40 protein-coding genes (2 of these 40 running past the window's edge) are annotated in these 57,671 nt (G+C 54.2%); 10 read left to right on the plus strand and 30 right to left on the minus strand.

What is annotated here, in order from left to right:
- From MHH28_RS12240 to MHH28_RS12255, 4 genes are all read right to left on the minus strand, one after another.
- Positions 1 to 1,398, minus strand: partial view of an ABC transporter substrate-binding protein gene (locus MHH28_RS12240; RefSeq protein ID WP_405115220.1) — the 5' portion only. It extends 105 nt beyond the left edge of the window; only the first 1,398 of its 1,503 coding nucleotides appear in the window; its start codon is at positions 1,396 to 1,398; its stop codon lies off the left edge, out of view.
- Between the two features lie 864 nt (positions 1,399 to 2,262).
- Entirely contained in the window at positions 2,263 to 5,448 is a 3,186-nt protein-coding gene (locus tag MHH28_RS12245) for an alpha-mannosidase (RefSeq protein ID WP_405115222.1), read from the minus strand.
- Between the two features lie 47 nt (positions 5,449 to 5,495).
- On the minus strand, positions 5,496 to 8,735 hold the full coding sequence (locus tag MHH28_RS12250) for an alpha-mannosidase (RefSeq protein WP_405117030.1): 3,240 nt from the start codon (positions 8,733 to 8,735) through the stop codon (positions 5,496 to 5,498).
- Between the two features lie 775 nt (positions 8,736 to 9,510).
- Entirely contained in the window at positions 9,511 to 10,551 is a 1,041-nt protein-coding gene (locus MHH28_RS12255) for a LacI family DNA-binding transcriptional regulator (RefSeq protein WP_405115224.1), read from the minus strand.
- A 127-nt stretch (positions 10,552 to 10,678) separates the two neighbouring features.
- On the opposite strand from MHH28_RS12255, the gene MHH28_RS12260 reads away from it, so the two are divergent.
- Together MHH28_RS12260 and MHH28_RS12265 are read left to right on the plus strand one after the other, a co-directional pair.
- Entirely contained in the window at positions 10,679 to 11,314 is a 636-nt protein-coding gene (locus MHH28_RS12260; protein ID WP_405115226.1) for a TetR family transcriptional regulator, read from the plus strand.
- 10 nt (positions 11,315 to 11,324) lie between these two features.
- Positions 11,325 to 12,599 (plus strand): MFS transporter, encoded by a 1,275-nt coding sequence (locus tag MHH28_RS12265; RefSeq protein WP_405115229.1) that lies wholly within the window; start codon positions 11,325 to 11,327, stop codon positions 12,597 to 12,599.
- Positions 12,600 to 12,669: 70 nt separating this feature from the next.
- Here the strand turns inward: MHH28_RS12265 and MHH28_RS12270 are convergent, their stop codons facing one another.
- A complete protein-coding gene (locus tag MHH28_RS12270) occupies positions 12,670 to 13,185 on the minus strand; it encodes a hypothetical protein (protein WP_405115231.1) in 516 nt (171 codons plus the stop codon).
- Between the two features lie 248 nt (positions 13,186 to 13,433).
- On the opposite strand from MHH28_RS12270, the gene MHH28_RS12275 reads away from it, so the two are divergent.
- Positions 13,434 to 14,441 (plus strand): ABC transporter substrate-binding protein, encoded by a 1,008-nt coding sequence (locus tag MHH28_RS12275; protein WP_405115233.1) that lies wholly within the window; start codon positions 13,434 to 13,436, stop codon positions 14,439 to 14,441.
- 290 nt (positions 14,442 to 14,731) lie between these two features.
- Here the strand turns inward: MHH28_RS12275 and MHH28_RS12280 are convergent, their stop codons facing one another.
- From MHH28_RS12280 to MHH28_RS12305, 6 genes are all read right to left on the minus strand, one after another.
- On the minus strand, positions 14,732 to 16,087 hold the full coding sequence (locus MHH28_RS12280; protein WP_405115235.1) for a glycoside hydrolase family 30 protein: 1,356 nt from the start codon (positions 16,085 to 16,087) through the stop codon (positions 14,732 to 14,734).
- A gap of 60 nt (positions 16,088 to 16,147) precedes the next feature.
- Complete coding sequence (locus MHH28_RS12285) at positions 16,148 to 17,788, minus strand: sugar ABC transporter substrate-binding protein (RefSeq protein ID WP_405115237.1); 1,641 nt, start codon at positions 17,786 to 17,788, stop codon at positions 16,148 to 16,150.
- A gap of 33 nt (positions 17,789 to 17,821) precedes the next feature.
- Positions 17,822 to 18,709, minus strand: coding sequence for a carbohydrate ABC transporter permease (locus tag MHH28_RS12290; protein ID WP_405115239.1), 888 nt, complete (start codon positions 18,707 to 18,709; stop codon positions 17,822 to 17,824).
- A 13-nt stretch (positions 18,710 to 18,722) separates the two neighbouring features.
- Entirely contained in the window at positions 18,723 to 19,706 is a 984-nt protein-coding gene (locus MHH28_RS12295) for an ABC transporter permease (RefSeq protein ID WP_405115241.1), read from the minus strand.
- A gap of 100 nt (positions 19,707 to 19,806) precedes the next feature.
- Positions 19,807 to 20,826 carry a LacI family DNA-binding transcriptional regulator gene (locus MHH28_RS12300; RefSeq protein WP_405115243.1) on the minus strand — a complete coding sequence of 340 codons (1,020 nt, stop codon included), beginning with the start codon at positions 20,824 to 20,826 and terminating at the stop codon, positions 19,807 to 19,809.
- Between the two features lie 263 nt (positions 20,827 to 21,089).
- Entirely contained in the window at positions 21,090 to 21,854 is a 765-nt protein-coding gene (locus MHH28_RS12305) for a YheC/YheD family protein (protein ID WP_405115245.1), read from the minus strand.
- 214 nt (positions 21,855 to 22,068) lie between these two features.
- On the opposite strand from MHH28_RS12305, the gene MHH28_RS12310 reads away from it, so the two are divergent.
- Entirely contained in the window at positions 22,069 to 22,884 is an 816-nt protein-coding gene (locus MHH28_RS12310; protein ID WP_405117032.1) for a DUF6492 family protein, read from the plus strand.
- Positions 22,885 to 22,899: 15 nt separating this feature from the next.
- Entirely contained in the window at positions 22,900 to 24,228 is a 1,329-nt protein-coding gene (locus MHH28_RS12315; RefSeq protein ID WP_405115247.1) for a sugar phosphate nucleotidyltransferase, read from the plus strand.
- A 175-nt stretch (positions 24,229 to 24,403) separates the two neighbouring features.
- On the opposite strand, the gene MHH28_RS12320 is transcribed toward MHH28_RS12315, so the two are convergent.
- From MHH28_RS12320 to MHH28_RS12350, 7 genes are all read right to left on the minus strand, one after another.
- Positions 24,404 to 27,892, minus strand: a complete 3,489-nt coding sequence (locus MHH28_RS12320) for a glycoside hydrolase family 2 TIM barrel-domain containing protein (protein WP_405115249.1) — start codon at positions 27,890 to 27,892, stop codon at positions 24,404 to 24,406.
- 56 nt (positions 27,893 to 27,948) lie between these two features.
- A complete protein-coding gene (locus tag MHH28_RS12325; RefSeq protein WP_342478553.1) occupies positions 27,949 to 28,827 on the minus strand; it encodes a carbohydrate ABC transporter permease in 879 nt (292 codons plus the stop codon).
- 13 nt (positions 28,828 to 28,840) lie between these two features.
- A complete protein-coding gene (locus tag MHH28_RS12330; protein WP_036698599.1) occupies positions 28,841 to 29,749 on the minus strand; it encodes a sugar ABC transporter permease in 909 nt (302 codons plus the stop codon).
- 87 nt (positions 29,750 to 29,836) lie between these two features.
- Positions 29,837 to 31,432, minus strand: coding sequence for an extracellular solute-binding protein (locus tag MHH28_RS12335; protein ID WP_405117035.1), 1,596 nt, complete (start codon positions 31,430 to 31,432; stop codon positions 29,837 to 29,839).
- Positions 31,433 to 31,621: 189 nt separating this feature from the next.
- A complete protein-coding gene (locus MHH28_RS12340) occupies positions 31,622 to 33,904 on the minus strand; it encodes an AraC family transcriptional regulator (RefSeq protein ID WP_405115252.1) in 2,283 nt (760 codons plus the stop codon).
- Between the two features lie 207 nt (positions 33,905 to 34,111).
- Positions 34,112 to 34,906 (minus strand): Nif3-like dinuclear metal center hexameric protein, encoded by a 795-nt coding sequence (locus MHH28_RS12345; protein ID WP_405115254.1) that lies wholly within the window; start codon positions 34,904 to 34,906, stop codon positions 34,112 to 34,114.
- A 90-nt stretch (positions 34,907 to 34,996) separates the two neighbouring features.
- Positions 34,997 to 37,081 carry an alpha-glucuronidase family glycosyl hydrolase gene (locus MHH28_RS12350; RefSeq protein WP_405115256.1) on the minus strand — a complete coding sequence of 695 codons (2,085 nt, stop codon included), beginning with the start codon at positions 37,079 to 37,081 and terminating at the stop codon, positions 34,997 to 34,999.
- Between the two features lie 289 nt (positions 37,082 to 37,370).
- Here MHH28_RS12350 and MHH28_RS12355 point away from each other — a divergent pair, with 289 nt between their 5' ends.
- Entirely contained in the window at positions 37,371 to 38,276 is a 906-nt protein-coding gene (locus MHH28_RS12355; protein ID WP_405115258.1) for a helix-turn-helix domain-containing protein, read from the plus strand.
- Positions 38,277 to 38,400: 124 nt separating this feature from the next.
- On the opposite strand, the gene MHH28_RS12360 is transcribed toward MHH28_RS12355, so the two are convergent.
- The gene (locus MHH28_RS12360) at positions 38,401 to 39,054 is read right to left on the minus strand and encodes a GntR family transcriptional regulator (RefSeq protein ID WP_405115260.1); all 654 of its coding nucleotides are present in this window, start codon (positions 39,052 to 39,054) and stop codon (positions 38,401 to 38,403) included.
- Between the two features lie 225 nt (positions 39,055 to 39,279).
- On the opposite strand from MHH28_RS12360, the gene uxuA reads away from it, so the two are divergent.
- Positions 39,280 to 40,356 carry a mannonate dehydratase gene (gene uxuA / locus MHH28_RS12365; protein ID WP_405115262.1) on the plus strand — a complete coding sequence of 359 codons (1,077 nt, stop codon included), beginning with the start codon at positions 39,280 to 39,282 and terminating at the stop codon, positions 40,354 to 40,356.
- Positions 40,357 to 41,973: a mannitol dehydrogenase family protein gene (locus MHH28_RS12370; RefSeq protein WP_405115264.1), complete on the plus strand. Its 1,617-nt coding sequence runs from the start codon at positions 40,357 to 40,359 to the stop codon at positions 41,971 to 41,973.
- 621 nt (positions 41,974 to 42,594) lie between these two features.
- On the opposite strand, the gene MHH28_RS12375 is transcribed toward MHH28_RS12370, so the two are convergent.
- From MHH28_RS12375 to MHH28_RS12385, 3 genes are read right to left on the minus strand one after another with little or no spacing between them, the layout of a single operon-like run.
- The gene (locus tag MHH28_RS12375; protein WP_405117038.1) at positions 42,595 to 44,178 is read right to left on the minus strand and encodes a glycoside hydrolase family 43 protein; all 1,584 of its coding nucleotides are present in this window, start codon (positions 44,176 to 44,178) and stop codon (positions 42,595 to 42,597) included.
- Positions 44,178 to 46,154, minus strand: coding sequence for a YjhG/YagF family D-xylonate dehydratase (locus MHH28_RS12380; RefSeq protein WP_405115266.1), 1,977 nt, complete (start codon positions 46,152 to 46,154; stop codon positions 44,178 to 44,180). The genes MHH28_RS12375 and MHH28_RS12380 overlap by 1 nt, the downstream gene beginning before the upstream one ends.
- Positions 46,155 to 46,198: 44 nt before the next feature.
- Positions 46,199 to 46,957 carry an IclR family transcriptional regulator gene (locus tag MHH28_RS12385; protein WP_405115268.1) on the minus strand — a complete coding sequence of 253 codons (759 nt, stop codon included), beginning with the start codon at positions 46,955 to 46,957 and terminating at the stop codon, positions 46,199 to 46,201.
- A gap of 96 nt (positions 46,958 to 47,053) precedes the next feature.
- Between MHH28_RS12385 and MHH28_RS12390 the strand changes: the two genes are divergently transcribed.
- A complete protein-coding gene (locus MHH28_RS12390; RefSeq protein ID WP_405115270.1) occupies positions 47,054 to 47,968 on the plus strand; it encodes a dihydrodipicolinate synthase family protein in 915 nt (304 codons plus the stop codon).
- Positions 47,969 to 48,247: 279 nt separating this feature from the next.
- Positions 48,248 to 49,276, plus strand: a complete 1,029-nt coding sequence (locus tag MHH28_RS12395; protein WP_405115272.1) for a CdaR family transcriptional regulator — start codon at positions 48,248 to 48,250, stop codon at positions 49,274 to 49,276.
- 182 nt (positions 49,277 to 49,458) lie between these two features.
- On the opposite strand, the gene MHH28_RS12400 is transcribed toward MHH28_RS12395, so the two are convergent.
- From MHH28_RS12400 to MHH28_RS12435, 8 genes are all read right to left on the minus strand, one after another.
- A complete protein-coding gene (locus tag MHH28_RS12400) occupies positions 49,459 to 50,604 on the minus strand; it encodes a glycerate kinase (RefSeq protein ID WP_405115274.1) in 1,146 nt (381 codons plus the stop codon).
- A 27-nt stretch (positions 50,605 to 50,631) separates the two neighbouring features.
- Positions 50,632 to 51,933: a GntP family permease gene (locus MHH28_RS12405; protein WP_405115276.1), complete on the minus strand. Its 1,302-nt coding sequence runs from the start codon at positions 51,931 to 51,933 to the stop codon at positions 50,632 to 50,634.
- 125 nt (positions 51,934 to 52,058) lie between these two features.
- Complete coding sequence (locus MHH28_RS12410; protein WP_405115278.1) at positions 52,059 to 52,601, minus strand: helix-turn-helix domain-containing protein; 543 nt, start codon at positions 52,599 to 52,601, stop codon at positions 52,059 to 52,061.
- On the minus strand, positions 52,598 to 52,768 hold the full coding sequence (locus tag MHH28_RS12415; protein WP_405115280.1) for a histidine kinase: 171 nt from the start codon (positions 52,766 to 52,768) through the stop codon (positions 52,598 to 52,600). Before MHH28_RS12415 ends, MHH28_RS12410 begins: the two co-directional genes overlap by 4 nt.
- 810 nt (positions 52,769 to 53,578) lie before the next feature.
- Positions 53,579 to 54,181: a pentapeptide repeat-containing protein gene (locus MHH28_RS12420; protein ID WP_405115282.1), complete on the minus strand. Its 603-nt coding sequence runs from the start codon at positions 54,179 to 54,181 to the stop codon at positions 53,579 to 53,581.
- 11 nt (positions 54,182 to 54,192) lie between these two features.
- A complete protein-coding gene (locus MHH28_RS12425; protein ID WP_405115284.1) occupies positions 54,193 to 54,945 on the minus strand; it encodes a hypothetical protein in 753 nt (250 codons plus the stop codon).
- Positions 54,946 to 55,220: 275 nt separating this feature from the next.
- Positions 55,221 to 55,850, minus strand: a complete 630-nt coding sequence (locus tag MHH28_RS12430) for a hypothetical protein (RefSeq protein WP_405115286.1) — start codon at positions 55,848 to 55,850, stop codon at positions 55,221 to 55,223.
- A protein-coding gene (locus tag MHH28_RS12435; protein ID WP_405115288.1) for a hypothetical protein crosses the window boundary here: on the minus strand, positions 55,851 to 57,671 show its 3' portion. It continues 168 nt past the right edge of the window; the window shows 1,821 of its 1,989 coding nt (coding positions 169-1,989); its start codon lies off the right edge, out of view — the gene reads right to left on this strand; it ends in the stop codon at positions 55,851 to 55,853. It lies immediately after the preceding gene.

Consider the following 57,671-nt stretch of genomic DNA (forward strand, 5'->3'; position numbering starts at 1 on the left):
CACCTTATTGGCCTTGGCATCGTATTCCTCCGCAAGTTGCACCGGATCTTCATTGCTCATAACTGCCTTCAGGAAAACCTCCTGAATCTTCGGCTTCGGCATCGAGTCACTGATGTTTTTCGAGAACTGGTCATAGTTCTGGTTGTTCGTATTCACCGCCGGGGCCATGCGGATCGTCTCGTCCATGACCTTCACAATCTGCTGCATATCGGCGGACATCTCAATGCCTTCCATGGCTGCCGGCATCAGCACCAGCTCTTTGGCATATTCATAATTCGCCCGCTCGAACGCTTCCGAGCCCAGGAAGTCCAGCACCTTCCACGCGGCATCCTTGACCTTCGACTGCGAGCTCATGGCATACCGCGGCTCGGCTATAGTCGGCGTATCCCGGTAACCCTTGCGGCCTGCATCGGGCACCGGCGCTGAGGCAATACCCATATCCATGCCTGCATTCAGCTTGCGGATCTCTTCCGCCTGCCAGGCTGCGCCGATGAACATAGCTACGCGTCCGGCGGCGAACTGCTGGTGCATCTGCGCGGTATCCCAGTTCTCCCAGCCCGGGGCCACAATCTTCTGCGCATTCAGCTGGCGCAGAATCTCGACCACCGGCGTTGCCGACTTCGACGAGAACAGGCCGGTCTTCAGGTTAATGATCGTGTTGCCCTCATATCCGATTACACCGCCGTCAAGTCCCGATCCCAGACCGGATACGCTCAGCCCGAACACCGCCGGAGCCTTGCCCATCATGGCAAAGCCGTAGACCTTACCCTGGCCCTCCTTCGTAATCTTCGTTGCGGCTTCGACGAATTCACTGTGTGTCTTCGGAGGCTCACTGTAGCCGTATTTCTCCAGAATAGCCTTGTTGTAGTAGAGCGGTCTTACCTTATCGAAGCGCGGGTCGCGGACCGGAACGCCGATGATCTCCCCGTTCACCCGGGTCTGGCTGGTGCGGCTGAAGGCGCCTTCGGGGAAGCGGGCCTGGAAGGCATCGTCCATATAGCTGTCGAGCGGCTCTGCCCATTTGTTGTCGTAGACGGTGCGGGCCTGCGGCTGGCCGCCTTCGATGAAGAAGAGGTCCGGGCCCTCATTGGCGGCAAAAGACAGCTGAAGCGCATTATTATACTGCTCTGTCGGATTGGCGATAACGGTGACTTTGACGTCTGGATTTGTTTTCATGAAGATGTCCATCTGTTCTTTGTAGAACGCCTCATCTCCCGGCCGGGCGGAGACGATGGAGAAATTCACCTTCTGGACCGCAGCGGCCGTTGCCGCAGGCTCCTGCGAGGATCCGGCCGGAGCAGGCGTTCCGCTGCTTCCCTCCGTGTTGTTGCCGCCGCAGCCGGCCAGCACCCCTGCCATCATGCCCGTCAGGGCAAATACCGTTGTCAGCGCTCTCATGAATGAACGTTTTTTGGTCAATTGCATACACTCCCCTTAAGTAGGCTCGGTGATGATTGATATAGTTCGTCTGTATCGTTACTTCTCCTTACAGCCTTATTGTAGCAAGTACCGCGAACCGCGCGTATCCCATGCATCTACGATCCGGGTGGAGATATCTATGCAATTAGCGGGGGATGGGGTGCACATGTACAGTCGTCGCGAGCCGCGTCCAGAGAATTCAAGTGCACTTCTGCACCTCATTGGCTCATCTTGCCAACTTTTGAGGAATTCAAGTGCACTTCTGCACCTCATTCGCTCACCTAGCCAAGTTTTGAGGAATTCAAGTGCTCTTCTGCACCTCATTCGCTCATCTAGCCGACTTTTGAGGAATTCAAGTGCACTTCTGCACCTCATTCGCTCACCTAGCCGACTTTTGAAGAATTCAAGTGCTCTTCTGCTCCTCATTCGCTCACCTAGCCGACTTTTGAAGAATTCAAGTGCACTTCTGCACCTCATTCGCTCACCTAGCCGACTTTTGAAGAATTCAAGTGCACTTCTGCACCTCATTCGCTCACTTAGCCAACTTTGAGGAATTCAAGTGCACTTCTGCACCTCATTCGCTCATCTAGCCGACTTTTGAGGAATTCAAGTGCACTTCTGCACCTCATTCGCTCATCTTGCCAACTTTTGAGGAATTCAAGTGCACTTCTGCACCTCATTCGCTCATCTAGCCGACTTTGCTGAAATAAGGTGCACTTCTGCAATTCCTTGGCTCGTTAGGCCAGGTAGAGAACTTGTAGGTGTTAGCACCAGCAATCTGAGCGCCTGCTCTCCTCATCAAAAAAAGCAGTGCCGCCCATACAGGCGAACACTGCTCTTTCATTATGGTGCGGTCACTTTCAACGTAACCACCTCGTATGGGGTCAGGACGCGGGAGACGTTCCCTCCGCTGGCCGACAGCCTGGACTCCGTAACCGGCTTCTCCATCAGGTTAAGTTCCGTCACGCCGGCCGGGTCCGGCGGATGGGTAAGCTCCACCCGGTCCCGGCCGCCGCCGGATTCATACAGGCGGAGTACAGCACCGCTGCCGTCCTCCGCGATCTTGACGGCATCCACGATCGTATGCCGGCTATGCACATCCAGCAGCGAGCCGGACGGCGGCAGGCTGCCCTCATGCTGCCCGGTCGGACAGGCAAGCAGCGGCTGGTTCAGCCCGAACCCTTGCTGCACAACATGCCCTTCTCTCCAGTCTCCTTCATGCGGATAGAGGGAATACGTGAATTCGTGCACCCCGATATCGGCGGTAGGGTCCGGCCAACGGGGCGAACGAAGCAGGGACAGACGCATCGTATTTCCTTTGATATCATACCCGTACTTGCAGTCGTTCAGCAGGCTGACCCCGAAGCCGCCCTCCGACAGATCCGCCCAGCGGTGCCCGCATACCTCGAACTGGGCCTGCTCCCAGCTTGTATTGTTATGGGTCGCCCGCTCAATGCTGCCGAACGGAATCTCATACACCGCCTTCGCAGCCCGGATATCCACCGGAAAAGCAGCCTTCAGCAGCTTATGCTCCTCCCGCCAGTCCACCCGGGTCTCGAAGTCGACACGCCGGGAATGGCGGTGGAAGACGATATGCTGTTCCACCCGTGACTGGTTCAGCTCCCAGGTGAAGCATAGAATATCGCGGGTGTTCCCCTGCAGGACCACTTCGCTGGACAGCAATCTGGCTTCCGCAGCGGGCTGCTCCGCAAAATGGGGATCCATATCCCACGCATCCCAGACCGTCGGCCGGTCATGGAACAGCTGCAAGTCGTTGGCTGCGGCGTCTGGAGCAACAAGCTCCCGGCCTTTGCTTTTGTCCAACCAGGAGCTGATCCGGCCCAACCTATCGAAGGTAATGTGATAATCCTCCGTCTCCCAGCGGTCAAGCAGGGCAGGTATCTCTGCTGATTCTCCGCCAAGACTTGCCGGGTCCGCAGCAGCTACTGCCACAGCCCCTCCTGCTCTTCCATTCACCCTATGGCGCAGCCAGATTACCTTGTACCCCATCGCTGGAACTTCTCCCGCCGCAATGAACAGCTTCACTCGCCCGCCAGTTTCCAGCAGGTCATAGGGAAGGACATTTCCCTCCGCATCATAGGGCTGCTGATCCAGCAGCACCGCACCGCCTTGCACCATAACCGTATCCTTCCGCTTCCAGGACAGGCTGTTGAACAGTATCAGCGGTGTGCCTTCTCCCCGCGTGTCTATAGCAGCTGCCAGTGTGCTGGTGGCTTGACTGCGGGCCTGTTCCCCATAGCCAAAAACATCCTCATAATGCGCCTCCGACTTCACATACACCTCCGGGATGGAGGTGCCGGGAATGATGTCGTGGAACTGGTTCAGCAGCAGCAGCTCCCAGCCTTGGCGTAGCAGCCCCTGCTGCACTTCCACACAACGCTCAAGCGCTGCCGCGCCGGACAAATAGGCTAGAGCATTCCAGATTTCCGCTTCGCGGTAGAGCGTCTCGGCCTTGCGGTTCCAGCGTTTGTTTTTGGCGTGTGTGGTATAGGTTCCTCTGTGCAGCTCCAGATACATATCCCCGGACCAGACAGGCAGCTCAGGGGCAGCATCACGGATTCCGTCAAAAAACGCATGGGCCGTGCTGAACCGGCTCTCCGGCAGCCCCGGCAAGGAAGCGGAGCGTTCAATCACTTCAAGCATTTCGCGCGTAACCCCGCCGCCTCCGTCCCCGTAGCCGTAGAGCAGCATTTGTTCGGGATGTGCTTTTTGCTGGCGGAAGCTGTCCCAATGCTCTCCCACATCCGCCGGAAGCGTGTTCTCATTCAGACCGTGATTGAGGAAGGACAGAATCCGCGTTCCGTCGATGCCCTCCCACTGAAACAAGTCATAGGGAAAAGCATTCGTGTCATTCCAGTTCATCTTCGTAGTCATGAAGTAATCGACACCGGATTGCTTCAGCAGCTGGGGCAGGGAGGCACAATAGCCGAAGGTGTCCGGCAGCCATTCCACCCGCGGAACCTGGCCGAATTCCTGCTCATAGAAGGCGCGCCCGTAGAGAAGCTGCCGGACCAATGACTCTCCGGAGGGGATATTCAGATCCGGCTCGACCCACATCCCGCCTACCAGCTCCCAGCGTCCCTCTGCGATACGCTGTTTGATGCGCTCATACAAGTCGGGATAGTGCTTTTTGGCGTATGCATATAGCTGCGGCTGGCTCTGGGAATACCGGTAATGCTCATAATGCTCCATCAGCGTGATGACTGTCGAGAACGTCCGGCCGGTCTTGCGCACCGTCTCCTTCAGCGGCCATAGCCAGGCCAGATCGATGTGGGACTGGCCGACCATGTGCATCGTACCCGCTACTCCCGGGTCCCGGCTTTTTCCGGCAGCTTCGAGTGCGCTTCTAAGCTTTGCCTCCGCTTGCCCCATCTGCTCTTCACTCAGCGCTGCCGGGTCCCCGGCTTCCTGAATCAGCGCTTCCAGTGCGCGTTCAAGATATAGCCGTTCTGCGGAATGTTCCGGCAGCCGCTGCAATGTCTCGTAACCTACGGTTACCGTAAAATATAAGTTCTCCGCCGCCATATTCACGCTCACCAGTCTGGCCTCCTCGAACCGGACCGGCGGGGCATCATTGTCCTTCTGCCCGTTGAGCGGGTCTGTGGGAATCGGCGGCACATGATACAGCTCGATCACCAGCTTCAGCTCACCGCTCGCCGCCAGCTCAGCGGAGAGCGGGACGAAGCTCCGGTTCTTGTCCAGACCATGATACGGAGTGCCGTTCACTGACAGCAGCCCCTCGCCCCCGGCCTTGAACACAAGGCCGGTAGTTCCTGCCTGCCATGCAGCAGGCACCTGTGCGGTTGCCGTAAGGAACAGGGTCTCCCGCACCTTGCTCGTAAGACGCCCGGGGGAAGCCGTCTCCCCTTCCGGTCCGTAATAACGGTAATCCCCTTCGTCTACATACTCCGCTCTGCGCAGCGACCACTCTTCAATCTCCAGGCTGTCCTTATACCGGCGTAGCAGCAGCTCATTCAGCAACCGTCCGGTCCGTCTTGTCAGCGGCATATCCCAGCCTCCTCTATTGAGTTAGGTGCTCCTGTTCAACCCTCGCGTCAGGCAAAAGTCAAATGAACTGTGTGGATCTCATAAGGCTTGAAATCAAGCCGGATCGCAGGTCCGTTCACCGTCTCAGTCTCCAACGGCCGCTCCATCAGATCGCGCAGCTGCCAAGAGGAGACGGCATAATCGCTGCTGACATCCGCCGTGCAGCGTGTTCCGGTGAGCTCATGCAGCCGGACGATACATCCGCTGCCGTCTTCGGCCAGCTTCACGGCATCGATGGCAATGTTCGGGGCATCGCAAGTGATCAAGGATTTGCCGCTTCCCGCTGCATATCCGCCTGCAACCGCCAGAAGAGGTTGATTAAGTACCCACGCTTCCTGTACCGTGCCCGCAGCCACCCAATCCCCTTCATGCGGAAGCAGCGAATACGTAAAGTTATGCTCTCCCTGATCCGCCAGCCGGTCGGGGCTGGTCGCCGATTTGATCAGCGACAGCCGCATCGTATGATCCTTAATGTCGTAGCCGTATTTACAGTCATTCAGCAGGCTGACCCCATAGCCCCGCTCCGATAGATCCGCCCACTGATGACCTACGCTCTCGAACCGTGCATAATCCCAGCTTGTATTCCAGTGGGTCGGCCGCTTCACGTTACCGAACTGGATATCATAAGTTGCTTCAGTAGCCCGCACGGCAACCGGGAATGCCGTCTTTAGCAGCTGGTGCTGTTCATGCCAGTCTACGTAGGTCTCGAAATCAATCCGCGCGCTTCCGGCATAGACCTTGACCTTCTGGATGATGGTGGAATCCATATAGCTCCAGACGAATTCCAGCACCGCCTGGAGCGGGCCGCATTCGAGCAGCTTGACGGAGCGCAGATCGGTGATGACCTGCATTTTCTCCTGATAAAATAAATCAATATCCCACGCATCGAACATCTTCGGCTTATCCTCGAACACCTGCAGCACATTGCCGCATTCGCCCGGGGCCAGCACCTCCCGAGCGGCCCTGCGATCGAAGACCCGGCTCAGCTGTCCGTCCGCATTCCACTCCAGAATATAATAAGGAGTGGTTAGTGTGGAATCCTGCCAGCGGAAGGGAACAGAGGGTTCTGGCTGAGCGGCTTCGGAACCGCCAGGCTCAGCGGCAACAATCACTGCACTGCCCATCGCCGGGACCGCCGCTGTCTCCACCAGCCACTGCCCGCCGGAGCGCTGTGCATTTAGCCGGTTGCCCTCGGCATCCGTCCAGATGGCGTTCTCTGCATCGTGAGACACGGTTGCCAGCCGGGGCGCAGTGAAGAAGGCGCTGTTAAACAGTGTATATTCTGTGCGCAGCGGGACTCCCGCCGGAGAGAGCCCGGCTTGCGGCGCAGGCGAACCCCCGGCAGACTCCGCAGGGAGACCGGCATGTGCTGCAAGTGAACCCGCAGACGGCAGGCCGACAAGCCCCTCCACAGCAGCCGTCCGCGCTGCCAGGCCAAGCTGCTCCGCTTCCGCATATTCCACCCGTGAATCCTGATATACCTCGTGAATGGAGGAGCCGGGAATAATATCATGGAACTGGTTGCGCAGAATGGTCTGCCAGCCTTCCAGAAGCGAGTCCGCAGGATACTGGCCGAATCCGCCGCTTTCCGCCGCCCAGAGCATCTGCAGCCATTCTGCTTCGCGGTAGAGCAGCTCCAGCTTGCGGTTCATTTTTTTGTTATAGGCCTGGCTGGTATAGGTTCCCCGGTGGTACTCCAGGTATAGCTCCCCGTCCCAGGTATGCACATACTCCTCTGTAGCATCTATCGTCTCATGGAGCCGCTCGAAGTACTCCGCTGCCCGGCCCGTCTTCACCTGCGGAAGACCCGGCATCGTATCCAGACGCCGCCGCATCTCCAGCATCTCGCGGTTGACACCGCCGCCCCCGTCTCCGTATCCGTAGGATAGCAGCAGCTCGCGGTTGAGGTTTTTGTCCCGGTACTGCTCCCAGATTCCCTGCACGGAGAACGGCTCGATCAGGCCATTATAGGTGTAATACCAGGCACCCGATTCCGGGCCCTCCGGCGTCGTGATGAAGTGGGTCAGCACCTCGCTGCCGTCAATTCCTCTCCACTGGAACGTATCATGCGGCATCCGGTTGTACTGGCTCCAGCTGATCTTGGTCGTCATGAAGGTGTCAATGCCCGACTTGCGCAGAATCTGCGGCAGCGCCCAGCTATAGCCGAACACATCCGGCAGCCATAAGTATTTGCAGTCCACGCCGAACTCTTCACGGAAAAACTTCGTTCCGTACAAAATCTGCCGCACCAGCGACTCGCCGCTTGTCAGATTACAGTCCGCTTCCAGCCACATCGCCCCTCCGGCTTCCCATCGGCCCTCTTCCACCCGCTGCTTAATCTCCTGATAGATCTCAGGGTAATCCTGCTTGATGTATGCATAGAGCTGAGGCTGAGTCTGCAAAAAAATGTACTCCGGGAACTCCTTCATCAGCCGCAGTACAGTGGAGAAGGAGCGGGCGGCTTTTTCGCGGGTGTGGGTCAGCCGCCATAACCAGGCCACATCGATGTGCGTATGGCCTATGGCGGTTACCGTCACCGGATGTTGCCGCTCCATCCGGGCGAGCGCCTCACGCAGCAGCGCTTCGGCTTCCTGAACTGAAGCATAGAACGCCGCGCTTCCGGGTCTGGACCAGTCCAGTCTGTTGAAAGCCTTGTTCAAGGCGGCCAGCAGCTCATGCTTCTCAGTCTGGCTGTCCTGAAGCTGCTTGATGGTCCCGAGCGCCGCCCGCCCGGTATAGTATAGGTTGTCGGCGGACTCATCCAGATAGGCAAGCTCTGCCCGCTTGATTCGGTGCTCCTGCGGAATCAGCTGCCCATCGCCGTTCAGGCCCGACCATAAGCGGAAGGTGAAATCCAGCTCCCGCCCGGCGGTGCCGTCCTCCAGGAACACCTCCTGGTGGTTGGAGTCCACCCCCTGATACGGCTTCCCGTCCAGATAGAGCAGCGATTCGAATCCGCTGTTATTCCCCCCGCCGGTGCGCCCGAAATCGAACAGCCCGACAACACGCTTACCCTGCCAGTCCGCAGGCACGCTCACCTTGCGGTGCAGCCACAGATAGGCATCGTAGCCGGTCCAATGCTCCCCGGTCCGCAGCTTCCTGCCCCCGTCAAGTGCAGTAGGATAGGCACCGTTAGCTCCTTCCAGATCCTCAGTAACCTGCCATTCCTCAAGTGTAATCCCCTCACGGTACCGGTACCCTTCCAACTCTCTCAACCGCGCGCCAAGCTTATCCTCTGTCCAGAACATATTCATTCTTCATTCTCCTCCTTCGTTATAACACGTGTTATTAAACGAGCAAAAAGTGGGGGCTGGCTGAGATCAGGTGCATTAGTGCTCCTCATTCGCTCGCCTAGCCCACTTTCAGCTAATTCAGGTGCACTTGTGCTCCTCATTCCTGCGCCTAGCCCACTTTCGGCTAATTCAGGTGCATTAGTGCACCTCATTCCCGCGCCTAGCCCACTTTCGGTTAATTCAGGTGCACTTGTGCACCTCATTCCCGCGCCCAGCCCACTTTCGGCTAATTCAGGTGCATTAGTGCACCTCATTCCCGCGCCTAGCCCACTTTCGGCTAATTCAGGTGCATTAGTGCTCCTCATTCCTGCGCCTAGCCCACTTTCGGCTTATTCAGGTGCATTAGTGCACTTCATTCCCGCGCCTAGCCCACTTTCGGCTAATTCAGGTGCATTAGTGCACTTCATTCCCGCGCCTAGCCCACTTTCGGCTAATTCAGGTGCATTAGTGCACCCCATTCCCGCGCCTAGCCCACTTTCGGCTAATTCAGGTGCATTAGTGCTCCTCATTCACTCACATAGACTATTTCCACTAGCTCATCCAGCTCACTTTCGGCCAACTCAAAGGGATTTATCTCTCTCCTTACAGCATCCGGCCCATTTCCAGCCGGGCCGGAGGGATTTATCCATCCCATTCCAGCATCCAGTCCATCCAGCCCACTCCACGCTACCAGCCGCGCCAGCTACACTACCACCAGCACTTAACACTTTAGCTCCACTTCCACCAGCAGCTACGCGCTTTCCCCCGCTCTCAGCACGGCCGGGAGCCAGATCTTCTCCGCCTGCCCGGCTTCCTTGCCGCCGCCCATCTGCTGAAGCAGGCAGCGTACGGCCTCTTCCCCCATACTCACATAGGGGATCTCAACGCAGCTTAAGGATGGTAGGCTGAGCCGGTGGCCCTGGATGGTATTATCGGCGGCCATGATGCGCAGGTCTTCGCCGATCCGCAGGCCCAGCTTATGGGCCGTCCGGTACAGCTCCGGGATCGCGCTTGACCAGTTGACCAGGAGCGGCGCATTCAACTGGCCGGAATCTCCCGCCAGTCCCTGCAGGCATTCTGCCCACGCGCCGCCATGCTCCTCCAAGCGAAGGATTACCGGCTCCATCCCATGCGCTGTGCACCAGCCCATGTAGGCTTCCCGGCGGTTCCGCTCCGCCCAGTTATCCGCGTCAAGCTGATGATATACCTCGGCGTAGACCGGCCCCGGCTGCTGTGCCGTGCCTTCCCGCATCAAGTATTCCAGTGCAGTCTTCACACTGCCGGAATAATCAGCCAGTACCGAGTATACTCCCGGCACTTCCGCATACCCTTCCACGGAGACATAAGGGACTCCGGCGCCGCTGACACGGGAGGCCCATTCTTCGTCCCGGTAGCTGGTGTGGTCCAGGGTGACTATCCCGTCGATCTTCCGCTGGTGATACAATTCCAGCAGCTCGGCTCTGCCGCCTGCATTCCCCTTGGGGCGCGGGGAACAGAGCAGAATGTGATACCCGCTCAGCTCACACTCCCGCTGCATCCCTTCCAGCAGCCGGGTGAACAGTGGATGGCGCGTATCTCCATAAGCGGCCAGTGTCATGCTTCTTCCCGTCTTCATGCTGCGCGCACCCGCGTCCACATGATAATTCAGCTCACGGATCGCTTCCAGCACAGCCTCACGCGTATCTGCCCCAACCCCGATGCCGGGCGTATCGTTGAGCACCGCAGAAACAACGCTGCGCGACACGCCTGCCCGTTTGGCTACATCAAAGCTGGTTACTCTTTTTTTGCCCATAATTCAGCACCTCAAAGCGAGTATAACACGTGTTATAAAATAATGTATAGCGCTTTCTTGCAAAGTGACAACCGTGTCACTATAATAATAATGACGCATGTGTCATTATTAAAAAGGAGGAATCCGAATGTCACCTAGAATCTCTGATCAGCAGAAGGAAGAACGGCGCTCCAAAATCCTGAATGCCGCGAAGCTGGTATTCACCGCCAAAGGCTATGAAGCCGCTACCTTCAAGGATATCCTGGATGAAACCGGGATGAGCCGCGGCTGGATCTATCTGTATTTTCAGACAAAGGAGGAGATCTTCGAGGCGCTGCTGGATCAGCAGGACATGGAGTATGAGGCTTATCTGGCAGAGCTAACAGCTAAGCAACCTGGGATCTGGGATGTCATCCTACAGATGTACGCCGATCAACAGGCTGACCTTATGCGGATGCCGGGCGGGAGCTTCATGCCTGCTTTCTATGAGTATTTCCTTGGCGGTTCAAGGGATGAACGGCGGAGAAGCCTGCTGCTGAAGCGTTACGAGGCGGGCCTCACACGCTTTGCGCGACTGCTGCGCACAGGGGTGGAACGCGGGGAATTCAGCCCGGAGCAGCCGCTTGCCCAGGTAGCAAGAATTGCTGCCTCTTACCAGGAAGGGATAGCGACACACACCCTGGCTGTAGGGCCGGAGCTTGCCCGTACGGAATTACAGATTCAGGCACTGCTCGATTATCTGAAGCAACTGCTGAACCCCGGGTCCCGTCCGGCTCAGGAATAGGAGGCATTATATGTCCGCGCTTTTTCGCAACCCTGTCTTCACCAGGCTGTTCCTGGCCAACTTCGCTTCCCAGCTCGGAACGGTGGTCGGCAATATGGCCTTTGCCTATTATCTGGTCGATCACTTCAGTACCCGTCCAGCGCTGGCGGCAACCGCTGAACTGATGTATTCTCTGCCTACTCTGGCCGTATTCTGGCTGGTAGGGGTGATCGCCGACCTGCTTGACCGCGCCCGTATCGCTGTATACAGCGATTGGATCAGGGCGGGATTAACGCTGCTGCTCCTCGTAGCCTTGCATTTCGGGCTGCTGACCCTATGCTTCCTGCTTCTCTTCCTGCGCAGCGCCGTAGCGAAGTTCTTCGGTCCTGCCGAGATGGGATTGCTGCAGGGCAGCATCGGCCAGGAGCAATATGTGCAGGCTGTAGGCCTGAACCAGATGATTATGGGACTGTTCATGCTGTTCGGCATGAGCCTCGGGGCATTCGCCTACCGTTTTCTTGGCATTGAAGGCGCCATTCTGATCGACGGCATCAGCTTCCTCCTCTCCGGACTGCTGATTCTAAGCTGCCGGTTCCATGAGGATGTACGGATGCCCGGCGGCCGCCACGCCCTGAAGGATATCCGTTTTCCCCGGCTCATCGGGGATTTCCTGGAAGGTCTTCGTTATATCCTCAGCCACAAGCTGCTCCTGACGCTCATCTCCGGCTTCCTGTTCTTCGGAATCGTCAATGGGGTCTTTGCGGTCCTCCCTATTTTTACGATGAAATACAAGCTCAGTCCAGATTCCTACATGGTTCATGCCTCTCTAATTACTCTGTGCCTGGGCATCGGGTATCTGGCCGGAAGCCTGGCAGCCTCTCCGCTCATCCGCCGGTTCACGCGGGCCCGGGTGCTGATTACCGGACTGCTGCTCTCCAGCCTGTTCATTGTTGCCCTGGGCTCGGCGAATAGCATCTGGGTCTATCTTCCCCTCGTTCTCTTAGAAGGCTTCTGCATTGCCCCGGTGAACATCGCCATCGGCAGCTGGCTGCCGGAGCTGGTCATCCCGGGGAATATGGGGCGCGTCAATGCTCTGATTGAGCCCATTATGATGCTCGGCCATTCGCTGGCGCTCGGGCTGGTTGCTCTCGCTTTTCCCGCTATCGTATCCGTCACTTGGCTGCACTATCTTCTAGCGGTATGCACGCTGCTGGTTTGTGTGTATTACGCATTCGCCCTGCCCCCGCTGGTCCGCAGACTGGCCTTGAATGAGGGTGACACCTCGGCGGCTGAACGGGCAAGCTAGAACATGTATATCCGACAAAAAAGCCCCGCAGCCCATGGTCAATCCCATTCATGGCTACGGGGCACCTTATCTATCTTTGCAGCTCCTGATCCTTCTGCTTCAACAGATCGGCATATTCTTCCTTGTACTGCTCCAGCTTCTGCTTCAGGTCGGCACTTCCTGGACTCGTCTTCAGCAGGCTGCTGGTGGTAAGGATGTTAGTGACCACAGTATCAATTTTCTCGTCAATGATATCAATTTTACTCTTGGCCGCCGTCAAGGCAGGATCAGGTGTGTTGACCGGCACAGGACCAACCAGCGAGCTCTTCTCGTCAGACAGCGGAGGAGCCGGGCGCCCTTTGTCATCCAGACTGATCGTTTTGCCCTTCACCGTCACTTTGAATCCGGCCAATTCACCGATGGCGCGCACAGGCGCATAACTCTTGCCGTCAATGACAATGGCCGGATCGGCCAGCTTCTTCCCATACACATTTACCGTATATTCCGCTTGAATGGCCTTTCCTACCAGTGTAGCCGAAGCGCCCAGCGCCTGCGCACCCACCATCAGTATCGCTCCGGCAATGACCCCGGCAGCAATCTTTTTCATAAGAAATTCACTCCCTGTATAAGACTATGACTATCATTCTATCATTTTATAGCTCCGGGTGCTCTCTTCGGCTGTAAATCGGCTTACAGTTATTTTTTTCCAGGAAAAAAAGACGCCTGAATGTCCCCTCGTTACCTTAGATCAGACCAACTTCGAGATTGACAAAGCCGCTATTCCACTCTATCATATTTAAATGATAATGATTATCATAATCATTTAAATACATACTCCCAAAGGAGCCCTAGCGCATGCCAAGCATCAAAAGATTAGTACTTCCGTTAACCCTGCTTCTCTTCACCTTAATTCTGGCCTCCTGCAGCCAGCCGGACAATACGGCTGCAACAGCTCCTACAGCAGCAGCCACAAGTCAACCAACCGTAGCACCTGAAGCCAGCCCGGCGGCTGTCACGGAAGCTGCTGCTGCAACACGGAAATATACGGATTACAAGAAACGGGAGGTTGAAATTCCCGCCGATCCTCAGAAGATTGTGTATGTTGGCAGTAATCCGGGTGACCTGCTGGCGCTGGGCATCAAGCCGATAGGGGCTTCCTTAAGCGTCATCGGCACTCAAGTGGCTTACCCCGATCTGCTCGAAGGGATAGAGGATATCGGCTACCCTTTCTCCCCTGAGAAAATCCTTGCCCTCTCACCCGACCTGATTATCTTCGACGACTGGGACGAGACCGGGATTGAAGCGTTAAGCAAAATCGCTCCGACCGTGGTGGTAGGGCTGGACGGCACCTTCCCGACCGAAGAACGCGTCCGCCAGATTGCAGAATTGTTCGGTCTCACCGCGCAGGCCGATACATGGTTCAACAATTATAAGACTAAGGTTGCCTCCGTGAAGAAGCAGCTCAACCTGACAGAAGGCGATACGGCTACCTCCCTGCTTGTACTTGGCTCCGAGCTGTATATCATGGGCGGCAAAGGCCTGAACGAAACGCTGTACGGACAGCTTGGCTTCAAGCCGGCAGAAGGCGTACAGAAGCTGGTCGATGCCGGTGAACGGTTCGTGACCATCTCCGACGAGGTGCTGCCACAGTATATGGGGAAGCATATGTTCCTCCTTACCGACAGCAGCAGCAAGACGGCTGCGAGACAATCGGCGCTGATGGACAGCGGCTTGTGGAAGGCTATCCCCGCCGTCAAAGAAGGCCGCGTGTATACCCTTGACAGCAAGTATAACTTCGACGATCCGATTACGCTGGACAGGCTGCTGGATGAGATCGCGGGCATTTTCAAAGGTAAACAGTAATTAGAAAAATCGCGTTGACCGAATGTAATCGGTTTTCCGATTACATTTGGACCGGGCACCCTCATGCCATCGCATTGTATTCGGTTTTCCGTATTCATTCCGCCAGGGCGATATTTCCCTGCTACTCGCCAAGTGGAAACGGCTTTGCCGTCCTTTTGAAGGACGGTACTGTTTCAGCGAGAAATATAAGGATAAGTTATTGCGTGAAACATATAAATTCTTATATTTCAAAAAAGACTCAGGCTGTCCGGAAAAATCCGGCAGCCTGAGTCTTCGTCTACACTAAACCGCTACTCCCTCTTACCCGCCACCTTCACCGAAACCGCGCCCTTCGCGGCGATAGAGCAGGTTAGCAGCTCCTCCCCCTCCAGCCGCACAGCTACATTCTCTGCTGCCTCCCCGTCGTTGAACAGGACGACCGCTAGCGAGCCGTCCGCGTTGCGGAAGGCAACCGAGCGCAGATGCTCCCGGTTGGCGGCAGATGCCAGGCGCAGCGCCCCGGGAAGGATCACCTTGCTGAAATGGGCCAGCGCATAATAGTCCAGGGTATAGGTCAGCTCACGGGTCTGCTGGTTAACGGTCACTACCCCGCGGCAGGTGCTCTGGCCGAAGCCGGGCACGGTGGGGCCGTTCTGCTCATCCAAGGCCATATTCCATAGCACAAATGACTTGCTGTGATTCCGCAGAATCTCAATTCCCGTGCGCATCACATTGGAGAAGGCCTGCTCGAACGGGGGAATCCATTCCCCGCCCGAGCCTTCGGTGAAATGCACCTCTTTATCAGGGTAAGCCGCCAGCACTTCCGACTGGGCTGACGCCGCACCGCCATACCAGTGCCAGGCCACACCGTCTACCTCCGCTTCCGCTCCCTTCAGCACCGTCAGCGGGTAATCCGGCCGGTCCCAGTTATGATCGTAGCAGAAGATTTTGGTGTCCAGCCCGTGCTCCCTGAAGGCAGGCTTCAGATAACCCCGGATGAACTCCCGCTGCTCCTCCGGCAGCATCAGCATGCTGGGGTAGTGCTGCGGTTCATAGAGCGGCTCGTTCTGCACTGTGACAGCATAGACGGGCAAGCCATGAGCGGCATAAGCCTGAATGAAGCGGACGAAATAATCCGCGTACACCTGGTAGTGCTCCGGCTTCAGACTCCCGGCGATCATCGATCCGCTGGTCTTCATCCAGCCCGGGGCGCTCCACGGCGAAGCCATCAGCTTCAGCTCAGGATTAAGCCTGAGTGCCTCCTGCACCAGAGGAATAATGTCCCCTTCATCATGGGCAATGGTGAATCCGGCTAACGCCGGATCGCTCCCGCCTTCAGGCATATCGTTATAGCTGTAGACCGTTCTGGCATAATCCGATGCCCCCATGGGATTACGCAGGAAGGACAAGCCGATGCCCTCCAGCGGATCGAACAGCTTCTGCATAACCGCTGTCCGCTGCTCTTCAGCAAGCACCTGATGGATCAGGTAGGCGGCCGAGTCGGTGAAGGAAGCTCCGAAGCCATCCATCACCTGATATGTTTGACCGGCATCTATTTCAATGGTGGCAGTTAGCGCATCAGCCGGTAGCTGCGGCAGCTCTGCGGCCACTTGCTCCACAAACAGCTCGTCTTCACTGTTAGACTGGTACATGATAATTTCACGCATAGGTTATCCCTCCATCTTTTTATAGAAAAGGGCCCAAGCGGGCCCCTCCTTGTTCCTTGCTTACTTAATGCCCAGTTTCTCCTTATTGGCCTTCATCTTCTCGCTGCGCACCTCTACGATCTTGCTCCAGTTGTTCTTGTCCAGGAAGGCTATATGCTCCGCCAGAATACTGTCGAAGGTTGCCTCGTCCTTGGCACGGATCATACTGACCAGCGTGGTGTTCCAGTTCGTATTAATGGCAGTCTGGCCGCGGGCCTCCGGCGTTCCCTGATCCGGGTTAATATTCTCCAGGATGAAGTGCGGCTTCAGCTTGCCCTTGCCCCATTCCTGCATCTGCTTGATGGACTCGGGGAACGCATCCTTGCTCAGCGCTTTGTGACGGTCATGTCCGAAGAACATGAATTCCCCCATCCGGTAGTCCTTCTTGAACTTATCCGCATTATTAAGCTGCAGGTCCTTCACTTCCGGCAGCAGCTCAACTGTACCGTCCGGGTTCGATTTATACGTCACGCCTTCAACCCCGTAGTTCATCAGCTTCTGTCCTTCTTCGCTCAGCAGGTACGTGAAGATTTGAATCGCTTTGGCCGGGTCCTTGCAATTCTTCGTAATGTAATTGATCATCCAGCCGGTAATCCCGGATTGATTGAGGGTCGGCTCATGCCCTACGGTGCTCTGCGGCCCGTCAACGGCCATATACTCCTTGCCGGGATTGGCACTCATGAAGATCTGCAGATTGCCGCCCTGCTGAGGCGTACCATCGAGCAGCATCGTAGCATATTTGCCGGATTTCACCTTCTCCTCAAAGCCTGTTCCGTCATCCGCGAAGCTGTCATCACTGATCGCCCCGTCCCGGTACACCGCATTCAGCGTCCGCAGCCAGGTCAGATAATCCTCATCCAGATTGCGGTTGTAGAACTTGCCGTCCTCCGTCTCCAGCGGAACGCCGATGAAGTCCTGGAGCGCATCCCCGAGCGAGCCGGTCCCTTCCCCAATCGCATTGAATCCGAAGGGGATCATATCCGGGAACTTGGCCTTAATTTCGCTCATCGACTTCCTGAAGGCCTCCGGGGTTCCGAAGTCAGGGCTGCCCAGCGTCTCATAGACATCCTTACGGATGACAAAAGCCGTCTTCGCCGGAATATTGCCGCTGTCATAATCAGCCTGGGTATTGGAATAGTTCGGATAACCGTAGGTTTTGCCGTCCTTCAGCTGGAACCAGTTCAGCGTGTCGGCCGCAGCCACCTTGTTGAAATACGGGTCATATTTCTCCGCCAGCTCGTTCAGCGGAAGCGCCCAGGTGGCGGCCTTCTGCACAACCGGCGAATTGGAGTCGAAGATGGTCAGCAGATCCGGCATATCGCCGCCCGCGAAGAACGTATTCAGCTTCGTATCGTCCCCGGTAATAAACTTGATATTGATGTTCAGATCCTCTTTGATCTTCTTGGTGACTACATCCTTGCCGAAGTCCGTATTCCACCAGTCCGCGTTCACATACCAGGTTAAGTCCGTAGTCTCGCTCTTCTTATCCAACTGCCAGGCCGGAGTCTCCGGGTCTACCGTATACCGGCCTTCAAGCGATACCTCTACTTCCTTAGCGGAACCGCCGCCGGAGCTGCACCCTGCCGCCACCAGCATAGCTGCCATCAGGAGCAGCACGGGCTTAAGCGTCTTTTTGCCGAGAACTTTAGTCATCTTGATCATCTTCTTGACCTCCTATAATGTAGTGAACCTCTTCTACTCCTTGACCGCCCCAAGCATCATGCCGGAGATAAAGTACCGCTGAAGAATGGGATACATCGCAACAATCGGCAGTGTGGTAATGACAATCGTGGCCAGCTGGACCCCTTTGGTGGTGGTCTCAATCACGACGGAGCCTCCAATATTCTGCATGGACTGGGTCTGCGACTGCACAATAATCTCGTACAGCTTCATCTGCAGCGGGTAGAGCGCCTGATCGGTAATATACAGCTTCGTGGTCATGAAGTCGTTCCATTGTCCCACCCCGTTGAACAGGGCGATCGTTGCCATCGCGGGCATGGACAGCGGAATGAAGATTTTCAGGAAAATATGCCAGTCGCCTGCGCCGTCAATCTTGGCCGACTCCTCCAGCGAATCCGGCACGTTGCGGAAAAAGTTCATCAGAATCACCACATCGTAATAGCTGAATAAGGCCGGGATAATATAGACCCAGAAGCTGTTCAGCAGCCCGAGCGACTTGATCAGCAGATACGTCGGAATCATTCCGCCGGAGAAAAACATCGTAATGACGCCCATCGCCACATACAGCTTGCGCCCGCGGATGTATCTTTTGCTGAGACCATAGCCGATCATTGCGCAAAAGAATACGTGGGTGATCACTCCGAGGAACGTCTTGGCGACAGAGACCACGAAGGATTGACCGATGCTGCTGTCATTGAATACCGCCCGGTAGTTCTCCAGCGAGAATTCTTTGGACCAGAAGATGAATCCGCCCTCGGCAAGCGCCCTGCCCGAACTAAGGGAGGAGATAATTACGTTCCATAAGGGAACGAGAATAATAACCATGAAGCAGACCAACAACACCTTATTTACCGCATCAAAGATCCGGCTGTCGAGATCTTCCCGTATGACCTTCCGATTCACTCTAACGCCCCCTCTACAACACGGATTGATTATCGTTCAATTTACTGGTGACCTTGTTGGCCATAAGCAGCAGGATTACCGACACAATGGAGACACCCAGGCCGACGGCCGTAGCATAAGAGAAATCACCCTGCGTCATCCCCATCCGGTACACATAGGAATTGATGACCTCAGCCTTCTCACGGTTCTGCGAGTTCATCAATACAAGCGTCTGATCCAGGTTGGAGCCGAGCAGGCCGCTTACCGTCAAAATCAGATTCAGGCTGATGATCGCCTTCATGTTCGGAAGGGTGATATTCCAGATCTGGCGGAGCCGTCCCGCTCCATCGATCCGTGCCGCTTCGTAGTAGGTAGGGTCGATCTTGGCCATAATGGCCAGATACAGAATCGTTCCCCATCCGGCTTCCTTCCAGATATCGGACAGCGTGGCAATCCACCAGTACTTCCCGGCATCCAGCAGGATGTTGGACGGCTTCGAGATCAGCCCGAGATTCAGCAGCAGCTCATTGAACAAGCCCGAGGTGGAGAACCAGGTGATCAGCATCCCGCCCAGGACGATCCAGGACAGGAAATGCGGCAGATAGGAGATGGTCTGGACGAATTTTTTGAAGCGGCCCATGTTCAGCTCATAGATCATAATGGCGAGAATAATCGGAATAATGAATCCGATGCCCAGCTTCAGGAAGCTGATCCCCAGCGTATTCATGACCGCATCCCAGAAATATTCGTCCGACAGAATGATCCTGAAGTTGTCCAGCCCTACCCAGGGTGCAGTAGACAAGGTATCAATGACTGTATAATTCTTGAAGGCAATTGTCAGCCCGTAGATCGGTATGTAGCAGAAAATAATCATAAAAATAATGCCCGGCAGCACCATCGACTGAATCTCCCACTGCCTTTTGTAATCGGTTACAAATTCTTTGATCCGCTGCCCCACGGGCTTCTTGGCGGATGGCGGGATGGAAGCTGATGCTGTAGAAGCTGCTGTCTTATTCATGATCTTGTCCCCCTCTCCATATAGTCAAAGATGATAAAAACGTTTTTATTTTGGCGCAAGAAAATCTCCCTCCTGTAAAATCAGTTTCACCCGCTGCCCTCTACCTGCGGTCCTTCCGCTCCAGCTTCACCTGACTTGAGCCTCTGACGACCAGCTCACCCTGCAGCTTCTGTGCCGCGCCCTGCTCCTTATCCTGAATCATATGAACCAGATGATCAATCGCCAGCATGCCCTGCCTTGCAATCTGATTCCTTACCGTCGTAAGCGGCGGCGAATAATAAGGGGCGATATCAATATCATCGAAGCCCATCACGCTGACATCCTGCGGCACTTCGTAACCATAGCTCTTGAGCGCTTGAATACAGCCCATTGCACTGATATCATTGCCGGCCAGGAAGGCATCGGGCATCTTCCCGGGATGCAGGCGGATGTAAGACTTGACGGCATTATAGGTGCTGTCCTCTTCAAAATATCCCTGAAGGATAAAATCCTCCTCCACCGGAAGCTGGTATTCGCGCAGCGCGGCCAGATAGCCCTCCTTCCGCTGCACACTGTCGAACATCGTATCCACGCCGGAGATATAGGCAATTCGCTTATGCCCCAGACTGATTAAATACTTCGTAGCGGCATAGCCTGATTCGTAGGAATCAAATATAATGCTGCCCATGCCTTCGTCCTCCAGCACCCGGTCCAGGAACACCGCCTTGATCTGATCTTTCTTCATGGCGGCAATGTCCTGCTCGTCGATGCCCAGCTCCTCATAGATTATGACGCCGTCCACGCGCCGTCCGAGGATATTGCTCATAATCACATGTTTGTCCTTGGTGACGAATACATTCAGGCCATAGCCCAGGCGGTCGCATTGACGGGACATCGATTCTACCAGCTTGTAGAAGTATGGACCGGACACACTTGTTGTGAAGAACCCAAGCATCTTCGTGGTCCCTGATTTCAGCAGCTTGCCGTTCAGATTCGGAACGTAATTCAGACGCTGGGCCACCTTCAGGATATGGGCCTTGGTCTCGGGGCTCAGCACATCCACATCATTCAGGGCATTAGAGACTGTCGAGATGGAGACCCCGGCTTCCCGTGCGACATCTTTGATCGTTATCTTAGCCATATCATTGTTCCTTTTTGATAAAAACGTTTTTATTGACTCTAAAGTAACATGAAACCGCTTTAAACACAACACTTTTTCTCATGAGCTTGTCCTGCCACCTTTGTATGCTTAGTGTTCGCCATGAATATCCGCCCTTCAGGAGGGCGCTCCATGGTCAAATTTATCTTATTTTACTATAAAGTACCTGTATTTCGCTATGACTGCTCCGGCGGGGGCGGGAAGGAGACGCCTCACATGGTGACGTCCCCGCCCTGCGTTATGGCTTAACGGCATTTCTGTTTCTGGCACAGCCTCCGGTATCTCATGACTCTGCGGTACATGGATTTATCCTTGAGCTGATTGAAAATATAAGGATCCGGATTCATGTTCACTTCAATAATCCACGGCTTCAGTCCGTGGTCCAGTCCGATGTCTACACCAAACTGCCGGTGATGCGGATACGTCTTCTTCAGTTGCCGGGCTATGCGTGTGCCGAGCCGGTTCATCTCCCGCTTAAGCTGTACAAGCTGCTGAGCAGACAGACGGGCGGAGAGCAAATGCTCCACTGCCGTCGGTTTGCCGCCGCTGTGGTAGTTGGTCACAATTTTACGCGGATGCCCGAGCCGGCCGATAATCCCGGTAGCTTCCCACACCCCCTTGGGACTAAGCTGCACCATCACCCGGATATCGAATCGCCGCCCGTTTTGCTTCAGCAGGTGAATGCCTTTTTGCAGCAGATAACTCCTCTTGCCGATTCTGGTTGCAAGACTGTGATGAAAAGCCTCAAACGTAGTGAACCGGCGCAGAGTCTCCTCATACTGGTACGTATATCCCCCACGCACACTCCGCTCCGCGCGGATCACTCCCATGCCATACGTTCCCCGTTCCGGCTTGATATAGATCATTCCATAACCGTGCATCATCTGCTTCAGATTGCGCCTGTTAAATCTCCGGGTATCGGGGATGAACGCCTTGATGGTCTCGTTCTTAAGCAGCAGTTGTGTCTTAACCCATTTGCTCCGTCCTGACTGAACCTGTTTGGCTGTCACTTATGCACGCTCCTGTCCGGGATGGGAGCCACGCTCCCTTTTACATAAAATTACATATTCACTGTATCCTATGCCGTTGGAGATGCACTTGGATAGATCATTTGCCCCGTACAGAAAGATTAACTTTCTCAGGATTATGGCCCTATCAAGCGCCGATCCGCAGGCATACCCTAGTGAAGACGTCAAATATCAATTTATGTATGGAGATGAATCCATGTCCGATGCTGCGGTAAGTATGGCCTCAAATGCTCCTTCGATCGACATCCTGATCCCTGCGATTGAAAAAGATCTCGCCACCCTCCCCTATGTGATTGATAGTCTTCGCCGTTATATCCGGCACCCTATCAGCCATATCTACATTGTCTCGCCGAATAACAGTAGAATCAGACAGTTGTGCTCCCGCAAACGCTGTGTCTTTGTCGATGAAACCACTGTCCTGCCGTTCACCAAAAAAGCTATCCGCTACTCCTCCTCCCGCTGGAACCGGTCAGGCTGGCTGTATCAGCAGCTGCTGAAGATGAACGGAGATCATATTTGCCGCGAGAAATATTTCCTGGTCATTGATGCGGATACGGTGCTCATTCGTCCCCATCGTTTCCGTTCCGGCGGGAAAAGCATCTTCTATTGCCGTAACTGGAGCCAGCCGGAGTATTTCCGCACCTACCGCAAGCTGCTCGGTACCCCTGCGCCTGCGCCCAAGTCGTTCGTGACCCACTACATGCTGTTCGAGTCCGCGAAGCTGGCCCGTCTCAAACGTACTATTGAAGCCCGGCACGGAATGTCCTGGCATGCCGCCATTCTCCGCAGTATCAACAAGAAGAGACAGTTCGGCTTCTCCGAGTTCGAGACCTATGCCAACTATGTGTACAGCGGACACCGCGCCGCAGTGCTGCTCAAGAACGCCAATAATAAATCGCTGAAGATCCCGGCAGGCTTGCTGACGCAAGCGCAGATTCAGAAGTATGCCGGGTCTTACCGCTCGCTCTCCTTCCATCAGCGCAAGGGATATTCCACTCCGGGCAAGCCTTAAGGAGGATTGATCTTGATGCATACTATTCTTCTGTGCGGCGGCTCCGGCCAGCGGCTGTGGCCCCTGTCCGGCAGCATCCGCTCCAAGATGTTCCTGCCGCTGCTGCCTGCACCGGGCGGGGGCACAGAATCCATGATCGGGCGGGTATGCCGTCAGCTCGCTCAGGCCGGGCTGGATGAATCCCTGTTGTTCGTAGCCCATCAGGAGCAGGTGGCTCTCACGCAGCGGCATACCGGGAGCAATTATCCGGTAATCGGAGAGCCATACAAGCGCGGGACCTTCACTGCTGCCGCGTTCGGCGCGCTGCACTTGCTTGCCGCCGGAAAGGCACAGCCGGAGGACATCATCTGTATCGCCCCGGCCGATATGTTCGCGGATGATGATTTCTTCCGCCAGTTCCTTCAATTTGAAGCTATTCTGGACGCCTCACAAGCCGAACTCCTCCTGCTTGGAACAAGACCTGTTTATCCCTCGGAGCAATACGGATATATCGTCCCGGCACAGGAGGACTCTGGCGCGTTGTATGCCCCGGTAATCTCTTTTGCAGAGAAGCCTGATAGGGCTAGGGCACAGGAGCTGATACAGCAACAGGCGTTATGGAACTGCGGGGTGTTCGCTTTCCGGCTCGGCTTTCTGCAGAAGCATCTGGAGAGGCTGGAGCTGCCCGCCGGATTCGCGGCATTGTCTGCGCTCTATCCAGGGCTCCCGGTCCGCAGCTTCGATAAGGAAGTGGCAGAGCGGTGCACCAAGGCTGTCACCATAAGACATGAAGGCGAATGGTCCGACCTGGGAAGCTGGGATACGCTGACGGACCGGCTGCCTGCACAGGTCATTGGAATAGGCGGGCTATGGGGAGAATGCGGAGACAGTTATCTTATTAACGAGCTGGAGGTCCCGCTGCATGTCATTGGGGTTTCCGGGATAGTCGCCATAGCCGGTCCCGAAGGCATCCTAATCGCCGACAGGATGGAAGCACACCTGATCAAGGATATTCTGATGGAGCATTCAGCAAAGGAGATGCGGTATGGAGAAACGGGCTGGGGCAGCTATACCGTTCTCGATCGTGAGTCAGGCGGCGCCGGACTTGTCCTTACGATCATGCTGACCCTGCTGCCGGACCATCACCTCCCTGAAATGATCTGTCCGCATTCCGCCAAGACCTGGATGATTGTATCCGGTCATGGAGAGGTAACCGTGAACGGACACACATCCGCTGCCTCTGCAGGCGGAAGCTATACCGTAGCCAGGGGACAACGCCATGCGGTCAGTGCCTTCAGTGCAATGAAGCTTATTGAGGTACGGATGAGTGAAGCAGGAGATGACGGAAAGGTCTATAGCTGCTGATAGGAAGACGCGGGCTTCCTCGCCTTGGCAGACGCCCCACTCAAAGGGATACCGCAAACATCAAAAGGGATACCGCAAACGCCAGCCATCCGGCTGCGTGCGGTATCCCTTATTTGCGGTGATTGCTGTTGTCTGTCCTAAGAATCTGCCGGCGGACCGCCGGATGGCACAGATTCTAGGCGAACGGCGGCAGGAACCGGAACCACTTGAAGTCAAACTGGCTGCCCGGCAGGAACAGGAAGGTGACGGTCTGGCTGCCGCTTACCGGCGGCTCCAGCGTGAATTCACGCTCCATATAGCTGGCGCTTCCGGCAAATTCAATCAGCTGCTTCGATTCACCGGCAGGACCGCTGAACAGAATTTGCATTGTATTGTTCGCAAGCGCTGAGCGTCCGCAGATGACGATCCGTGAGCATTCCGCTGCCCCGAAGTCCATTCCGGCAAATATAAGCGACACATTGTTGCCGATGCCCTCGACAGCCTCCTCCGTTATGGTGAAAGTATCGCCGTAGACCGCAGTGTTGGCCAGTGCATCCAGACGCTCGAACGCCTTGGTCTTGCTGACAAACGTGAAGCCCTTCAAATGAATCTTCTTGCGCAGAATGAAGGACAGCGAGGTAATCCCCGTCAGCCGTCTGGGCAGCGTATACCGTTCCTCCTGGTAGACATTCCAGCGGGAAGGCTTCTGGTAAGTCACGGTTGTGAGTCGCCCGGCACCGGGCTGCCCGGGCACGCCTTCCCATATCTCTATCGGAAATTCCTGATCATCCAGCGAGAAGATCGGCAGAATAATCTCATCGGCCCCATATCTGCCGAAGTCGATCCGTTCGAAGCAGATCAGGCTCTCCCCTTCGCGGGCGGTGGCAACCCCCCGTTCATTGCCGTTGGTCAAATTCCGGCTGTGGCTGCTGTTAAATCCTGATGAAACAAACTCATAGGGATTCAGATAAGCCTGCCCGAAGCCCGTAAGCTTGAATTCCATCTGCGAATAGAGCCGAATTCCGTCAGCACCATTGGCTGTCCCGCAGCGGATGTACACCTCTCCGTCACCTAAGGCCGTGATTACGGCTTCATGGCCGTTCGTCTCAAGGGTGGCGATATTGGCATCAATTCCGGCGGCATTCGTAATCCGCCACTCGACATCCTGCCAGGTGGCCCCCTGCGGATGAAGCTTAACACGGACAGGAAGCGACGGGCGATCAGGCGTCAGAATATTACCCCCGGGACAGATGATCTCCAGCTTGCGGACCGGGATCTCCCCTGCCCTGCCGCTCTCCGGATGACTGGAGGACGCATCCGCCTCCAGCGGATAATGCGCATACAGATACAGCTCATCTTCAGTTGTCGTTCCCGCTGCCGGAAGCACGGATTGCAGCGTAAGCTCAGCCGGAGCCAGATCTGCCGATGCCGCACGCAGCGTAATCGTTCCGGCCTCCAGGGTACCGGCAATCACTGCCAGCAGCTTGCCGCTGAACAGGCGGCGGCTTACGCCCTTGTAGGAATCATAGTCCGTGCTGTCCCCGTTATCCAGACCGATCAATCGTCCGGGACCCTCCATACTGAGGTGAACGCGGTTATTGGCATTCGCTACCGGCCGTCCCTCCTGATCCAGAGTGCTGATCGTTACGAAGATAAGGTCCGTACCGTCTGCTGTCATTACCTGCTTGTCGGGAGCAAGGACAAGCGAAGCCGCATCTCCGAACGAAGAGATTTGCTCTACAGCAACAACCTCCCCCTTCTCATCATAAGCCACCGCCCGCAGTACACCGTCCGTATAAGGCAACTGCCATTCGCCAAGCAGCTTGTGTCCATGAGTATGGTCGATATCCACGCTGCCCTGCGAGACTTCATTCAAGAACAGCTCGATGCGCGGAGCATTCGAACAGACACGCACATCTATCAGCTGGCCCTGCGAGAAATCCCAGTACGGGAAGATATGAATCATCGGATGCGTACGGTAATCTGTCCATTCCGCCTGATAGATATAATAGGAATCCTTAGGGAAGCCGGCAGTATCCAGCTGTCCGAAATATGAGTTCTTGGTGTGATACGGGGTAGGCTCCCCGATATAATCAAATCCCGTCCACAGAAACTGTCCCAGCGAGAAGGATGCATCCCGGTCTGCGGTGATACAGGCCTCCGTGCTTTTGGCGCCCCAGCTGGTAGAACTGTTCCCTAGAGAAGAGCATTGCTGGTCATCATCGGCAAGCACAGATTGAGCCAGCGGGAAATGATAGACTCCCCGGCTCTGCACTGTCGAGCAGGTCTCACTGCCGTAGATGATCCAGTCCGGATGCTCCTTGTGATGCTGTTCATAATATTTCTCCGCATAGTTGTAGCCTGCCACCTTGACGATATCCGCGCATTTCTGCGCATTCTCCCAAGGCATATAATTCGAGCCGATGGTAACGAACGCATTGCCCCTCGGATCATGAATCAGCACTTCCTCCTGCAGCTCCCGGGTGAGCTCCTGGCCGCGGCTGTCTGCATGGGTATCGTATATCTCATTGCCGATACTCCACATCAGCAGACTTGGACGGTTGCGGTCCCGCCGCACCCAGCTGGCGATATCGCGCTTCCACCACTGCGGATAGAACCGTGCATAGTCATAAGGCGTTTTGCTGCGCTCCCACATATCGAAGGCTTCCGACACAATCAGCAGGCCCATCTCGTCGGCCAGCTCCATAAGCTCTACCGCCGGCATATTATGCGCGGTACGGATGGCGTTGACTCCCATCTCCTGCAGCAGGACGAGCTGGCGGCGCAGCGCCGCTCTGTTCACAGCAGCCCCCAGAGCGCCCAGGTCATGATGCTGGCAGACTCCGTATATTTTGACATGACGGCCGTTGAGGAAGAAGCCCTCGTCACTGTCCAGCTCCAGGGTCCGGAAGCCGAACTTCTCCCTCTCCACTTCAATCACTTCATCTTCAGCCAGCAGTTCGGTTTGCAGAGTGTATAGATTGGGACTGGAAATATCCCATAGCAAGGGCTGGTTAACAGTCAGGCGGCTGTGGGTATGTACGGTTAATTCACCCTGCACCGTCACCTCAGTAACTTGCCCGGCAACTAAGGTTCCTGCTGCATCCAGAATGCTATGCCGCAGCTTCAGCTTCGTCCCTGAGCCCGCAGCTTCAGCGGTATGCAGCTCAGCATCCACATCTACAGTCCAGGCCTGACCTTCCGTTGCCCTGGCTGCAATATACAGCCCGTCAGCGGCGATATGCATCTTCGGCACCGTCTTTAGCCAGACGGGCCGGTAAATTCCGGCACCGGAGTACCAGCGGGAATTGGGCGATTCGTGGATCACGCGCATATAGATTTCATTCTCTCCGGCGACAAGGTACGGAGTTATCTCGAATTCAAAGGTAGAGTAGCCATATTTCCACTCACCCGCTACCTGTCCGTTCACATATAGTGTCGAGTTCATATACACTCCCTCGAAACGCAGGAACACAAGCTCATTCACCGGCACTGCATCGAACCGGAGGCGGGTGCGATACCAGCCCTCTCCATTCTCGTAGAGGTTGCGGGTATCATAGATCAGCCAATCATGCGGCAGCGTAACCGCTGTCCAGTCCGCACCTGCGGCCACCTTGGCAAGCTCCGAATGAAGCGGCTGCTTGCTGAATTGCCAACCTTTGCTGAGTTTCCTTTTTAGACTCATGGCTATACTTCCTCCTTATCCTCACCATAGCTAAGCTTCCTGAATGACTTCATGCCTCATCCCTTCAATGCCCCAACCATTACGCCCTTCACGAAATACTTCTGCAGGAACGGATACAGCAGCAGGATCGGCGCTGTGCTTACGATGATTGCCGCATATTTCAGCGTTTCGGTCACATCACGGCTATGGAGCAGTGTTGTAGTCCCCAGCATGCTGGCATTATCATTCTCAAGAATGATGTTTCGGACCACGAGCTGGATCGGGAACAGGCTCTGGTCGCGCAGGAAAAGCATGGCGTTAAACCAGCTGTTCCAGTGGCCTACGCCGTAATACAGAATCAGCACCGCAACTACCGGCATGGACAGCGGAATAAAGATGCGGAACAGGATGGTGAAATGGCCGGCACCGTCCAGGAAGGCGGACTCCTCCAGCTCCTTCGGTATCGCCATGAAATAAGTGCGCATAATGATTAAGTTGAATGTACTCACCGCCGTTGGCAGAATCAACGCCCACAAGCTGTCGAGCAGGCCGTAGGATTTCACGATCAGGTAGAATGGCACCAGTCCTCCCTGGAAGAACATCGTGAATACGATGAAGAACATAATCGGCTTTTGCAGCATAACCCCTTCTCTGGACAGGAAATAGGCGCCCAGGGCAGTAAGCGTCATATTAATGACAAGCCCTACCGCCAGGATGAATAGTGTATTCTTGAAGCCGGTCAGTATTACGGGATTGTTCAGCACCGCCTTGTAAGCTGCCAGCGAGAAGCCTTGCGGCCACAGCAGGATGCCGTTGAAGGAGACCAGCCGGTTCCCATTGCTTAAGGAGGAGAACAAGATATATAGCATAGGATAGAGTGTAAGAATAATCATTAGAACCATAATAATAGAATTGCAGATATCGAAGATACGTTCGCCGAGCGACGCTTTAATCATAGGTGTGCACTCCTTACCAGAGACTGTTCTTGCTTGCGCGTTTACTGAATGAGTTGGCGAGCAGCAGAATGGTGAAATTGATGACGGAGTTGAACAGGCCTACCGCTGCACTGTAGCTGTAGCTGAATTCCAGAATCCCTTTCCGGTATACAAAAGTGGATATGACATCAGCCGTCTCATAAATACTGGCGCTGTATAACAGAATGATTTTCTCGAATCCGACATTCATAATATTTCCGAGCGCCAGAATCAGCATAATCATAATCGTCGGCAGGATACCGGGCAGGGTAACGTGGCGGATCTGCTGTACCTTGGTGGCTCCATCAATTTTGGCTGCCTCATACTGCTGCTGGTCAATGCCGGTAATGGCCGCCAGATAGATGATTGTGCCCCAGCCGATCTGCTGCCAGATCTCACTGATGATATAAATGGGGCGGAAAAATTCAGGCTGTTGCAGGAACGAAATCCGCGCCCCGCCAAAAAAGGCAATAACATCGTTGATCAAACCATCCGATAAAGTGAAATAACGCACGATTCCTGCTACTACCACGAGTGTTATAAAATGAGGCATGTACGTAATCGTTTGCGTGATCCGGCGGAATAGCGGGCTTTTCAATTCATTCAGCAGCAAGGCCAGAATAATGGGTGCCGGGAAACCGATCAGCAGATTGAAGAAGCTTAGCAGAACTGTGTTCTTAATGACGCGGATGAAGTAGATACTGGAGAAAAAAGCTTCAAAATGCTTGAATCCGACCCATTCGCTGCCCCAGATCCCTTGGGAAGGGACAAATTGCTTAAAGGCGATAATGGTCCCGTAGAGCGGAACATAGTGGAACAATACATAGTATAGGATAACTGGCAGCACCATCAGATACAGCCATTTATTACGCAGGATGTCTTTCCCCAGTCTGGTTTTAAGCATATTCCTCTCTCCTTTGCTGCAACTGCATGGTCTTAGGCCGGGGCTGCCGGTACCTGTTGTATGTGTTGCAGCCCCTGCCCGCCCAAATTAACGGTTCAGATAACGTTCATACGCCGCTTGTTGAATTTCCAGTGCGCGTTCGATACCAAGGTCCTTCATCTGCTGCACATATTTATCGTAATTGTCTACGGAATCAGTGCCCAGGATGATCTTGAGCTCGGCCTCTTTCACAAAAGCGTTAATGTCGTTCATAATACTGCTCATTTCATCTGCTTCTTCGGCAGTCGGTGTGACCGGAGGAAGCAGGTGGCTCTCATGATTGGTTCGTTTCCAGATGCCGATGGATTCGGTCGTAGCCGGATACTTCGCCGGCAGATTATTGTCCTGCTGAATCATCGGGAAGTTGGTGCCATGGGAATATTTGCCCATTACCTGGTCGCTGCCGAGGCCATCCGGGTTCTGCACCACAAGATCGGTATAGACGGGCTTTCCGTCTTTGAGCGTGTAGGTAATGCCTTCAACCCCATAGGTATTCAGCATTTTGCCTTCTTCGGTAAAAGCGTAATCCAGCCAGCGCATAGCCGCCTCGACATTCTTGGTTGTCGCTGAGATCGCCGCCGAGCTTGTCCCCGCATAGGCATTATCCAGCTGTCCGAACTCCGGAAGCCCGCCCTTGACGGCAGCCGGGTATGGAGCGGCTACGAAGTCGGCCTTCGGATCTGCTTCCTGTACGGCTGAATTATATTTCTCAATATAATACTGCCAGCCGATTGTTGCTCCGCTGACATTAGAGGTCATTTTCTTATCCACTGTAGCTGAATCAATCGAAGCGAAATCCTTATCGATCAGGCCTTCTTTGTACCACTGGCTCATCGTTTTCAGATATTCCTTATAGCCAGGCTCCAGATAGCCATAGACTACTTTGCCGTCGTTGACGTAGAAGTTCCCCATCACACCGAAGGCTCCGGCGAATCCGCCGGTCCGTTCTCCCAGGAACATCGTGCGGAAGGTTACAGGGGAGGCCGCCTTTTTCTTCTCTTTAAAAGCAGTCAGTACGGTGTGCCATTCGTCAATCGTCTCCGGGACACTGAGCTTCAATTCATCAAGCCAATCCTTGCGGATAATCGGCCCGCCGTAGACCCGTCCGGCCTCCGAGCGGATGAACGGGAAGGCGTAGTAGGTGCCGTCATCCGTTTTAATCATTTTGTCGATTTCCGGATTCTCCTGAAGCGTTCTCTTCAGATTCGGCGCGTATTGATCCATGAGGTCATTGAGCTTTAGAATATACCCCTGCTCAACGGCTTTATCGGGACCGCCAGGGTATTGCAGCCAGGTATTGAGGAAGATATCCGGCAGATCGCCCGATGCCAGCAGCAGACTGAATTTCTGATCGGTCATGGGGGTTCCGCCCAACTGCTTGATGGCGATGCCTGTACGTTTCTCATATTCGTCATCGACCGGCAGCCGCTCCGGTGTGCCTCCCAGTTGTTCATTCATATAGGTCAGCTCTATTCCGCCTTTCATCGGATAAGCAAAAGCTGCTGCGGCTTCATTGGAAGCCGGGCCGTTCCCGGCAGGGTTGTTAGGGACACTCTCATCATTTGCATTCTTGGAACTAGTGCAGCCGGCAGCCAGCATGGTGAAACCTAACAAAACAGCAAGCGGTTTGTGGAGCCTTTTCATTCCAGATAATTTGATCACTAGTATGACCTCCGTAATTTGTGTAGTTGACGACTTAATGCCTCTACAATGTATGCTGAATCTTGTATACAAACAATATTCAAAATGCGTAATTCATTGTCAAAAACGCAAAAGAAGGATAGATCCGGCCTGCTTCTATCCTCCTGTCAGGAAATTGTGTATTCTGTTTGTTTATTGCAGAGCTTTGAACCGCCCCGGCGTGATGCCTTCATACTTTTTGAATACCCGAATGAACGCACTGCTGCTGGAAAATCCTACACGGGAGGATATCTCCTCGATAGTGACGCCTTGCTGAAGCAGTTTCTTGGCTTCGGCTGTACGAACCTGACTGATGTAATCATGCAGTCCCTGCCCGCTCTGTTCTTTGAACAACCGTGATACATACTGCGGCGTGATCCCGAAATGGGCACCAATCATAGACACGCTAAGGTTGATATCCGCATAATGATCCTGCACATAGGCGGATACCTGGTCTCCGATTCCAGAATTTGAAGCAAGCTTTTCCGAGGCTTGGCTGCAGGCGAGCTGGATCAGCTCGGTCAGCTCGTTACGGAAATCTGCGCGCGTTGAGCAGGCCAGAAGCCTTTTCATCGGACGCCATTCTTCCCATAGCTTCGAGCGCTTCGTCTCCTGGGGGACTGCCTTCATAATAGAGCTGCTTAAATCAATCATGGCATATCTCACAAGCTCAATAGACACCTGGGAGCCGAAGAAGCGGCCCAGAATCTCCTCTACCATCGCTGCTGCCTTCCCGAAGTCACCGCTTTTGACCAAATTAATAAAAACAACCTCGTCATTGATCGTCAGGTAATAATCCGTCTGCTGCTGCTCAATATCCCCATACCAGACCGTCGTATTCTCCTCCAGCACCAGCCGGTATTCCTGAGCCTCCAGCGCCTGCAGATACCCCTGATGCAAACTTCCCATGCCCGGGAGCAGCTCACTGCCGGCCATGGCGATCTGCAGACCGTATTTCCGCTGAATGAACTCCAGGGTTTGGCTGAGCGCTTCTTCAATATCCTCTTTCCATCTGCCGGAACGTCCGGTGTTAATGTTCATCACTGCCGCCAGCATGCCATCCATCTCGGTGAAGCTCAGGACGTGATTCGGTCCGGTGAAATCCATAATGATATTGGATACGATGAAATTGGACAGGCTTGGCGAAGGCCCCTCTTCCCCGCCGGACTGAATATAGAATAGAAGCACCGCAAAATCCTCGGAATCCCACTGGAAATGATGCACTCTGGCCACTTCCTCCAGCGATAATCCGTTCTCCGCCTGCCCTCTGAGCAGCTGCGACAAGTAGTAGGTCTGGAGCACACGGAGCTGCCTGAACTGCCGGCTGTTCACATCATCCCTCTCACGGATGGTAGCCAGCGCACTCTCCCGAATGAAGGAGAATTCATCCAGCACCCGCTGCGTCTGTTCATCGGCGGAGGGCGAGAACATATGGACCAGCTCGCGGACAGGATTATAGTTCTTGCGGGCAAAGTAAGAAATAACCACCGCCCCGATCAAAAAGCTGATGAACAGCCCAAGCAGGTTCAAATTGCGGATTTGCCGCGCTTTTTCCCAGAATACGCTTGAAGGAAATACGCTGATATACTTCCAGTTCGTGTTATCGGAATCAATGAAGGAGACCATGTTCTCCGTGCCGGCAATATCCTGGAAAGAAGTACCCGCAGTCTCACCGCCAGCCTCAGCATCAGGCATTGGCTGCTGCGGAGAAGCCTCATTATTACGAAATAATACCTGATTATGATCATCGGTAATGTACACATCACCGTTATTTACCCAGTCCACGTTCTTCAGCATGCTATGAATCTTGCTGCCGTTCAGCGGGAGAACCAACATCCCCTTCTGTCCATTGCTTGCAGTGGCACTGGTGAAGGGCTTCATCATCACAACCTTCTGCTCCCAGCGCTTAAACTCAATGAACGGAAGGGAGGCTTCCCGCCCTGCGGTCTCACCGTTCAGCTGTGCCAGCCACTCCTGATAAGACAATCCGATCATCTTACTGTTCATTGCATAAAAGGTTTCACTGTCCGTAAACGTCTCATCCGTCAGCACACGGTCCAGACTGCTTGAATACAGATAGATCCCATCGATGAAATCATTGGCGGATTTGTATTTGCTGAGCTCCTGCCGGATCTGATAGATCTGAAAGGAACTGGCCCTCTCTGCGCCAGGTGTGAGGGATAAGTATTTGTTCACACCGCTATGAATCGATAACTGCATCGCCAATTTCTCAGCTTGATTAATCTCGCTGTCCACAGTATTCTGCATCTGCTTAAGCATGGCGTTGCCTGCACGCTCAATCTCATATTCGACAATCTGTTTGGTCTGCAAATAGATGATAGCGCTAACAATAAGCGGGATAATCATGATTACTGAATAGGAGATGATCCATTTGAAGGCTACACTTCTGCTGAACCTCAGGTGCTTGTGCTTCATCTTCTACGCTCCTTACCTCATATAGAATTCCACTATATGATAGTTGTGCACCGGGGGCAATCCGCAATATGAACCAGATCGTCAATTTGTAAACAAGTCCGCTATACTATGCCATCCGGCTGGACAAACAAAACCTCTTTGCCGGCAGAAGACCTAAGGGGAAAGCCATTATCCCCCGGTCTTCAACCTTCAAAGAGGTTGCGCTATCTATACAATTTGAAACACCGGCTGCTCCGGAATGAAGTGCACCGGCACCTCCGGGAATTGCCGGCTCAGCCGCTCAGCGAGCAGCTTCATTCCCGGCGCTTCGCTCTCGGCATGGCCGAGCATGATGAGTGCCCTGTCCTTACCCTGCCGGACCGCATCGCGGATATACTCCGGCAGCTCCCATTCGGGGCCTTCACCGGCGATGACCAGATCAAGCGTCTCCTGCTCATACATCGGGATGACTGTATGGCCATTTCCCCGGTAACCGACCAGTACCCCCACCCTGGAGCAGGCGGCGGAGAGGTTCCCGGCAGCACGGACATAAGGGATGTTCAGCTTCTGCTTCACATAATCTGCGACTTCGGATATGGTCATCTCAGGGATGGTGAGGATGGACACCTCAGGCAAATGCCGCTCCGCATAGGCTTCCCATTCCAGCTCCCGCAGCAGCCCTTCCGTAATCCCGTCGGGCGTATAGCGGTGTACCGTGTCATGGAAGCGGTAGAGGCCTATCCCGCTGCTTGCAATCAGCGCGGACTTCTGGAGGCAGACGGAATCCTGCTCCTGCCCGCTCCGGTGATCCTGGTGGCTGTAAAATACACCCTCATGCGTGATCACCAGGTTGGCGCCAAGCCTGACCGCTTGCTCCAGCACATATTGCGAAGCGGCGAAGGAGGTCACAATTCCCTGCACTTCCGTTCCCGCAGCGCCCGGCTCCAGCTTATCCACCGTACCCTCGGGCAGCTGTACCCCTGCGGTCAAGTGCTCTATTATATCACTGAAAGTCAGTGCCATGAGGTTCATCCTCCTTCAAGTTATCCGAATGAGTTGCTGATTCAGCCCATTCTTAGACAGGGAGTGGCCAGCCGGTATGCTGATGCTCCCTTAATAGATCTTCCGTCCTGATGCATCTGCAATCCCGCTCTTACGGAAGAAATACGTATTGATCTGGTCACGCCATTCCTTGGCATGGGCTGCCTGGCCCTTCAGGCGTTCCTCCACCTGCGCATACAGGCCGTCCGCGATACTGCCCTTCAGTCCGCTCCATGCGCCCAGCAGACCTTCCGCACGCTCTGCGCCCTCGAAATGCGTGTCGTAGATATGCTGGATGACGGTTTTGCCGGAATGCAGCACATGGGTGTAAGGCACATGATGGAAGAACAGCAGCAGCTCATCCGGGCATTCCTCCAGCGAATCATAACGCACCGCGTTGCTGCCCATATATTGCCCGCTGTAGCCGGTGCCGGTCGCCACGGTGCGGTCTACCCCAATCCCCTGATGATCGGCATAATGGTAGGTCCCCCACATCGAATATTCATACCCGTCCACATTCGGGCCGTAGTGATGCTCGGGATTGATCATCCAGCCTACGCCAAGCGGCGACGTATATGACTCATAGATCTCCCAGGAATCCAGCAGAATCCGGCTGATCACCCCGGCCACCACTGTGTCCGTGCCGAACGTCAAGGCGATCCACTCCGCCGCAATCTCCTCCGCACTCAGCTCAGGATTCCAGGCCAGCCGGCCGAAGCCGTAGAGGTTCGCCTGGGCAAGCAGATGGCCGGTCCAGTTCTGGTCATTGCCCACATTGGATACCGCCGCAATCCCGCTCAGGCGGTTGCCCCACAGCGATCCGTCCACGATCCGCTTAACAGGGGCCGGGCCGCCTTTGGCCTGCGTATCGAAATCCATAATCTCCTTCCACTGCGGAACCAGATAGCAGACATGGCGCTGCTGTCCGGTGTATTCCTGAGCAATCTGGAATTCAATGACATGGTTGGTCCGCTCCAGCGCCCCGAAAAGCGGGGATACCGGTTCTCTAACCTGGAAATCCATCGGGCCGTTCTTGATCTGCAGAATGACGTTGTCATGGAACTGGCCGTCCAGCGGCTTGAAATGGTCATAAGCCGCTCTGGCCCGGTCCGTCTTGCGGTCACGCCAGTCCTGCTTGCAGTTGTATACAAAGCAGCGCCAGATCACGATGCCGCCATAAGGCTCCAGGGCTTCCGCCAGCATGTTGGCCCCGTCCGCATGGTTCCGTCCATAAGTGAACGGGCCGGGACGGTTCTCGGAATCGGCCTTGACCACGAAGCCGCCGAAATCGGGGATCGCAGCATAGATATCGGCCGCTCTGGATTTCCACCATTCCCGTACCCCGACATCCAGCGGATCAGCGGTGCCCACTTCCCCTTCGTGCATAGGTCCGGCGAAGTTCACGCACAGGAACAGGCGGATGCCATAGACCCGGAAGATATCAGCGATTCTTGCCACATCCGGCAGATAGGTGGAGATAAACAGCGTCTCCAAGGCATGGACGTTCACATTGTTGATGGCAATAGCGTTAATACCGGCGGTGGACATCAGCCGCGCGTAATCCGTGATTCTGTCCATATCCTTCGTGAACTGGTTGTTCTCATACAGGAAGGACCGGCCGGAATATCCGCGCTCCACGCTGCCGTCGAAGTTATCCCAATGGTTAATCATCCGCAGCGAATTCACGGGATTCACCGCTTCATCCAGATTCTCAATATCCTTCCCGCTGGCGATCAGGCGCAGAAGATGGAAGACACCGTATAACACACCTGCCTGCGAGGAAGCTCCTACGGCGATGCACTTAGCGGACGGGCGGGTACGGATAGCGAAGCCTTCCGCTCCCACAACCTGGACCGTCTTCTCATCGAAGCAGCTCCGGATCAGCGGATGATCACCCGTGAAGGTGCCTAGTGCCACACAGAATCCTTCCGGCTGCGGCTCGGTGGCTGCCTTAATATCCAGCAGCGAGCCGATGCCTCTTGTCCATTCACGAAGCGCGGCCTGGAGGGTCTCCCCGCTCTCTGTCACGGATACCGCTCCGCACCATTTCGCGTATTGCATATATAGGGGGCCTTGCGGAAGCTTAGGATAGCTTAACCACGCATTGTATCCGCTGTCATATTGTGCAGCATGCCCATTTCCGGATTGTTGTCTCATGTCCATATCTCCTCCAGTGTATTATTCAGATTCTTAACCGCCCTGTGGCGGACAGCTTCCGCCGGGACCCGGCCCGTTAGCGGTAAGCCCTTGAAGTCCTGGCTTTCTTCATTCATCTTGTATACTAGATTTCATTCAGGTTCATCCTACCATGCAGCCGCAGCCCCGGGACATTGTCAAATCAAGCTATTATTTACCCAAATCATGCAGAAATCCTGTATACTAATAACAAATGTACAGCCTGTACATCTCTAATCAAGAGAACGCAAAGTATCAGGGGGCGATCCTATTGGTTGCAGCTTTTGAACCGCCGGTACCGGGGCAAAGTCTTAGTGAAACGGTCATCCCGGATGTGAAAACCACGCTCAACCTGTTCGGCATGCATCTGCGCAAGGTAAGCGGGGAATGGGATTATCCGCAGCACGCCCATCCCCAATATGAATTCAATTATGTGCTTGAAGGGGAGCAGCAGCTCACGGTCAACAACCACAGCTACCTCCAGCGCGCCGGGGATCTGGTCCTCTTGAGGCCGGGCGATATCCACTCCAGCCGCAGCGGTAACGGCGGGCCCTTCACGTATTTCTGTATCCATTTCGATATCGATGACAAGCTGTTCATTTCACTTCTCAGCCGGCTGAATCATGTATTATTCACCTCAGAGAGCAATGTTGCCCACCGGTTGGGACCACTCCTTGGCAGGCTGGTGGAGATTTCCACCACCGGCTCAGGCAGCATTACGATCTCCCAGCGCATGAGGCTGCAATCCGCCGTCTTCGAGCTGTTCGCCCAGCTCTGGGAAGTCTTCTCCTTGGAGGCTGATAATTCCTCCCCGGGCACTTATGAGCGAATCGAGCTGGCTCACCAGATCCGCAGCCGCCTTCAGGGGCTGGTCTATCAGCAGTTCAAGCAGGAGGTGCCCTATGACAGCCATTATGGCGTCGACGACATTGCCGCTGAGCTGGGGATCAGCCCCTCGCACTGCTACCGGGTGTTCCGGCAGGTATTCGGCCTCTCCCCCCGCGTCTACCTGTCCGGGCAGATGCTGCATGAAGCCAAGGTGCTGCTGGATGACCACAGCCTGAGCGTCAGCCAGATATCGGGCCTGCTCGGCTACCGCGATATCGCCCATTTCAGCAGACAGTTCAAGCGCTGGAGCGGTAAGTCCCCGCGGGAATACCGCGAGGGCCTGGAGTAGCGCGAGGACCTGGAGTAACGCGAGGACCTGGAGTAACGCGAGGACTGACCGTTGTATGGCCTGCCTTCATCATTGATGAGGGCGGGCTTTTAGCATTGTGGGCGGGCCTTAATGAAGGCCTGCCCTATTTTTTGATATACGTGGCGAAGTGCTCCTGAAGGTTCTTGGAATCGATATCCGCCCGCAGATGGTGATGCAGCAGCTCTTCGATCCCGGCGGTGTCTCCCTGCACGATATAATCCAGAAGCTGCTGATGCTCCTGGCGGATCGCCGCCAGCTTCTCATCCTTCAGCATATGGAGCTTGCGGTAGCGGATATAATGCACATTGAACTGTTGCAGCACGCCCCACAGGAATTCACGCCCGGCCAGGCCGAACATCGTGCGGTGGAACTGGTCATCCAGGTGCAGGAATACCTCAGCCCCCTCCGCCTCTTCAATACACTTCTGCTGCCCGGCAAGGTTGTCCCTCAGCTCATGCAGCCCTTTCAGCGGGATATTCCCGGCCAGCGACTTCATGATCTCCTTCTCCAGCACATTGCGGAGGTAGATCACCTGCTCCACCGACTCCAGATCTATGTAGGATACGAGATTGCCTTTTTTGGGATAAATATCGACGTATTGCTCCAGAGACAATTGCTTCAGCACATCGCGGATCGGCGTACGCGACAGCTCGAAGCGCTCGGACAGGGCCGTCTCACTGATCATCGCCCCCGGCTTCAGCTCAAGGGAGAGAATCTCCTGCTTAAGATAGGCCATTATTTCTTTTTTGGAAGTCATGGTATAGACCAACTTTCTGTACGGGATTCTTCTTCCCCCATTATATAGAAAAGGGATATGAATTTCATTGACAAAGATGAACGCATATTCTATGATCATTACGAATCTTAATCTTGTATACAAGATTATGCCACATGTAACGCTGATCCTGTAAGGTCAATTGTCACAAGGCTTCGGAAGGTTATCATTTGTATTTATGCTTATCTACTAAGGAGGAAAATGACAATGAATATGACTTGGAGATGGTACGGCGAGGGTAACGACAATATCACCCTTGACCACATCCGTCAAATCCCGGGCGTGATGGGCATCGTCTGGTCGCTGCACCACAAGGTGGCCGGTGAGGTCTGGGAGATGGAAGAAATCCAGAAGGTTGCCGATCAGATCACTGCCAAGGGCTTCAGCACCGCGGTTGTTGAAAGCGTCAACGTTCATGATGATATCAAGATCGGACTGCCGTCCCGCGACAAATATATTGACATCTATATCGATACGATCCGCAAGCTGGCCAAGGTTGGCGTCAAGGTCATCTGCTACAACTTCATGCCGGTGTTCGACTGGACCCGTACCGAGCTGTACAAGGAGCTGCCGGACGGATCGAACGCCCTCTTTTATGAAAAGGCTGCCATTACCGATAATCCACGCGAGATGGTGGACCGCATCCTGAAGGGTGCCGGACAATTCACTATGCCCGGCTGGGAGCCGGAGCGTCTGGCGAAGCTGGATGAGCTGTTCGCGGCTTACGCCGATGTGACCGAGGACGTCTTGTTCGACAACCTGAAGTATTTCCTGGAGCGCATTATTCCGGTGTGTGAAGAAGTGGATATCAAAATGGCAATTCACCCGGACGATCCGGCCTGGCCGATCTTCGGACTGCCGCGCATTATCCGCAGCCGCGACTCCATCCGCCGCTTCCTGGACATGGTGGACAGCCCGTATAACGGCCTGACCTTCTGTACCGGATCGCTTGGAACGAACCCGGAGAACGATCTTCCGGCGATGATCCGCGAGTTCCATGACCGGATTTATTTTGCCCATATCCGCAATGTGAAGGTATTCGAGAACGGAGATTTCATTGAGGTATCCCACCGGGGCCGCGATGGCAGCGTGGATGTTGCGGAGGTAGTCAAGGCGTATCATGAGAACGGGTATACCGGCTATGTGCGTCCGGACCACGGCAGACATCTGTGGGGAGAAGAAAAGAACTGCCGTCCAGGGTATGGCCTCTATGACAGAGCGATGGGCATCATGTATCTGCTCGGCGCATGGGACAGCCTGGAGAATGTCAAGGGGGCCAAGTAAATGCTGAGTCTTAATCGAAGCAGCATTGAGGACCGGGCAGCCTGGGAGACCGCCGGGGTAGAGCTGCCGCAGTTCGACTTCGCAGCGGTAGCGCAGAATACGCTTGCGAAGCCGGAGTGGGTTCACTTCGGGGCGGGCAATATTTTCAGAGGCTTCGTGGCCAATGCGCACCAGAAGCTGCTGGACAGCGGCAAGGCGGACACGGGCATTATCGCCGCCGAAACCTTCGACTTCGAGATGATCGACAAGGTCTACAAGCCTTATGATAATCTGACTCTGCTGGTGCTGATGAATGCAGCGGGCGACTTCCAGAAGCGGATCGTCAGCAGCATCGTGGAAGGCATCACCGCAGACAAGACCCGGGAAGCGGATTACAGCCGCCTGACCGAGATTTTTGAGAATCCCAGCCTGCAGATGGCCAGCTTCACGATTACGGAGAAGGGCTACTCCCTCACGGGGCCGGACGGACAGTATCTGGGCATCGTGGAGAAGGATATCGCCGGCGGGCCGGAGCACCCGGTTCATGCCATGAGCATCGTGGCTTCTTTCGCCTACAAGCGTTATCTGAAGGGACAATATCCGATGACCTTCGTCAGCATGGACAACTGCTCGCATAACGGCGACAAGCTGAAGCAGGGCATGCTCACGGTCGCTAAGGAATGGGCGGCGAAGGGCCATGTGGAAGCAGGATTCGTTGCTTATCTGGAGGATGAATCGAAGATCACCTTCCCGCTGTCCATGATTGACAAAATCACCCCGCGCCCGTCCGAATCCGTCCAGGCGGCGCTGCTGGAACAAGGCATCGGCGGTATGGATGTCATCGTCACCTCCAAGAACACGTACACCGCTCCCTTCGTTAACGCGGAGATCAGCGAGTATCTGGTCATTGAGGATAAGTTCACGAACGGACGTCCAGCGCTTGAAGCCGCCGGTGTGATCTTCACGGACCGCGATACGGTCAACAAGGTGGAGACGATGAAGGTAACCACCTGTCTCAACCCGCTGCATACGGCGCTGGCAGTAACGGGCTGTCTGCTCGGCTACACCCTGATCGCCGATGAGATGCAGGATGCCACGCTGCGGAAGCTTGTCGAGACCATCGGCTACAAGGAAGGACTGCCGGTTGTCGTTGACCCGGGCATCCTGAGTCCGAAGCAATTCCTGGACGAGGTGCTCCAGGAACGGTTCGCCAACCCGTTCATCCCCGACACTCCGCAGCGGATCGCCACGGATACCTCCCAGAAGGTCGGCATCCGCTTCGGCGAGACGATCAAATCGTATATCCGCCGGGAGGATCTGGACCCGTCGCAGCTGACCGCCATACCGCTGGCTATCGCTGCCTGGTGCCGGTACTTGCTCGGCGTGAATGATGAAGGCGCCGCCTTCACACTCAGCCCTGACCCGCTGCTGGATTCGCTGCAATCGCGGCTCGCGGGAATTACGCTGGGCGCGGATGCCGCGCAGGCCGCGGGCGTGCGGGCCGTGCTGGAGGACCAGGCTATCTTCGGTGTGGACCTGTATGCGGCCGGACTCGGCGGTACTATTGAGCGCATGTTCACTGAGATGCTCGCTGGGCCAGGCGCAGTGCGCGTTACGCTGGAGAAGTATACCGCCTGAGTATGGGCGGCTATGCGCGAACATAAATGAAAAGACTAAGCCCTCCTTGAACAAGGAGGGCTTAGTCTTTTGTTAGGGTGAGCGTTATACGGATGGCCGGTGGGGAACGTACAGTCTAAGCGGCGCGGTTAGCTAAGTGCCGCATTCTGATGTATAGCTAAGTATCGAGTTCTAATGTACATCTTACAATAGACTGTGGGAGCTGGCCCGCGCCGGGGGATTCAGGCGCACTAGTGCTCCTCATTCGCTCATTCCGCCCACTAACTACGAATTCAAGTGCACTAGTGCTCCTCATTTCACGTGTTGGGGTCCATTCGGGGAATTCAAGTGTATTAATGCACCTTATTTCTGCGATTTAGCTCGATTCGGAGAATTCAAGTGCATTAATGCTCTTCATTTCCACCATTTGGCTGAATTGAGGAAATTCAAGTGCATTAATGCACTACATTTTTCGCGGCTTGGCTTAGTTCGGGAAATTCAAGGGTGTTTATGCTCTTCATTTCCGCAGTTTGGCTCGATTCGCCGGTTTGGCTACCCGGCGTGGTGGCCTATACCTATATCACACCAAAAAGACCAGGAGAAAGGCTCCTGGTCTTTTTGGTGTTTAATGTTTCCTCTGTTCTACTCCTGCTCCAAATACTCAAAGTAATCAAAGTCCGCCGGGTGCAGCATGCCGCTGAGATCCTGCGCGCACATGCCGATGAACGTACCGGTGAAGCGGATGTAGGCCGGGAAATCATCGGACAGATGATAGATTTCCAGCGCCGGGCCGATCATCTCCCAGGAGGATTCGCCAGCCTTGTAATAGAACTGGGCAAATTCGCGGTCGATGACGACCTTAAGCGCCACACTTCCTCCGGCAGGCAGCGGAACCTCGGGCGTCAGGGTGTCTTCATAGACCCCGTCCTTGGAGCGGATGATCCCCAGGGTTTTTCCGTGACCTTCATCGTGAGTGATCCGCAGATAGAGGTAATCCTTCGTATCGTAATAGACGATCAGGCCGGCCATCTGCTGGAAATGCTCCGGCTCGAAGTCCACCGACGTCTCAGCGCTGCACCGGAAGGCCTGCTGGCGCAAGGCGACCAGGCTCTGGCGGTGCATGGAGCTCATCGATTCCCTGCCCCGCAGGCGCAGATAGCCGGGACGCTCCTGAAGCGAGAGCCAGGACTCATCGGCCGGCACGCGCAGCGTGCTCCAGCGGACATCCAGCTGCGGAGCGTCGAAGTCGTCGCGTGGAGCGGCCGGTTCAAACGGATGCGCCGGCAGATCCGGGCCTTCCACCGTCAGCGATGGAGCGTTTCCGCCCCCGGACAAGGCTAACCAGCCGTCTGTTGTAAATTGAACGCGCTGAATCGCCGTCTCCCGGCCCAAATTACAGTACTTGTCCGTAACCGGACGGCCGCACAGATGCACCATGTACCATTCGCCGGTCTGGGTCTCGACCAGGCTGGCATGACCTGCTTTTTGCAGCGGCAGTTCGGGGTTACCGGCAGAGGTCAGCAACGGATTAACCGGAGCGGTCTCGTAAGGACCTTCTATCTGCTTCGCACGGGCCACGGTCACCGCATGATCATACTGCGTGCCGCCCTCAGCCGTAATCAGGTAATACCAGCCGTCCTTCCGGTACAGGTGAGGTCCTTCTGTAAGCTTCAGTTCGGTCCCCTTGTAGATATTCATGACCGGTCCAATCAGCCGCTGCTCTTCCGCAGAATATTCCTGGAGTACAATGCCCGCGAAGCTGTTCCGGCCCGTGCGGTGATCCCACAGCATGTTGACCAGCCATTTGCGCCCGTCTTCATCATGGAACAGTGAAGGGTCAAAGCCGCTGCTGTTCAGATACACCGGCTCAGACCAGGGGCCTTCGATATTCTCCGCCGTCACCAGATAGTTAGGCGTATCCTTGAAGGCACCCTGGCGGCTTTTGACATCGGTATAGATCAGATAAAAGAGTCCGTTATCGTAAGTAAGACAAGGTGCCCATATGCCGCCGGAATCCGGGTCCCCTTCCATATTGAGCTGCGAGTTGCGGGTCAGCGCATAGGTCAGCGGCCGCCAGTTCACCAGATCGCGCGAATGATGAATCCGCACGCCGGGAAACCACTCAAAGGTTGAAGTAGCAATGTAATAGTCATCCCCGGCCCGGCAAATGGACGGGTCCGGATGAAATCCGCGCAGTATCGGATTATGAATCAGATTTCGGCTCATCATTTCTCCCCCAATGCTTGCCGTCCTGCTTCCAGTAAGGCAATGATTTTGTCAGTATCATAAACGCAGCCCTGCCAGGTTCCGCCGCTTGCCGCCTGGAGCGCGGCCCACAGCCGGGTATCCTCCGGCAGACCAGGGTCTACCGCCAAGCCAGGATGCGGCGTCCGTGAAGCCAGAATCAGGGTGCCTGCTTCCTTGGACAACGGTGCATCGCCCTCGCCCACCAGATTCACGCTTCCTTCCAGCTTCACGGTATCAATCAAGACCTCCACCCAATCATTGTCACGCAGCTTGCCGAGCGGGCCGCCAGCCAGCGCTTCCGGTCCCATATGACCGATACAGGCTCCGGTGGATACCCCGGAGAAGCGGGCATCTGTGATCAGCGTGACATATTTGCCGTATGGCAAATGCTTAAGCGCTGAGGTCAGCTGATACGTCTCCTCCATCCCGGTCCCGCTTGGTCCCCGTCCGATAACCGCCAGAATATCTCCGGCCTGGACCATGCCCAGCTTGATGCTGCGGATAGCGGCCCGCTCAGTGGTGAACACCTTCACTCGTCCGGTATGGCGATAGACGCCCTCGCTGTCCAGGACGGCAGGGTCAATCGCCGCTGACTTAATTACTGCTCCTTCGGGGCAGAGATTCCCGATAGGGAATGTCATCGTGGACGCCATGCCCTGACGCTTGGCCTCCTCCGGACTCATGATCACAGAATCCGGGTCTACGCCGTCCGCCTCCAGCAGCCGCTGCCGCAGATCGGTCCGCCGCTGCGAGGTCTCCCACCAGTCCAGGTTCTCGCCCAGTGTCCGTCCCGTAACCGTCAGCACAGACTCGTCAAGCAGTCCCAGCTTCCGCAGATGCAGCATCACTTCAGGAACGCCCCCTGCCAGGAACACGCGAATAGTCGGGTGAGGCACCGGACCATTCGGCAGTACGCTTACCAGCCGGGGAACCATCCGGTTCACCCGGTTCCAGTCCTCAACTGTCGGAACCTTCAGTCCTGCGGCATGGGCAATCGCCGGAAGATGCAGCAGCAGGTTCGTAGAGCCGCCGAATGCAGCGTGAAGCACCATCGCATTCTGTATTGACTGATCTGTCAGAATATCACTCATCACGATTCCATTCTGATCCAGATGCTGAAGGGCCCGGGCCGACTGGCGGCCGACATTCTTCCAGATCGGCTGGCCCGATGGAGATAAGGCCGAATGCGGCAGTGCCATGCCCAGCGCCTCCGCGATTACCTGTGCTGTGGCGGCGGTGCCGAGGAACTGGCAGCCGCCGCCTGGCGTCGCGCAGGCCCGGCAGCCGAGATCCGCTGCTTCCTCCAGGGACAACTCCCCGTTACTGTAGCGCGCCCCGATGCTCTGCACCTTGCCTGCATCCTCCCCGTCCACCGGCGGCAGGGTCACACCGCCGGGTACGATGATTCCCGGCAGCTTATGCATTCCGGCCAGGGCCAGCAGCATGGCGGGCAGGCCTTTATCGCAGGTAGCTACGCCGAGTACCCCCTTGCGGGTAGGGAGCGAACGGATCAGCCGCCGCAACACGATAGCCGCATCATTGCGGTAAGGCAGGGAATCGAACATGCCTGTGGTTCCCTGGGAACGGCCGTCACAGGGATCGCTGACATATCCGGCGAACGGAATCCCCTCATTCGCGGTAAGCTCCTCGGCGATCTCCTCCATCATCACGCCGATCTCCCAGTGGCCGGTATGATATCCAAGGGCCAGCGGACTGCCGTCCTCGCGCCGGATGCCGCCCATCGTCCCGAGAATCAGATACTGGGGACGGTTCAGCAGCAGCGGATTCCAGCCCATCCCGGCATTCTGCGTCATGCCAAAAATCTCACCGCTGGGAGCAGTCCGCAGCACCTCTCCGGTGATCGGCAGCTGTCCCGCCGGTCCTTCGGCTGCCGTATGTACCGGAACAGCTTCAATGATGTCTTCCTTCATGATTTCTTGCACGGTCAATTTCATATGAATGTCTTCTCTCCCTCAGTATGAATTAGCATTCGATATTCCTAAGATAACGAGAGCTTCCCCGCCAGCGCGGTCACTTCCCGGATCGCCGACTCCTGCTTCGCAGCGAAGGCATGCTGAAGCATCGAAGTACTGACCGCTGCAACGGCCCTACCTGCGGCATCCAGAACCGGCGCGGCCACACAGCTGATACCTTGTATGATCTCTTCGCGGTCCATGGCATAGCCCTCCTCACGAATAGCGGCCAAGGCCGCTGTGAATTCAGACCAATCCGTCAGCGTATGTGAGGTCACTGCGGATAAGCTTTTGCCGGAATAACGCCGTTCCAGCTCCCCATCAGGCAGCAGCGCCAGCATCATCTTGCCCATTGCAGTCGCATGTGCCGGAAACCGCATCCCGGGGCTGGACTCCAGCCTTACCAGGGACTGCCCCTCCTGCTTGGCCAGGTAAATAATCTCATCGCGGTCCAGCACCGACAGCTGAAAGGTCTCTCCCACTGCCCCCACACTCTGAACCGATTCTGCCAGGAACCGCTCTACCAGATTCATATTTTGCTTAAGAGAATCATTGTAGACGGTATTATAGTAGGAGATCCCTGCACCAAGCGCATACCTCTCGCCCGCATCCTTCACCACCCACCCCAGAGTCTCCATTGTGCGCAGCAGCGAGAACATCGAGCTTTTGTTAATGCCTGTCTCCTCGCAGAGATCTGTCATTTTGAGCGCTCCGGGCTGTCTTGAGATCGCCTTAAGAATCAGATCCCCCCGTTCTAATGCCGGAACCCAGTACTTCTGGTCCACACCTTCATTCCCCTCTCACAAATCCATTGATTAAGCCTTCCAAGTTCACTATAATAATCATATGTTTATAATAACAAACCAGGAGGCAAAAATAAAATGAAACTTAGCCACCGAAATGCTGGTGTCATTCCTCCCGTCCCGACCATTCTGGATTCCTCCGGGAAATTTGACCGTGCCGGTATGAAGCTGCTGATTGACAGCCTGATCGCCAAAGGAGTTCACGGATTGTTCTTCCTCGGAACGGCCGGAGAATTCACCCTGTTCACCGCAGAACAGCGTGAAGAGATTGCCGAGCTATGCCTGGAGTATACGAACGGCCGCCTTCCGGCTTGGATCGGCACCGGCAGCAACACCGTCCCTGAGACCCTCCGGCTGTCCCGCCATGCCGCTGAGCATGGTGCCACCGGCATCGTCATCATGAATCCGTATTACTACAAGCTGAACGAGGACGCCCTATTCGCGCATTATGCCGCTGTGCTGGAAGCGGTCGATACGCCGCTTATGCTGTACAACTTCCCGGCCCTGACCGGCCAGGACCTGACTCCGGCCTTCGTTGCCCGCCTTGCCGCACATTATCCGAATGTAGCCGGCATCAAGGATACCGTGGACCAGCTTAGCCATATCCGCCAGATGATCATGCAGGTCAAGGCGGTCAGTCCGGACTTCTCCGTCTTTTGCGGATTCGACGAATATTTGCTGCCTACGCTTGCTGCCGGAGGAGACGGGGCAATCGCTGCCAGCGCTAACTTCGCTCCCGAGCTGATGCTCGGTGTATATGACAGCTTCAAGAAGGGCGACTTAGCCGGAGTGCTGGCCTTCCAGCAGCGGCTGATTGAAATTCCGGCGCTGTATGCCATCGATGATCCGTTCATTGCTTCTATTAAAGAAGCCGTCCGTCTGTCCGGTGTTGCGGTATCCACCTTCAGTCTGGCTTCACCCGGGGTATGGAGTACGGAGCATGAGCAGAGGCTGAAGCAGATTTTTAGCCGGGCGGGTATTGCACAAGGTTAAGCAATAATTTTAGCGCGTACTCATCCATTCTTATTTTCAAAGTCAGCCCGCTTTGGGGCTGGCTTTTTTGGTGCTGAGCAATTATTTTGCGCTGTTCCTGGCAGGGCTTCTTGTACGGCTTTTTGTACAGCTTCATGCACGGTTCCGTGTAAACTGCCTCGTGATGTTCCTCCTTTCTTCGCGGTGAAGGTTGGTCTATAATTTTGTTCAGATGCACAATGAGTGAAGTAGAGGCACTACAGGCGGTTTTACCCGGGCAGGACGAGGAGGAGATTACGGTTGTTTCAGCTATCTGAGAAGCAGGCGCAGGAGATTGTCGACAAGATGATGATGGACATCCCCTATAACATCAACATCATGAACGACCAGGGGATCATCATCGGCAGCGGGCATAAGGCAAGGGTCGGCACCATTCATCAGGGGGCTGTCGAAGCGCTGTCCACCGGGCACAGGGTCGAAGTCATGGAAGACGGGCAATATGAGAAAAAAGGCACCAACGAACCGATTGTCATCGGCAACACCCGCGTAGGGGTGATCGGAATCTCCGGCAGCCCGGAAGAAGTCCGGCCCTTCTGCAATATCGTAAGGACTACGGTAGCGCTGCTCATTGAACAAAGAAATACGCTGGAGCATCTGGCCAGCGAAGTGAGCCGCAAGAAAGCTCTGCTGGAGATGCTCCTTGACCATCAGGGAGCGTATTCCCAGAAGCTGCGGAAAGAAGCCGCAGCCTATCAGATAGACCTTCTGCAGAAGACTACCGTGCTGTATCTCAAGCATGTGCAGCCGGAGCTGGATGAGGCAAAGCTCTTGTTCCTGCATCCGTCCTTCCAGCTCGACGGGGATACGTGGGTGATGCTGGTCCAGAACCGGCCGGACACCAGCCGGCTGATTGCGGAGCTGCTGCATAACCAGCCGCAGCTTCTGCTGGCCTCGGGCCGGCTGGAGGCCAGCATCGCGGAGGGATACCGCCAGGCCAAGTCAGCCCTGGGCGTGCTTCTGGCGCTCCGCCCTGCCGCGCAATCGATCCGCTACGAGGATGCGGAATTCCTGGTGAAGCTCAGCCAGGCGAACCTGTCAGACAAGCCAGGCACGGCGATCAAGCTGGAGGATACCGCCGATCTGCTGGAGACGCTCCGCAGCTTCATAGGCCACAATTGCAGCGTCTCGCAGACAGCCGAACAGCTGAATATTCACCGTAATACGCTGCAATACCGCCTGAAGCGGATCGAGAGCATCACCGGCAAGGACCCGCGGAATCTGCTGCAGCTCTTCGAGCTTACGCATGAGCTGCTGGCGCTGCATAAGTAGCAGCTTGTGTTGTAGAAAAGCAGCGGCTTGTGGCGGGGGCGTTGGACGGAGGTTAGAGCGGACGTTAGAGTGGATGGGATGTGCTCAGCGCAGCTTGTTCAGAGCGTCAGAAAACCCCGGGGAACCCAATATCCCCGGGGCCATTACTTGCAACACAACTTTGCGCTAATACCTACTAATCCTCACTGCTCGCTAAGCGCCAGTAATCTGGCGATGTTCTCGCAGGTCCGCTCGACATTGGCGGGGCCGTCAGCCAGCAGCTTCTCCAGGCTCGAAGCGCCGGGGACGATGCCGAAGATGGCGTCGATCCCTTCGGCGTAGAGCGTCCCGATGCCCTCGCCGATATAACCGGCCAGGGCGATGACTTTTTTGCCGCTGGCCTTGGCGGTGCGGGCTACGCCATACGGCGTTTTGCCGAATTTGGTCTGGAAGTCAATCCCGCCTTCACCCGTGAAGACGAAGTCCGCGTGCTCCAGCTTCTGCTGAAGCCCTGTGTATTCAATCACAATCTCGATTCCCTTCTGCAGCGTGGCCTGTGTGAAGATCATCAGACCTGCGCCCAGTCCGCCAGCTGCACCGGCTCCGGGAAGGTCGCGCACATCCTTGTGAAGCTGCTGCTTCACCACCTCCGCATAGTGGGCCAGATTGGCATCGAGCTGCTGCACCATGCCAAGTGTGGCCCCTTTTTGCGGACCGAATACGGCTGAAGCCCCCTGCTCCCCGCAGAGCGGATTGGTCACATCGCAGGCAACAATGAGCTGAACCTGCCGGAGTCTCTCATCAAGCCCGCTAACATCCACACTCGCCAGCTGTCCCAGGCCGCCACCGCCGCGCGGGAGTAAATTACCCGCTTCATCCAGGAATCTGGCACCGAGCGCTTCAGCCATTCCGGCTCCGCCGTCATTGGTGGCGCTGCCGCCGATGCCGATGATAATTTTGCGGATACCACGGTTCAGACATTCCAGAATCAGCTCGCCCGTGCCATAGGTGGTAGTGATCAGCGGATTCCGCTCCGCCTTGTCCACCAACTGAATGCCGCTGGCCGAAGCCATCTCGATGGCCGCCGTCTGTCCATCGCCGAGAATGCCGTATTGCGCCGTCACCGGCTGCCCCAGCGGTCCTGCAACTTCCAAATAATGAATCTCTCCGCCGGAGGCATCGACAAGGGACTGTACGGTCCCCTCCCCGCCGTCCGCCATCGGAACATGGATGTAGGTTGCTTCAGGGTATATTTTGCGGAGCCCGGCCTCCATCGCTGTACATACTTCTTTCGCGGTCATGCTCTCCTTGAAGGAATCCGGCGCCAGTACAAAGGTTCTCTCTCTCATTTCCACACCTCATCTATATTATTGATCTTAGAGTAAAAATCCGTAAACCAGCGTAGCCACAATCGTCATCGTGCCCCCAACAATGGCCTCATACGGGATGAGCCCCATGCGCTCTTTGATCGACATTTTCATACTGTCCGCCGTAACATGGAAGTACGTGCCCTGCGGCAGCGAGTCGATCACTGTAGCTCCGGTATGAACCATCACAGCGGCAGCCAGCGGAGCCGTGCCCATATTCAGGATGGCCTGCCCGAAGGAGCCGGTAGCGACAATGACACCCGTAGATGTAGAGGCGGTAGCCGCAGCCATCAATATCCCGGAGATCGGTGCCAGGAATGTACCCGAAATTCCGGACAGTTCGATCAGATGCACCACCTGTGCGGACAGATCGGAAGCGGAGATCAGACCGGCAATGCCGCCAGCCCCGATCAGGATCAGGACGGTTGCAGTCATTTTGCTAAGGCCGGAGGACGTATATTGCAGCACCTTATTGCCCTGCCCCATCGCCAGCATCCCGATAATCCCCGCCAGCGGCAGAATATAGAGCGCATCCACCTTAAGCTTGGTCAATGCTTCGATCCCTGAGATCGAACCGATCGGATTAATCATAAGCAGGAGGATGGCAACCAGCGGAGCCACAATGGCTCTGCTGAGCGGCGGGTAAGCGGCCGCATTGGCGTCATCCGTCCCGTTCACAGCTTCTGCCGGGGTGACCATTACACCTTTTTTCTTTAGCAGAGTTGCTAAGATAACGGTTACAATTAATCCGCAGACCGCCGGGATCACGCCTGCCAGCATGACATTGCTCAGATCAAGATCGAAGCCGCGCGCAGCAGCAATTGTATTCGGATTCGGTGAGATAATATTACCCGCCTTCCCCCCGCCCGACAAGGCCAGCAGCAACGCCAGCTTCGAGATCTCCATTTTGTTGCCTACGGATAAAGCAATCGGAGCCACAATCAGTACCGCTACCGGAATGAATACCCCCATCGCCGTGATGACCATCGTGGCCAGCGCGAGGGCCAGAATGGCCTTGCTTCCGCCGAACTTTCGGACAATAGCCTGGGCTATGGCTTCAGCCGCACCCGACTCCATCATCACACCAGCCAGCACACCGGCGGCCAGCACCCGCAGCACCGTGCCCATTACACTTTGTGTACCGCTTACAAGAACACTAACGGTCTGTTCGAGATTGGCTCCGCCGATCAGCGCCCCTACAATGGCACCAAGGAACAGAGCGTAGACCGGATTTAATTTTCTAAGGATCAGAATAATGGCAATTGCCAGTCCTGCGAGCGCTCCATACCAACCAATGATTAATCCTTCCATTTCAAATATCCCCCTAACAACTTGTTGAACACGCTCTCATTATAAGGTCTGGGGGGAGGAAAAGAATATTGATGAAAGGACGAAATGCATTGTGCAAGTGACTAACGGATTAGGGGGGATACGGATCATTGCTCCAACAGTGCAGTTAACAGCTTTTGCTGATTACGGTACTCCAGCGGGCTTACGCCTTCGCTTTCTCTGAATACTCTGTTAAAATTCTTGGTGTTCCCGAAGCCTGACTTACCGGCAATTTCATAGATTCTATCTTCCGTATCCCGCAGCAGTTCCTTCGCCTTACTGATCCGCAGCCGCTTCAGATAGCTCACAAAATTCTCTCCGGTGTAGTCCCGGAAAGCCTGGCTGAAATAGGAGTAATTAAAGGACACTTTGCTTGAAACCATCATCATATTGATGTTATGCGAATAATTGTCGTGGATGTATTGCAGGGCACGCTCTATTCTCTCATTCTCCTTCTGTACGGGTATGATACCGGAAGCAGGTGGCAGAAATGAATCTTCCACTGTAACCTCCGCTTGCTCACAGGCCGTATGACGCTGTTCCATGCCGAGGAGAAGATTGCTTGCAGAAACGTTAAGCTCCTCTTCAATCCGCTTCAGCACGGCAGCTAATTCCTCACGAATGACCGGCTTGAGCAGATACTCATTCACTTCATAGCGGATAGCAGCCCTGGCATACGAGAAATCATCAAATTCTCCAGAGTGTTGTAAAGGAAATGGACATCGATCTGATTGCGTAAGACCTGAAGTTCCGCTTCCTTAGTTGCAGCGCTGCGCTGTACAGTTTCCGCATTCAAGCCATTGATGGTGAGTAGCATCTCCCTAAATGGCGCGCCAGTTCACCGATCTCATCACCGCCCTGCACACATGAAAGTCACCCCTACGGACCTTCTGCATGACGAGGGCGCATTCGCAGAATTGGACGTGGAACAGTAGAAAGGCAGTTACGTAATATGCCTTCAAGGGAACAATGACCGAGCACATACTCCCACCGCATCATAGTTAGGGCTGTATCTAAGGGTAGTCGATTCATGGATATGCCACCCTTCTGTGGCGGAGGGGGATGGAATCGGTATAGCCATACAAGCAACTACGAAACCATTCCCATGAGATATCATAAAGGACAACAAACGCTCGATGTGTTAGCTCTAGCTTCTGAATACATTCTTTGACTGGATGATTTATGAATGATTTCTCCTTTCAAGTTGCCTTCCCTTATAGGTTAGATACTCTAGAGGTAGGAATCACACCAGACATACAGAAGCATAGGACGTTTTTGGATTCTTGAATTTGTCACCAACGGGAGTAAACCATTAATAACAAGACTCCATAGAAATTAATGCTAATTCTCTAATTAACTCCATTAGATTTCTGCAACTCGTCACACTATCTGATGATTTTTTCATTCGGTTAAATCTTCGAACAAGCATTAAAAAACAGGTCAATCATGGTAGTATCTGACCATAATGACCTGTTTGATGTAACGGAATAGGGATATTTAGGTTATTAAATTAAAGCATATAATGTGCGTACAACCATATCTAGTAAAACTTCATATGGGGCTGATAAGGGTTAAGTCTGTTTGAGCATTGCTACCCATTTCGCTCGACACTGGTAGCCAATTCCTCTTAGCCACTTACTTCACATTTTTCCAACATCCATTTCTTTGCTTCATCTGATTTCAACAAAATCGGCTTCTCCAACGTACCAATATTAATACTTTTAATATGAGCTTCTTCTATACCTTTAATATTTTTCAAAGTCACTCCGCTTAATAATGTTTCTTCAAATGCCGCTACACTTATATCTATATTTTCTAGTCTTGCCCAACTAAAATCTGTTAAGTAAAACGATACATTAATCAAATTACAATCTAATAAATATGCATTTCTAAATATTGCTTCCCAACAATCACCTTTACTAAATCTACTGTTTTTAATGACGCAGTTGGTAAAATCCGTATATCTAAGATCTGATTTATAAAAATCACATTTATCTAAATATGCATTTTTAAATGTTGACGAGGCTAATAATGATGTGTGAAAATCAATATTTTCCAATCTGAGATCATCAAAAGTACACTCAATTAAATATGCTTGTTCAAGCAATATATCGGATAAATCAATACTTCTTAAGTCCACTTCATCTAACTTTAACATTTCGCCTTCTTTACCAATTGTCTCAACCCACTTTTTATGCAAATCAAACTTCCTATTAAGATTCCCTTCCATTTTCCCACTCCTTAAGGATACCATATTATTTTATCTGTTACTCCTTCTTCATCAATTGCTTTCTTGAGTTGTTCAACATGCTCAGGCTCCATTTTTCTTGTGTCAATAATTACGTTGTTCCCATTATCAAATTCTTTTTGCAACTTTTTCATACCTTGTTTGATAGTAAAGGCACCCTTTTTGGGATTTGTTATAGGAATTCCATTGTCACCACTTGGGTATGATTCAAAGCTTTTCACGTCCCACTTTAAACCTGAAGAAGTATCAATAAACTCTGCTCCATTTTCTGCTTGAGGATCACGTACTAGCTTTCCCAATTGACCTCTTTCTTCTACTGCTAATCCAACTTCCCTTTCCCTGATATTTTTAGGTTCTATTTTCCCATTACTTGCTGGATCTCGAGCTAAGTCATCCAATTCCTTCTGAGTTCTCCCGCCCTTATAATTTCCAGCCTTATCATAAAGGTTAGGTTTGTTACCTTCTCCCGTCCCCTCAACCCCACTACCCTCCAACCCATCCATATACCGCTGCACCAGCGTCTTCGGCAAGGCTGGAGCATCGGGGATCTCCCCTATCTTGAAAACAAAACCTTCCGGCGTCTGCACCACCGGACCCAGATTCGGGAGCTTCTGCCTGATCCCTTGCAGGGCATCCTTCGCCGCTTGGCTGATGACGTCTTCTACCTCGCCCAGCAATTTACCCGCTTTGCCTGCTTTGGTGACCTGTAGACCGGGGACAAGGATCGCTGCGACCGAACCCAGCATGGCCGCCTTCCATCAACTATAGCTCTAAAGATTTCTAACAGTGTTTAATCGAAAGTACGGGACTTCGAACATGCAAAAAAGCTCATTCCTAATCAAGGTTCAAGTGGGAATGAGCTTTTGAAAGTTCATCTTGTGTTAGAAGATTTTTTCATTTTCTACACTTTCAACTTCTAACATTTTTTGTTCAATTTCAAACTAAATTTATATTTCATCATCACTGAAGTACCCTTCAATTCGGGATATTGGTTTGCTAAAACTTCTCACTTTACTTAACTCTAATTAAAATATTCATTTACTACTGCAGTTAATTGGTCGTTTCCTAGCTCAATATTAGTCAAATAATAAATGAAATAATCTTCTACATCAGATTGTTTAAACAGGCTCAGATATTGGAATGCAAGCAATACAATATTGTCTAATCCATTATCTTTTTCTAGTTTTCTTTTTACATATTGAATGATTTGATTAATCATTTTATTATCTTTTGTCTTATGAAGAGCATTGAGAACGAATATAATTTCATCCTCGTTGTCTTGTTCAAAAATCTCACGTAATTCATCATCACCTAACTCTTCTTGAAATAACTTTTCCTTGACTAAATTGAACTTTTTCAAAGCTTCTAATTCATCATTATAGTAATCTTCCCAAAAACTTAAATAAGCAAGTTGCTTCGGTAAAAAAGCCGAACTATTATTGGGCTTGTTCCACAAAATCCAATCAGAGTTTATCTTATCGGATACAATGTCAAATAAAGAAATAGAGTACGGCACAACTTGATTTAGATCATTTTCCACTCTATAAAATTCCTCATTATTCTTGCTTGTTTCAACAGAATAAACCATATATTTTTTATCTATTGATAAATTCTCTTGTTTCTGAATTCCCTCTTTTATACGTACTCTCATTTACCTTACTCCTTTAATGTTAAAATCAGCATCTAATTCAATTATCCAAAATAAGTCGTTCTCATTTACTCTTAGACTCTTAGGTTTAGATACCTTCAACTTTATATCAAACGAACTAACCTTTCCTGTCACCTGATTCTGATAAAAATGAATTTCTCCCTTTCCATACGGAGTTTCATACTGTTGCTTTGATGTCATTTTAGCCCAATCTTCTATTTTAGTACCATCATTAGTTAATGTGCTTACAGCCTTTTCATCCCATAAATCCTCACCTTTAATTATAACATCTGAGTTTGATAAAACATCCTCTTTAAGGAGCGATTGCTTATACTGTTGATGTTTAAAAATGTCACTTGCTTCCCCCGTCCCCTCAACCCCACCATCTCCCAACCCATCCATATACCGCTGCTGCACCGGCGTCTTCGGCAAGGCTGGAGTACCCTGGATCTCCCCTATCTTGAAAACAAACCCTTCCGGCGTCTGCACCACCGGACCCAGATTCGGGAGCTTCTGCTTAATCCCTTGCAGGGCATCCTTCGCCGCTTGGCTGACGACCTCTTGCACTTCGCCCAGCGTTTTACCCGCTTTGCCTGCTTTGGTGACCTGGAGTCCGGGGACAAGGATCGCTGCAACCGAACCCAGCATAGCCGCCTTTTCTTCCGGGGTGCCTTCGTCAAACTGATGATACGCCATCTTAGCCGCTTCCACCAGCACTTCCGGATGGTCAATCAGATATTGCGCTTGCTGCTTCATTTCTGTGGTGGTTTTGACCGGGTCCACCACTAGCTTGAAGGCAAAGGTTGCCGTATCCGCCACGCCCATGACGACCTCTTTCACCAAACCTTCGGTAAAAGCAAGTACCACATCCCCCGACTGGCGTATCCGGCTCTCCACTGTCGTAAGCCCGTAAGTCTCATCCAGCCACCCGGCATACAAAGTGTATATCGGAGCCGAAAATTCACTCGGCACATGGACTTTCCTAACGTAAAAGTCCCAGGTCGTCTCATTGACCTTGTTGTCTGCGGTAATTGGCGTGCCGTCAGGCAGCGTGAGCGGCGGCCCGTTCAACCGCCGCTCCGCTTCGAGCTGCTCTTGAACCTGCTTAAGCGCCGCTGCAAGCTGGATCTCCTGCCGCTTCCCCGCAAGCTGACTTCGCGCATACGCTCCGGCGGCGGTCTTCTCCATCGCCAGCCGCAGGAGCAGCAAATATTCTTCATTATGTAGTAACGGAAATTTGTCGGCCGTGATCGACGGATCATACTCACAAGCGGTAACCGCTGGTTGCTTATAGTGGACGCTCAGATCCTTGCCAGATTCATAATAGATCTTGGCTACGCCCAGAGAAGCCAGCTTCTGTCGGGCTTCTTCTGCCTGCGCGTGGACAACCTCCATCTGCGCCTGGTTTCCGAACGCTTGATACACCTTAAAGGCCATCTGTGCCTTGGCGATCTGATTCTGTGCCGCGAAGATATCGTTCAGCTTACTTTGTGCAGCGATACTTTCTACGGTCAGCAGGCCGGAGGTTTGAATGACATTCCTGAGCTGCTGCACCGCCGGGTCGCTGCTGAGTTCATCTTTTCCAAATAAAGCGGCAATAGAAGTGATGAGGTTCGTCGCACTTCGCTGCACAAATTCGGGGATGGAGAACCGTCCGGTGGCTGGTTGCAGTCCCAAGCTTCCGAAGGCCGCGAACAAAAGATTAAATTGCCCCGTCAGCTTGTCCGCCTGGCGTTTATTCTCTTCCTGCAGCTCTGATACGCCTCTCAGGGCGACCCGGATAATATCTTCCAATTTCTCCGCTTCTACGGTTAATTCATTGAT

It is taken from the genome of Paenibacillus sp. FSL K6-1217, assembly GCF_045040735.1.
In the GTDB taxonomy this organism is placed as follows: Bacteria; Bacillota; Bacilli; order Paenibacillales; family Paenibacillaceae; genus Paenibacillus_AQ.

Excerpts from the sequence above, each read along its gene's own strand:
- MHH28_RS12375 (WP_405117038.1), bottom strand. The coding sequence starts at position 44,178 with ATGAGCCGAAATCTGATTCATAATCCGATACTGCGCGGATTTCATCCG.
- MHH28_RS12265 (WP_405115229.1), top strand. The coding sequence starts at position 11,325 with ATGTCCGCGCTTTTTCGCAACCCTGTCTTCACCAGGCTGTTCCTGGCC.
- MHH28_RS12285 (WP_405115237.1), bottom strand. The coding sequence starts at position 17,788 with ATGATCAAGATGACTAAAGTTCTCGGCAAAAAGACGCTTAAGCCCGTG.
- MHH28_RS12380 (WP_405115266.1), bottom strand. The coding sequence starts at position 46,154 with ATGAAATTGACCGTGCAAGAAATCATGAAGGAAGACATCATTGAAGCT.
- MHH28_RS12370 (WP_405115264.1), top strand. The coding sequence starts at position 40,357 with ATGCTGAGTCTTAATCGAAGCAGCATTGAGGACCGGGCAGCCTGGGAG.
- MHH28_RS12275 (WP_405115233.1), top strand. The coding sequence starts at position 13,434 with ATGCCAAGCATCAAAAGATTAGTACTTCCGTTAACCCTGCTTCTCTTC.
- MHH28_RS12260 (WP_405115226.1), top strand. The coding sequence starts at position 10,679 with ATGTCACCTAGAATCTCTGATCAGCAGAAGGAAGAACGGCGCTCCAAA.
- MHH28_RS12340 (WP_405115252.1), bottom strand. The coding sequence starts at position 33,904 with ATGAAGCACAAGCACCTGAGGTTCAGCAGAAGTGTAGCCTTCAAATGG.
- MHH28_RS12300 (WP_405115243.1), bottom strand. The coding sequence starts at position 20,826 with ATGGCTAAGATAACGATCAAAGATGTCGCACGGGAAGCCGGGGTCTCC.
- MHH28_RS12345 (WP_405115254.1), bottom strand. The coding sequence starts at position 34,906 with ATGGCACTGACTTTCAGTGATATAATAGAGCACTTGACCGCAGGGGTA.
- MHH28_RS12325 (WP_342478553.1), bottom strand. The coding sequence starts at position 28,827 with ATGATTAAAGCGTCGCTCGGCGAACGTATCTTCGATATCTGCAATTCT.
- MHH28_RS12295 (WP_405115241.1), bottom strand. The coding sequence starts at position 19,706 with ATGAATAAGACAGCAGCTTCTACAGCATCAGCTTCCATCCCGCCATCC.
- MHH28_RS12420 (WP_405115282.1), bottom strand. The coding sequence starts at position 54,181 with ATGGAAGGGAATCTTAATAGGAAGTTTGATTTGCATAAAAAGTGGGTT.
- MHH28_RS12335 (WP_405117035.1), bottom strand. The coding sequence starts at position 31,432 with ATGAAAAGGCTCCACAAACCGCTTGCTGTTTTGTTAGGTTTCACCATG.
- MHH28_RS12310 (WP_405117032.1), top strand. The coding sequence starts at position 22,069 with ATGTCCGATGCTGCGGTAAGTATGGCCTCAAATGCTCCTTCGATCGAC.
- MHH28_RS12315 (WP_405115247.1), top strand. The coding sequence starts at position 22,900 with ATGCATACTATTCTTCTGTGCGGCGGCTCCGGCCAGCGGCTGTGGCCC.
- MHH28_RS12390 (WP_405115270.1), top strand. The coding sequence starts at position 47,054 with ATGAAACTTAGCCACCGAAATGCTGGTGTCATTCCTCCCGTCCCGACC.
- MHH28_RS12430 (WP_405115286.1), bottom strand. The coding sequence starts at position 55,850 with ATGAGAGTACGTATAAAAGAGGGAATTCAGAAACAAGAGAATTTATCA.
- MHH28_RS12350 (WP_405115256.1), bottom strand. The coding sequence starts at position 37,081 with ATGAGACAACAATCCGGAAATGGGCATGCTGCACAATATGACAGCGGA.
- MHH28_RS12360 (WP_405115260.1), bottom strand. The coding sequence starts at position 39,054 with ATGACTTCCAAAAAAGAAATAATGGCCTATCTTAAGCAGGAGATTCTC.
- MHH28_RS12270 (WP_405115231.1), bottom strand. The coding sequence starts at position 13,185 with ATGAAAAAGATTGCTGCCGGGGTCATTGCCGGAGCGATACTGATGGTG.
- MHH28_RS12255 (WP_405115224.1), bottom strand. The coding sequence starts at position 10,551 with ATGGGCAAAAAAAGAGTAACCAGCTTTGATGTAGCCAAACGGGCAGGC.
- MHH28_RS12415 (WP_405115280.1), bottom strand. The coding sequence starts at position 52,768 with ATGCTACTCACCATCAATGGCTTGAATGCGGAAACTGTACAGCGCAGC.
- MHH28_RS12250 (WP_405117030.1), bottom strand. The coding sequence starts at position 8,735 with ATGTTCTGGACAGAGGATAAGCTTGGCGCGCGGTTGAGAGAGTTGGAA.
- uxuA (WP_405115262.1), top strand. The coding sequence starts at position 39,280 with ATGAATATGACTTGGAGATGGTACGGCGAGGGTAACGACAATATCACC.
- MHH28_RS12245 (WP_405115222.1), bottom strand. The coding sequence starts at position 5,448 with ATGCCGCTGACAAGACGGACCGGACGGTTGCTGAATGAGCTGCTGCTA.
- MHH28_RS12400 (WP_405115274.1), bottom strand. The coding sequence starts at position 50,604 with ATGAGAGAGAGAACCTTTGTACTGGCGCCGGATTCCTTCAAGGAGAGC.
- MHH28_RS12320 (WP_405115249.1), bottom strand. The coding sequence starts at position 27,892 with ATGAGTCTAAAAAGGAAACTCAGCAAAGGTTGGCAATTCAGCAAGCAG.
- MHH28_RS12405 (WP_405115276.1), bottom strand. The coding sequence starts at position 51,933 with ATGGAAGGATTAATCATTGGTTGGTATGGAGCGCTCGCAGGACTGGCA.
- MHH28_RS12425 (WP_405115284.1), bottom strand. The coding sequence starts at position 54,945 with ATGCTGGGTTCGGTCGCAGCGATCCTTGTCCCCGGTCTACAGGTCACC.
- MHH28_RS12280 (WP_405115235.1), bottom strand. The coding sequence starts at position 16,087 with ATGCGTGAAATTATCATGTACCAGTCTAACAGTGAAGACGAGCTGTTT.
- MHH28_RS12330 (WP_036698599.1), bottom strand. The coding sequence starts at position 29,749 with ATGCTTAAAACCAGACTGGGGAAAGACATCCTGCGTAATAAATGGCTG.